This window comes from Streptomyces showdoensis, assembly GCF_039535475.1.
In the GTDB taxonomy this organism is placed as follows: Bacteria; Actinomycetota; Actinomycetes; order Streptomycetales; family Streptomycetaceae; genus Streptomyces; species Streptomyces showdoensis.
In genome coordinates this window covers 401,915-457,851 of sequence record NZ_BAAAXG010000026.1, presented here as the reverse complement: position 1 = coordinate 457,851, position 55,937 = coordinate 401,915, and the positions used below count along the sequence as shown (strand labels likewise).

Below are 55,937 nucleotides of genomic sequence, written 5' to 3'. Positions count from 1 at the left end.
CCCTCCGCCGCCCGGATCTGCACGGCGGCGGCACCGTTCTCGCCCGCGTCGATGTGCTGCCGGGCCCGGTTGACGGTCGAGGTGGCGAACACGAGCCGGTCCTTGGCCTGCTCCACGTCGCCGGAGACCGGGGCCGCCGCGGACTCGGTGTACCGCGCGCGCATCGCCGTGAGCGCCGCCTCCGCCGTGCCGACCCGGCCGGTCTGCTCCCGGAACGCCGCCTCGACGGCCGCCAGGGCCTGCGGGGCGTTGCCCTCCAGGGCGCGCAGCCGGTCGAAGTCCGCGGACTCGGCGTCGAGCCGGGCGTTCACGTCCGCGCAGCGCTTCAGGATCTCCTCCAGCATCGAGCGGCGGGTCGCGTCGTCCTCCGGGAACGCGTCGTCGAGCTGCTGCCGCAGCCGGAACGCCGCCGTGAGCTCGCCCTCGGCGTACCGGACGGCCGCGGTGAACGGCTCGGCCGCCTCGTCGCCGAACTGGGCCGTCGCGAAGCCGAGTTCCTCGGTGCTGGTGCGGACGGCGTCGTCGGTGGCGACCAGCGCCTGCCGGGCCCTGCCGTCCAGCTCCTCCAGGGTCGGCTGCGCGGGCGCCTTCGGCGGACCCCAGCCCTGTCCGCCGGGGGGAGCGCCGCCGGGCGCGGTGCGGGGGCCGCCCTTGCGCCGCCGCCGGGTGAAGGCGTACGCCGCCACCGCGCCGGCGCCGCCGACCAGGACGACGGGCAGGACCAGGTCGCTCGCCGAGGTGGAGCCGGCCGGACCGGTGCCGGGGTCGGCGGGGCCGGGGGTGATCACGGGGGTGGGGACGGGCTGTCCGGCGAGCACGGCGGAGTAGCCGTTCGCGGCGCCGATCGCCGCGCCCGCCCAGTCGTTCTGCCGCAGGGCCGGTTCGACCGCGGTCCGTGCCACGTCGTCGAGCTGGGCCTGGGTGAAGCGCGAGTCGGGGTCGGCGGAGTAGCCGTACTGCCGGTCGTGGGTGGCGACGGCGAGCAGGACGTCGTCCCGGCCCAGCCCGTTGCGCTCGGCGGTGGCGTCGGCCCAGCCCTGGGCCGGGCGGCCGGAGAAGTCCCGCACGTACACGACGAAGAGCTGCACCCGGCGGGCGTCGTAGAGCGCGTCGAGGGCCCGCACCACCTCGGGCCGGCGGTCGCCGAGCGCGCCCACCCGGTCGGTGATCTGCCCCTCCCGGGACAGCGTGACCGGGTCGTCGGCGCGGGCACCGGGGACGGCGGGCACGAGCAGCCACCACGCCGCCACCAGCACGGCGAGCAGGGCTCGGGCGGCTGTTCGCGTCACAGAAGCGAGGCTATGTCCGGGCCGGGGGGTCCGCGACCGGGCCGCCGCGGGACGGAAACCGACCCCGGGCCTTCCGGCGTCACCGTCCGTAGCCGCCGCTACGGTGGCCGGGTGAAGTGACGAACCACGGGGGGACCGGGTGAACGTACGGGGCAACAGGCTGTGGCGGCGCGGACGGTGGTGGGCCCTCGCGCTCGTCCTCCTGCTGGTGCTCCCGCCGCTCGCCGGCGGTGTCGCGCTGCGCCTGAACTACACGGGTGAGCTCCGGGACGGCACGAAGAGCCGGGGCAAGGACGCCATCTGGCTCGGCCACGCCTGGGTCGACGGCCGGAAGAAGGACGCCGACCTCGCCGCCTTCGCCGCCCGCGTCCGGGGGACCGGCATCCGCGACCTCTACGTCCACGCCGGCCCGCTGGAGCACGACGGCACTCTGCCCGCCGCCCGCCATCCACGGGCGGCCTGGCTGATCGCGGCCGTCCACCGCACGATGCCCGGCATACGGGTGCACGCCTGGCTGGGCGACGTCCTGGCCACCGAGGGCCCGGACGGGCTGCGCCTGGAGCGGCCCGCGTCCCGCGCCGCCGTGGTGGCCTCCGCCCGGCAGGTGCTCGACGCGGGCTTCGACGGCGTCCACTTCGACCTGGAGCCGTTGCACTCCGACGACCCGCACTACCTGTCCCTGCTCGACGACCTCGGCGCGCTGACCCGCCCCCGAAAGGCGGCGCTGTCGGTCGCCGCGCACCAGATCGACCCGCTGCCGGCCGCGCACTCCGTCCTGGGCGCGGTCAGCGGCAGCGAGAAGTGGTGGTCGCAGGAGTTCTTCGGCCAGGTCGCCCGCCGCGTCGACCAGATCGCCGTCATGTCGTACGACACCTGGATGCCGCTGGAGGGCCTCTACGGCGGGTACGTGGCCCAGCAGACCAGCCTCGCCCTGGAGGTCACCCCGGAGGGGACGGACCTGCTGATGGGCCTGCCCTTCTTCCACGAGGACGACCTCGGCCACCACGAGTCCGCCGAGACCGTCACCGCCGCCGTCCGCGGCGCCCGCCTCGGCCTCGGCCGCACGGACCCCGGCCGCGAGCGCTTCGGCCTCGCCCTGTACGTCGACTTCGCGGCCCGCGAGGGGGACTGGACGGCCTACCGCGAGGGCTGGCACTGACCGACGGCGGACGGCCCGGTCCCGGGGCCGGGGGCGGCGGCGCCCCGAGCGGCCCCGGTTCAGTGCCCCCGGCGCCGGATCCTGTTCCCCAGCCACACCACCGGGTCGTACTTCCGGTCCACGACCCGTTCCTTCATCGGGATCAGCGCGTTGTCGGTGATCCGGATGGACTCGGGGCACACCTCCGTGCAGCACTTGGTGATGTTGCAGTAGCCGAGGCCGTGTTCGTCCTGGGCGGTGCGGCGGCGGTCGAGGCCGGTCTCGGCCGCCGCGTCGAGGGGGTGCATGTCGAGTTCGGCGATCCGCATGAGGAAGCGGGGGCCGGCGAAGGCGGGCTTGTTCTCCTCGTGGTCGCGGACGACGTGGCAGGTGTCCTGGCACAGGAAGCACTCGATGCACTTGCGGAACTCCTGCGAGCGGTCGACGTCCTCCTGCCGCATCCGGTACTCGCCCGGGGCCACCCCGGCCGGGGGGACGAAGGCCGGGATCTCCCGTGCCTTCGCGTAGTTGAAGGAGACGTCCGTGACCAGGTCGCGGATCACCGGGAAGGCCCGCATCGGCGTCAGGGTGACGGTCTCGTCGCGCGCGAAGACCGACATCCGGGTCATGCACATCAGCCGCGGCCGCCCGTTGATCTCGGCCGAGCACGAACCGCACTTGCCGGCCTTGCAGTTCCAGCGCACGGCCAGGTCCGGGGCCTGGGTGGCCTGGAGGCGGTGCACGAGGTCGAGGACCACCTCGCCGTCGTGCACCTCCACGGTGTAGTCGGTCAGCTCACCGCCGTCGCTGTCGCCCCGCCAGATCCGGAAGCGGGCCTCGTACGTGCTCATGACTCCAGCTCCTCCGCGGACAGGTACTTGGCCAGCTCCTCCCGCTCGAAGAGCGCGAGGAGGTCGGCCCTGATCGGTTCGGTGCCCACCCGTTCCAGGGCGACGCGGTCGTCCACCGCCCGGCACAGCAGGTTCACCGGGCGCCAGGCGCGGTCCATCGACGGGTAGTCCTCGCGGGTGTGCCCGCCCCTGCTCTCGGTGCGTTCCAGCGCCGCCCGGGCCACGCACTCGCTGACCAGCAGCATGTTCCGCAGGTCCAGGGCCAGGTGCCAGCCGGGGTTGAACTGCCGGTGCCCCTCCACGGCGACCCGCCCCGCCCGCTCCCGGAGCTCCGCGATCCGCTCCAGCGCCTCGGCCATCTCGCCCTCCCGCCGGATGATCCCGACGAGGTCGTTCATCGTCTGCTGGAGCTCCTGGTGGAGGGTGTACGGGTTCTCCGGGGCGGCCGCCGCGCCGCCGTCGAACGGGGCCAGGGCCTCCGCCCGCGCCGCGGTCACGGCCGCTTCGGGGACGCGGTGCGGGGGAGCGGACCCCGGGGCCCGGACCGTGGATCCGGGCTCGGGCCCATGACCTCGGGTCCCGGCCCCGCCGTCCAGCGCGTGCTCCGCCGCGTGCAGCCCCGCCCGCCGCCCGAACACCAGCAGGTCCGACAGGGAGTTGCCGCCCAGCCGGTTGGACCCGTGCATCCCGCCGGCGACCTCGCCGGCCGCGAAGAGGCCCGGCACGCCGACCGTCGCCGCCGTCTCCGAGTCGACGGCCACCCCGCCCATCACGTAGTGGCAGGTCGGCCCGACCTCCATCGCCTCGGCCGTGATGTCGACGTCCGCCAGCTCCTTGAACTGGTGGTACATCGAGGGCAGCCGGCGCCGGATCACCTCCGCCGGCATCCGGGTCGACACGTCGAGGAAGACACCGCCGTGCGGGGAGCCGCGGCCCGCCTTGACCTCGGCGTTGATCGCACGGGCCACCTCGTCGCGCGGCAGCAGCTCGGGCGGGCGGCGGTTGTGGTCGGGGTCCTCGTACCAGCGGTCGCCCTCCTCCTCCGACTGCGCGTACTTCTCCTTGAAGACCTCGGGGACGTAGTCGAACATGAACCGCCGGCCCTCGGAGTTCCGCAGCACCCCGCCGTCGCCGCGCACCGACTCGGTGACGAGGATGCCCTTCACCGAAGGCGGCCAGACCATCCCGGTCGGATGGAACTGCACGAACTCCATGTTGACCAGCGGCGCCCCCGCGAGCAGGGCGAGCGCGTGCCCGTCGCCCGTGTACTCCCAGGAGTTGGACGTCACCTTGAACGACTTGCCGATCCCGCCGGTCGCGAGCACCACCGACGGCGCCTCCAGCACGAAGAAGCGGCCGGTCTCCCGCTCGTAACAGAAGACGCCGCCGACCCGCTCCCCGGAAGCGTCCTTCAGGACGCGGGTGACCGTGCACTCCTGGAAGACCCTGAGCCGTGACTCGTACTCCCCGGTCTCCCGGAAGTCCTCCTGCTGGAGGGAGACGATCTTCTGCTGGAGGGTGCGGATCAGCTCCAGGCCGGTCCGGTCGCCGACGTGCGCGAGCCGGGGGTACTCGTGGCCGCCGAAGTTGCGCTGGGAGATGCGCCCGTCCGGCGTGCGGTCGAAGAGCGCGCCCCAGGTCTCCAGCTCCCACACCCGCTCGGGCGCCTCCCGGGCGTGGAGTTCGGCCATCCGCCACTGGTTGAGGAACTTCCCGCCGCGCATGGTGTCGCGGAAGTGGACCTGCCAGGTGTCGTGCGGGTTGGCGTTGGCCATGGAGGCGGCGATGCCGCCCTCCGCCATCACCGTGTGGGCCTTGCCGAAGAGGGACTTGCAGATCACCGCGGTGCGGGCGCCCCGGCGCCGCGCCTCGATCGCCGCCCGCAGCCCGGCGCCGCCGGCGCCGACCACGATCACGTCCCACCGCTGTCGTTCCACAGGACTCATCTCAGAAGAACCTCGGGTCGTCGAAGGCACCGGTGGCGAGCAGGTACACGTACAGGTCGCAGACGGCCACGCTGATCAGCGAGGACCAGGCGAGCAGCATGTGCCGCCGGTTCAGCCGTCCCACCCAGGTCCACAGCCGGTAGCGGACCGGGTGCTTCGAGAAGTGCCGCAGCCGTCCGCCCACGACGTGCCGGCAGGAGTGGCAGGACAGCGTGTACGACCAGATGAGCACGATGTTGACGAGGAACAGCACCGTCCCGAGCCCCGCGTGGCCCCACGCGTAGGAGGGGTCCCGGAAGGTGAGCACGGTGTCGTAGGTGAGGATCCCGGCGACCGGCAGCGCCAGGTAGAAGAAGTACCGGTGGACGTTCTGCAGGATCAGCGGGAAGCGGGTCTCCCCGGTGTACGCGCGGTGGGGTTCGGCGACCGCGCAGGCCGGCGGAGAGGCCCAGAAGCCCCGGTAGTACGCCTTGCGGTAGTAGTAGCAGGTCAGCCGGAAGCCGAGCGGGAAGACCAGGATCAGCAGCGCGGGAGAGAGGCCCCACCAGCTGCCGAACAGCGCCCAGTTCGGCCCGCCGCGCATGGGGACGCAGTTCTCCGCGAGGCAGGGGGAGTAGAAGGGCGAGACGTAGGGGGCGGCGTAGTAGTGGGCGTTCGCGAACGCCCGCCACGTCGAGTACGCGACGAAGGCGAGCAGCCCGGCGGCGGTGACGGCGGGCGCCAGCCACCAGCGGTCGGTGCGCAGGTGGCGGGCGTCGAGGGAGGCGCGCCCCGGGGAGCGCACCCCCGTCGCGGCCCCGCTCCTCGGCGGGGGTGGGGTAGCTGTGGCCAACGGGGCCTCCTCGGCTCTACGGCGCGTGGCGGTCGCGTGCTCCCAGGCCCTCGTCGTCGGTGTCCGTCCACAGCCCGCTGTCGTACGGGGCGTCGGGGATGGTCACCAGGCTCTCGGCGCGGCCCTCGGGCGGCCGGGGTGAAGTCCGCTCCGTCACGACGCGGCGCTCCAGCTCCTCGACCGTGTGCTCCAGGTCCTGCAGGCGCCGCTTGACGGCCGCCAGATCGTCCTGAACGGACATGGTTGCCCTCACTTCCGCGGACACGCCGGACAGGTGGATGCGCGACGGGGGCTCCCCGGGTCGGGCGGAGCCGGGACCTCGGTGGAGAGTGTCGCGCGTCACATCCCGCTTGTGAAGCCGTGCGTACGGGATTCCACTCGTCCGGAGCGTCCCGATTCGCCGGCGGTTGGGCCGCACGAGTGGGGTTCGCCGTCCGTGCCGCCGTGTCGCCGTGGCCGGATCCGCTCCGTCCTTTTCAGTGTATGAGCAATAGGTGTGATCATCTCCAAATGGCATAAAACTGGACGAAGGGGTACAAGTCATGTCCCAGGTCGGCGCCCCTCGCGGGAGGACATGCTCCAGGAGCCCCCGCTCCCGCACGCTCCGCTCCGTAGCCACCCTCAGCAGTGCCGTGCTCGCCCTCGCCGTGCTCGCCGGCTGCAGCTCCGGCGACAGCGCCGACGAGACCCCCGCCGCCGCCCAGGACAACGCGCCGGCCGGCCGCGACCAGGTCGCCGACGGAGGGACCCTGCGCTGGGCCGTCGACGCGCTGCCCACCACCCTCAACGCCTTCCAGGCCGACGCCGACGGCGCCACGAACCGCATCGCCGGCGCCGTGCTCCCCTCCCTCTACACCCTGGACGACCGCGGCAGGCCGCGGCTCAACCCGGACTACCTCGAATCCGCCCAGGTCGTCGAGACCGAGCCCAAGCAGGTCGTCCTCTACAAGCTCAACCAGCAGGCGGTCTGGAGCGACGGCCGCGAGATCGGCGCCCCCGACTTCGTCGCCCAGTGGCGGGCGCTCAGCGGCCGGGACACCGCGTACTGGACCGCGCGCAACGCCGGCTACGAGCGGATCGAGAAGATCGAGCGCGGCAAGAACGACCTGGAGGTGCGGGTCACCTTCGGCAAGCCGTACGCCGACTGGCGTTCGCTCTTCACCCCCCTGTACCCGAAGCAGGTGATGGGCTCCCCGAGCGCCTTCAACGACGGGGCGCGCACCGCCCTGAAGGCCACCGCAGGACCGTTCCTGCTGAAGACGGTGGACCGCAAGGGCGGTGACGTCACGCTCACCCGCAACCCCCGCTGGTGGGGACAGACCGCCAAGCTGGACACCCTCGTCCTGAAGGCCGTGCCCCGCGCCGACCGGGCCGCCGCGCTCGCCGCCGGAAAGCTGGACCTGGCCGAGATCGACCGCTCCGCCGCCGAGCGGATCGCGCTCGCGGTACGGGACGCCCGGGCCGGCCGCAACGGCGGGCAGGCGCTCACCCACGGGCCCGGCGCCGGGATCACCCCCGCCGCCGCCCTGCGTTCCTGGGCCCTCGCACACGGCTCCGACGAGGAGAAGGCGGCCGAGGTCCAGGCCGCCCGGGAGAAGAACCAGCAGGCCGTCGCCCGGTACGCGAGCGAGCAGGACGCGCTGGCCCGTTTCGTCGTACGGAAGTCCCTGGAGCCCGCGTACACCCAGCTCTCCCTCAACGGGGAGTCCGGGGCGCTGGCCGACGAGCGGGTGCGCCGGGCGGTGGCCCGGGCGATCGACCGCCAGGAGCTCGCCGAGACCGTGCTGAAGCCGCTCGGCCTCCCGGCCAGGCCCCCGGGCAGCCACCTGGCGCTCGCCGGGCAGGCCGCCTACGCCGACAGCAGCGACGCGCTCGGCGACCAGGACACCAAGGAGGCGCGGGCGCTCCTCGCCGACGCGGGCTGGGTGCCGGGCGGCGCCCTGAAGAAGCCGGCCGGGGCGAAGGCGGGCAGCGCCGCCACGAAGAAGGAAGAAGGGGAGAAGGCGGCGGAGAAGGAGGCGGCCAAGGAAGGCAAGGACGGCGAGGAGCGGTCCGCCGACAAGCCCGCCGACAAGCCCGCCGACAAGCCCGCCAAGAAGAAGGAGGGCGACACCGCCTCCGACGACGGGCTCTACATCGTCGGCGACGACAAGCCCGGCGGCCGCCCGGCCGCCCCGCTGATCGGCGCGGCCGGCCCCGAGAACGGCACCAACGTCCTCGCCCCCGCCCCCGTCGCCGCCTTCCAGAGCGCGGCCCTGCTCCGGCAGGCCGCGGCCCTGGACACCGGCACCGCGGCCGCCCCGGCCGCCGCGAAGGAGCAGGACCGGTCCGAGGCGAAGGGCGTGGCCGGCGCCTACGCCCCGCGCGGCTCCGCCGCCCCGGCGGCCCCCGCCGCCGTCGACGCGGCCTCGCAGGCGCTGGGCAAGGACGGCAAGCCGCTCAGCCTCCGGTTCGTGCTGCCCTCGGGCCCCGGCTCCGAGTCGCTGCGGGCGGTCGGCGACCGGATCGTCCGGATGCTCGACGCCGTGGGCATCCGCACCGCGGTCACGAAGGTCTCCGACGAGAGCTTCTTCAAGGACCACATCGCCTCCGGCGACTACGACCTGGCCCTCTACTCCTGGCCCGCCACCGCCTACCCGGCGACCGACGCCCGGCCGATCTTCGCCAAGCCGGAGCCGGCCTCCGACGGCTCGCTGCTGGTCGAGCAGAACTACGCCCGGGTCGGCACGGACCGGATCGACCAGCTGTTCGACCAGGCGGTGGCCACCCTCGACGAGGAGGAGGCCCGCGACCTGGTCCGCCAGGCCGACGCCCGGATCTGGGCCGCGGCCGGCTCCATCCCGCTCTACCAGCGCCCCCAGCTGGTCGCGGCCAAGAGCGACGTGGTGAACGCCGGCGCCTGGGGCCTCGCCGCCCCGCGCTACCAGGACATCGGCTACAAGAAGCCCGCGTCCGCCCAGGGCGCGGAGCGCAACACCCGCAAGTGAGCGCAATACCCTAAAGCCGCCGAAAGTCCAAGTCGCAAGCTCAGAAGCAGCTCAATTTCCTTGCCCGCCGGTGACCCCGGCGGGCAGGATCGCGTCGGCCCCTTGACCCGGCCGCACACCTCCTCGCCGCACGTCCACGCGGCACCCGCACAGCCTCCTCGGGCGCCCCCAGCGCCGGTGGAACCCCCCAGTAGAACCCCTCGGATCCCGGGTGGGGAAGCCCCTTGCACGGCAGCCCCGTACCATAGGACATAGCCGTGGCGCGTCCGCCCGGCGGGCGTAAGAGGAACTGACGCCGCATCCCACGATCCGAGAGAAGCGCAAGCACCCATGCCCACGCGCCACGACATCCGTAACGTCGCCATCGTCGCCCACGTCGACCATGGCAAGACGACCATCGTCGACGCCATGCTCAAGCAGGCCGGTGCCTTCGCCGCCCACCAGCAGCTCGACGACCGCATGATGGACTCGAACGACCTGGAGCGTGAGAAGGGCATCACGATCCTCGCCAAGAACACGGCGGTGAAGTATCACCCCAAGGACGGCGGGGCCCCGATCACGATCAACATCATCGACACCCCCGGCCACGCCGACTTCGGTGGCGAGGTCGAGCGCGGTCTGTCGATGGTGGACGCGGTCGTCCTCCTGGTGGACGCCTCCGAGGGTCCGCTCCCGCAGACCCGCTTCGTGCTGCGCAAGGCGCTCCAGCAGCGCAAGCCCGTCATCCTCTGCATCAACAAGACGGACCGCCCGGACTCCCGGATCGACGAGGTCGTCAACGAGACCTACGACCTCTTCCTCGACCTGGACGCGGACGAGGACCAGATCGAGTTCCCGATCGTCTACGCCTGCGGCCGTGACGGCATCGCCTCGCTGACCAAGCCGGAGAACGGCACGGTCCCCGCGGACAGCGACAACCTGGAGCCGTTCTTCTCCGCGATCCTGGAGCACGTCCCGGCCCCGGTGTACGACGAGGAGGCCCCCCTCCAGGCCCACGTCACCAACCTGGACGCCGACAACTTCCTCGGCCGCATCGCGCTGCTCCGCGTCGAGCAGGGCGAGCTGCGCAAGGGCCAGACGGTCGCGTGGATCAAGCGGGACGGCACGATCTCCAACGTCCGCATCACCGAGCTGATGATGACCGAGGCGCTCACCCGCAAGCCGGCCGAGGTCGCCGGCCCCGGTGACATCTGCGCCGTCGCCGGTATCCCGGACATCATGATCGGCGAGACCCTGGCCGACCCGGAGAACCCGATCGCGCTTCCGCTGATCACGGTCGACCAGCCGGCCATCTCCATGACCATCGGCACCAACACCTCGCCGCTCGTCGGCCGCGGTGGCACCGGCAAGGGCGCGGACGCCAAGGCCGCCGTCAAGAACCGCAAGGTCACCGCCCGCCAGGTCAAGGACCGTCTGGACCGCGAGCTGATCGGTAACGTCTCGCTCCGCGTCCTCGACACCGAGCGTCCGGACGCTTGGGAGGTCCAGGGCCGTGGTGAGCTCGCGCTCGCCATCCTGGTCGAGCAGATGCGCCGTGAGGGCTTCGAGCTCACCATCGGCAAGCCCCAGGTCGTCACTAAGATGGTCGACGGCAAGGTCCACGAGCCCGTCGAGCGCCTCACGGTCGACGTGCCCGAGGAGCACATGGGCGCCGTCACGCAGCTCATGGGCGTCCGCAAGGGCCGCATGGACAACATGTCGAACCACGGCTCCGGCTGGGTCCGCATGGAGTTCGTCGTCCCGTCCCGCGGCCTCATCGGCTTCCGTACGGAGTTCCTCACCAACACCCGCGGCACGGGCATCGCCCACTCGATCCACGAGGGTCACGAGCCGTGGTTCGGCACGCTGACCACCCGTAACAACGGCTCGCTGGTTGCCGACCGCGCCGGTGCCGTCACCGCCTTCGCGATGACGAATCTGCAGGAGCGCGGCGTGCTGTTCACCGACCCCGGCACCGAGGTGTACGAGGGCATGATCGTCGGCGAGAACTCGCGCTCCGACGACATGGACGTGAACATCACCAAGGAGAAGAAGCTCACCAACATGCGCTCCGCCTCCGCCGACTCCTTCGAGGCGATCGTCCCGCCGCGCAAGCTCTCCCTGGAGCAGTCCCTGGAGTTCTGCCGCGACGACGAGTGCGTCGAGGTCACCCCGGAGGCCGTGCGCATCCGCAAGGTCATCCTGGACCAGAACGCGCGCGGTCGCGCCTCCTCGCGCGCCAAGAACGCCTGACGCGGCTCCGTAGCGTCGCGCTGAAGGGCCCGGTCCCCCGCCTGAAGAGGTGGGGGACCGGGCCCTTCTTCAACGTTTAGTCAAGTTCATTACGGAACCCCACTGTCCGGATATCGGTCGTCGCTCTCCGGAACGTGTGTTAACGGTCCGTTTCGTCGGTGTCTGTCTGTGCTCGCTTTGTCCGGATTTCGGTCTTCGGTGGCTTGGCGATGTTGTCAAAACGAGACCACTTAAGTGTGGTTTACGGCCCGGACGTACTTAATAGTTGGCTCCATTGAGCTCGGGTCAATGGGTCACGCACTGTGGGGAGTGCCGACTCACGAGCACACTCGGGGCACTTGAGTGCAACGCCGTCAGGGGTGTCGGCAGAACTCGAAGTGCCCCTCTTGTAGTGACAAGTGGACTCATGAGGAGGAACCCATGCGCGGTGCCAAGAGCGCCAAGTGGGTAGCGGGCGCGATCGTCGTCGCCCTGGCAGCGACCGCCTGTGGCGGGGGTAAGAGCGACGGCGGCAGCGACGCCAAGGGCGCTGTTGACCCGAACGGCATCTTCTCCATCGAGCTGGGTGAGCCGGAGAAGCCGCTGCTCACCGGCGACACGATGGAGTCGAACGGCTCCGCCGTCATGGCCGGCCTGTTCTCGACCCTGGTCGACTACAAGGCCGACGGCTCGCTCGAGATGATCAACGCCGAGTCGGTCACCACGACGGACTCGAAGACGTGGACCGTCAAGCTCAAGCCGGGCTGGACCTTCCACGACGGCACCCCGGTGACCTCGAAGTCCTTCGTGGACGCGTGGAACTGGAACGCCAACGTCAAGAACGCCCAGGGCCTCGCGTCCTGGTTCGCGGACATCAAGGGCTTCGACAAGGTCCACCCCGAGGCCGAGGGCGCCAAGCCGACCTCGGACAAGCTCGACGGCCTGAAGATCGTGGACGACAACACGTTCACCATCGAGCTCAACACCGCCGTGCCGTACTTCGCGCACAAGCTCGCCTACATCGTCTTCGCTCCGCTGCCGGAGTCCTTCTACAAGGACCCGAAGGCCGGCGGCGAGAAGCCGGTCGGCAACGGTCCCTACAAGTTCAAGTCCTGGGACCACAAGAAGCAGATCGAGATCACCCGCTTCGACGGCTACAAGGGCCCGAACAAGGCGAAGAACGGCGGTGTGCTCTTCAAGAACTACACCACCCTCGAGGCCGCGTACGAGGACCTGAAGTCGGGCAACGTCGACGTCCTGCGTCAGCTCGCCCCGAAGGACCTGCCGGTCTACCGCCAGGACCTCGGCGACCGCGCGGTCGACCAGGCGTACTCCGCGATCCAGACGATCGCCGTCGCCTTCTACGCCGACCAGTGGAAGAAGCCGAAGCAGGTCGACCCGAAGGTCATCCAGGGCCTGTCGATGGCGATCGACCGCGCCACCATCACCAAGACGGTGCTGAACGGTACGCGTGAGCCCGCGACCGGCTGGGTCGCCAAGGGCGTCCTCGGCTACCAGCCGAACGCGGTCGACGTCACCAAGTTCGACCCGGCCAAGGCCAAGGAGCTCATCAAGGCCGGCGGCGGTGTCCCGAACAACAAGATCTCCATCCAGTACAACGCGGATGGCGGTCACAAGGAGTGGGTGGAGGCTGTCTGCAACAGCATCACCCAGTCCACCGGCGTCCAGTGCGTCGGCGACGGCAAGCCGGACTTCCAGGCCGACCTGACCGCTCGTAAGACGAAGCAGGTCAAGTCGCTCTACCGTTCCGGCTGGGTGCTCGACTACCCGGTGAACGCCAACTTCATCTCGGACCTGTTCCGTACGGGTGCGGGCGGCAACCAGGGCGACTTCTCCAACAAGGAGCTGGACGCCAAGATCGCGAAGGCCGACTCGGCCAAGACGCTCGACGAGTCGGTCAAGGCATACCAGGCCATCGAGAAGGACCTGGTCAACTACATGCCGTCGATCCCGCTCTGGTACTACAAGGTCAACGCGGGCTACTCGGAGAAGGTTTCCGGCGTGGCGTACGGCCAGGACGGCGACCCGATCCTGACCGGCGTCGAGGTCAAGAAGTAATCACCCAAGCGTAGTCCGCTCGCCGCAGCGCGGGGCTGACGGATCGTCAGCCCCGCCTCGGTGCCTTACGCAGTGGCTGGGGGGCCCTTCCGCGACATCAGCATGCCCCGATACGGGCAGGCTGTCGGGGGAGGGCCCGTCGGCTGCGGCCGTCACATCTCAACGGAGGCATGATGGGGCGCTATGTCGCACGACGACTGCTCCAGATGATCCCGGTTTTCCTCGGGACAACCCTGCTGATCTTCCTCATGGTGCACAGCCTGCCCGGTGATCCCGTGCTGGCGATGTTCGGTGACAAGGGCGCAGATCCTGCGACCCTCGCCGCCAAGCGCCATGAGCTGGGTCTCGACAAGTCGCTGCCGGAGCAGTACTTCGCCTATATGCGGGACATGATCCTGCACTTCGACTTCGGTACCCAGATCCGCAACGGCCGTCCGGTCACCGAGGTGCTGGGTGAGGCGTTCCCCGTCACGCTCCAGCTGGCCTTCCTGGCCTTCACGTTCGAGCTGCTCTTCGGCATCGGCCTCGGCATCATCGCCGGTCTGCGGGCCGGCCGCCTGGCCGACAACGCCATCCTGATCTTCACGCTGCTGATCATCTCGATCCCGGTCTTCGTGCTCGGCTTCCTCATCAAGATGCAGTTCGCGTTCAACCTGGGCTGGATCGCGCCGAACGTCTCCACCGAGGTCAACTGGGACGAGCTCATCGCCCCGGCCATCGTCCTCGGCGGTCTCTCACTCGCCTACGTGGCGCGACTGACCCGGACCACCATGGCGGAGAACCTGCGCGCCGACTACATGCGCACGGCCATCGCCAAGGGCCTCCCGAAGCGCCGCATCATCGGTGTGCACCTGATGCGCAACTCGATGATCCCGGTCGTCACCTTCCTGGGCACCGACATCGGCGCCCTCATGGGCGGCGCGGTCGTCACCGAGAAGATCTTCAACATCAAGGGCGTCGGTGGTCTGATCGCGGAGTCGATCTCCCGCCGCGAGGGCACCACCCTGGTCGGCCTCGTCACCATCCTGGTGATCGTCTACCTCGTCACCAGCCTGCTCATCGACCTGCTGTACGCGGTCCTGGACCCGAGGATCCGTTATGCCTGACGTGACCAAGACCGCGACCGCCGTCGACGGCGCCGTCGCCACCCCCTCGGTGGACGCGCCCGCGCAGCCCGCGAAGCCGGAGAAGACCCGCAGCCTCTGGGGCGACGCCTGGTCGGACCTGCGCCGCAACCCGTACTTCATCATCTCCGCGGTGATGATCTTCTTCCTGCTGCTGATCGCCGCCTTCCCGAGCCTGTTCACCAGCGCCTCGCCGACCAGCGGCGACCTGGTGAAGCACTTCCTCGGCAAGCCCGAGCTGGGCAACATCGGCTCGCCCGAGTGGCTCGGTTACGACGGCCAGGGCCGTTCCGTGTACGCCCGGCTGATCCACGGCACCCGTGCCTCGATCATCGTCGGCGTCTGCGTCACGCTGGTCGTCACGATCTTCGGCGGTCTCGTCGGCATGCTGGCCGGTTACTTCGGCGGTGCGATCGACGCGGTCCTCTCCCGGATCACCGACATCTTCTTCGGCATCCCGTTCCTGCTCGGCGCCATGGTCGTGCTGCAGTCCTTCACGGAGCGCACCGTCTGGGTCGTCGTCGGAGCGCTGGCCTTCCTCGGCTGGACCCAGATGGCCCGCGTGATGCGCGGTGCCGTGATCACGGTCAAGCAGGCCGACTACGTCCACGCCGCCACGGCGCTGGGCGCCGGCACCGCGCGGATCCTGTTCCGGCACATCCTGCCGAACGCCATGGCCCCGCTGATCGTCGTCGCCACCATCTCGCTCGGCGGCTACATCTCGGCCGAGGCGACCCTGTCCTACCTGGGCCTCGGCCTCGCCTCCCCGACCGTCTCCTGGGGCGTCGACATCTCCACTGCCGTCGACCAGATCCGAGTGTCCCCGCACATCCTGCTGTGGCCCTCGATCATGCTGAGCATCACCGTGCTGGCATTCATCATGCTCGGCGAAGCGGTCCGCAACGCCCTCGACCCGAAGATGCGCTGAGGAGGGCGTAAGTGACCATCATCGACAACACCGCGACGGTCCCCGCGCCGCGCGACGGCGACCAGACCGGTCCGCTGCTCGAAGTCCGTGACCTGCACGTCGAGTTCCACACCCGTGACGGTGTGGCCAAGGCGGTCAACGGAGTCAACTACTCGGTCAACGCCGGTGAGACGCTCGCCGTGCTCGGCGAGTCCGGCTCCGGCAAGTCCGTGACGGCCCAGGCCATCATGGGCATCCTCGACATGCCGCCCGGCAAGATCCCGCAGGGCGAGATCCTGTTCCGCGGCCAGGACATGCTCAAGATGTCCAACGAGGAGCGCCGGCAGATCCGCGGCCGGAAGATCGCGATGATCTTCCAGGACGCGCTGTCCTCCCTCAACCCGGTCCTCTCCGTCGGCTACCAGCTCGGCGAGATGTTCCGCGTGCACCACGGCCTGTCCAAGAAGGACGCCAAGGCCAAGGCCATCGAGCTGATGGACAAGGTCAAGATCCCCGCCGCCAAGGCGCGGGTCTCCGACTACCCCCACCAGTTCTCCGGCGGCATGCGCCAGCGCATCATGATCGCCATGGCGCTCGCCCTGGAGCCGGACCTGATCATCGCGGACGAGCCCACCACGGCGCTCGACGTGACCGTCCAGGCCCAGGTCATGGACCTGCTCGCGGAGCTCCAGCGCGAGTACAACATGGGTCTGATCCTGATCACCCACGACCTCGGCGTCGTCGCCGACGTCGCGGACAAGATCGCGGTCATGTACGCGGGCCGCATCGTCGAGCAGGCCCCGGTGGGCGAGCTGTACAAGCGCCCGGCGCACCCGTACACGCGCGGTCTGCTGGACTCGATCCCGCGGCTGGACCAGAAGGGCCAGGAGCTCTACGCGATCAAGGGCCTGCCGCCCAACCTGCTCCACGTGCCCACCGGCTGCGCCTTCAACCCGCGCTGCCCGAAGGCCACGGACATCTGCCGTACGGAGATCCCGGCCCTGACGCCGGTCGCCGAGCAGGACGGCACCGATCTGCCGGGCCGCAAGAGCGCCTGCCACTTCTGGAAGGAGACGATCCATGGCTGAGCTCAGCAAGAACGAGGAGGCCGTGGCCGCTGCACTCGACGCCCCCGTCGGGCGCGGTGAGCCGATCCTCCAGGTGCGCAACCTGCAGAAGCACTTCCCGCTGACCCAGGGCATCCTGTTCAAGAAGCAGGTCGGCGCGGTCAAGGCCGTGGACGGGGTCTCCTTCGACCTCTACCAGGGCGAGACGCTGGGCATCGTGGGCGAGTCCGGCTGTGGCAAGTCCACGGTCGCCAAGCTCCTGATGAACCTGGAGCGGGCCACCGCCGGCGAGGTCTTCTACAAGGGCCAGGACATCACCAAGCTGTCCGGGCGCGCCCTGAAGACCGTGCGCCGGAACATCCAGATGGTGTTCCAGGACCCGTACACCTCGCTGAACCCGCGCATGACGGTCGGCGACATCATCGGCGAGCCCTTCGACATCCACCCCGAGGTGGCCCCGAAGGGCGACCGGCGCCGCAAGGTGCAGGAGCTGCTCGACGTCGTCGGCCTGAACCCGGAGTACATCAACCGGTACCCGCACCAGTTCTCCGGCGGTCAGCGCCAGCGCATCGGCATCGCCCGGGGCCTCGCGCTCAACCCCGAGATCATCATCTGCGACGAGCCGGTCTCGGCCCTGGACGTCTCCGTCCAGGCCCAGGTCATCAACCTGATGGAGAAGCTCCAGGACGAGTTCAACCTGTCCTACATCTTCATCGCGCACGACCTGTCGATCGTCCGGCACATCTCCGACCGCGTCGGCGTGATGTACCTCGGCAAGCTCGCCGAGATCGGCACGGACGCGCAGATCTACGAGCACCCGACCCACCCGTACACCCAGGCGCTGCTCTCCGCGGTGCCGGTGCCGGACCCGGAGGCCCGCGCGCACCGCGAGCGGATCATCCTCACCGGTGACGTGCCCTCGCCGGCCAACCCGCCGTCGGGCTGCCGCTTCCGCACCCGTTGCTGGAAGGCGCAGGACAAGTGCAGCACCGAGGTCCCGGTGCTCGCGATCCCGGAGCGCTTCCGCGGTCTGGACACCCCGGCCGCGCACGAGTCCGCGTGCCACTTCGCCGAGGAGAAGACGGTCCTCTCCGTCTGATCCGGCCGGTCCCGCAGGGCGTACGAAGGCCCCCGCCACCCCGCAAGGGTGCCGGGGGCCTTCGCGTTGTTCATCCGGACGCCGTAAAAGTGCACTCCCGTCAATATCGGGTGATATTGGGGCCTAAGTCAGATTGAGGACATTCGGGAGGCACTCCATGCGCGGAGCCACGCACGCCAAGTGGGCCGCTCTGGCCACCGCCGTCGCCCTCGCGGCGACCGCCTGCGGCGGGGGCGGCGACAGCGGCGGCGGAGGGGCCGGTGGCACCGTGAGCTCGTCGTGGGGCGACCCGCAGAACCCGCTGGAGCCGGCGAACACCAACGAGGTGCAGGGCGGCAAGGTCCTCTCCATGATCTTCCGGGGGCTCAAGCAGTACGACCCGAAGACCGGCGCGGCCAACAACATGCTGGCCGAGAAGATCGAGACCACCGACTCGACGAACTTCACCATCACCCTCAAGGACGGCTGGACCTTCTCCAACGGCGAGAAGGTCACCGCCAAGTCCTTCGTCGACGCCTGGAACTACGGCGCCCATCTGAAGAACAACCAGAAGAACGCCTACTTCTTCGGCTACATCGAGGGCTACAGCCAGGTCCACCCCGACAAGGGCGAGCCGACCGCCGCCACCATGTCCGGACTGAAGGTCGTCGACGACAAGACCTTCACGGTCAAGCTGTCGCAGAAGTTCTCGACCTTCCCCGACACCCTCGGCTACGCGGCCTTCGCCCCGCTGCCCCAGGCCTTCTACGACGACCACGCGGGCTGGCTCTCCAAGCCGGTCGGCAACGGCCCGTACACCGTGGACTCCTACGCCAAGGGCTCCCAGATGGTGCTCAAGAAGTGGGACGCCTACCCCGGTGCGGACAAGGCCCAGAACGGCGGCATCACCCTCAAGGTCTACACGGACAACAACACCGCCTACACCGACCTGACGGCCGGCAACCTCGACCTCGTCGACGACGTGCCCGCCTCGCAGCTCAAGAACGTCTCCGCCGACCTCGGCGACCGGTACATCAACACCCCGGCCGGCATCATCCAGACGCTCTCCTTCCCCTTCTACGACCCGGCCTGGAACAAGCCGGGCCAGGAGAAGCTGCGCACCGGCCTGTCGATGGCGATCGACCGCGAGCAGATCACCGAGACGATCTTCCAGAAGACCCGGACGCCGGCCCAGGACTGGACCTCGCCGGTGCTCGGCGCCGACGGCGGCTTCAAGGACATCTGCGGCTCGTCCTGCGTGTACAACCCCACCGAGGCGAAGAAGCTGGTCGCCGAGGGCGGCGGCATCCCCGGCGGCACGATGAAGATCTCGTACAACGCCGACACGGGCTCCCACAAGGAGTGGGTGGACGCCGTCTGCAACTCCATCAACCGGGCCCTCGGCAACAACAAGGCCTGCGTCGGCAACCCGATCGGCACCTTCGCCGACTACCGCAACCAGGTCACCCAGTCGAAGCTGGACGGTCCCTTCCGGGCCGGCTGGCAGATGGACTACCCGCTCATCCAGAACTTCCTGCAGCCGCTGTACTACACCGGCGCCTCGTCCAACGACGGCAAGTACACCAACCCCGAGTTCGACAAGCTGGTCAACCAGGCCAACGCGGAGACCGACACCACCAAGGCCGTCGGCCTCTTCCAGCAGGCCGAGACCGTGCTGAAGAACGACATGGGCGCGATCCCGCTCTGGTACCAGAACGGCAGCGCCGGCTACTCGGACCGGGTGGAGAACGTGATGCTCAACCCGTTCAGCGTCCCGGTCTACGACCAGATCAAGGTCAAGTGACGTCGTAGCAGGTCGGCGGCGTACGGCCCGGCCCGGCGGAGCTCCGCGCCGGGCCGTACGTGCTCCTGACGCCCGCCCTCCCGCCTTCCTCCCCCCTCCCCGGAGGCTTCCATGGGTCGATATGTGATCCGGCGGCTGCTGCAGATGATCCCGGTCTTCTTCGGCGCCACGCTGTTGATCTTCCTGATGGTGAACGTGATGGGCGACCCCATCGCCGGACTCTGCGGCGACCGGGCGTGCGACCCGGCCACCGCCGCCCAGCTGAAGAAGGAGTTCGGTCTCGACAAGCCGGTCTGGCAGCAATACCTGATCTACATGGGCAACGTCTTCACCGGCGACTTCGGCACCGCCTTCAACGGACAGCCCGTCACCGAGCTGATGGCCAGCGCCTTCCCGGTCACCATCCGGCTCACCATCGTCGCGATCTTCTTCGAGATCGTCATCGGCATCAGCCTGGGCGTCCTCACCGGCCTCAAGCGCGGCCGCCCCGTCGACACCGGCGTGCTGCTGCTGACCCTGGTCGTGCTCTCGATCCCCACCTTCGTCACCGGCCTGCTGGTCCAGCTGCTGCTCGGCGTGAAGTGGGGCTGGATCAAACCGGCCGTGTCGCCCGAGGCTCCCTTCAACGAGCTGATCGTCCCCGGCCTGGTCCTCGCCTCCGTCTCGCTCGCGTACGTCACCCGGCTCACCCGGACCTCGATCGCCGAGAACAAGCGCGCCGACTACGTCCGCACCGCGGTCGCCAAGGGCCTCCCGCGCCGCCGGGTGGTCACCCGCCACCTGCTCCGCAACAGCCTGATCCCCGTGGTGACCTTCATCGGCGCCGACGTCGGCGCGCTGATGGGCGGCGCCATCGTCACCGAACGGATCTTCAACATCCACGGCGTCGGCTACCAGCTCTACCAGGGCATCGTCCGCCAGAACACCCAGACCGTCGTCGGCTTCGTGACCGTCCTCGTCCTGGTGTTCCTCCTGGCCAACCTGCTGGTCGACCTCCTGTACGCCGTCCTTGACCCGAGGATCCGCTATGCCTGAGCCGCGCGAACCGTTTGAGCCCCTCGAGTCGTACGGCGAAGAGGGCCGGGCCATCGCCTCCACCGGCGCCGGGGGCGCGGCCGATCTCGCCACGGCCGAGGCCGAGACGCTCGAGAGGACACCGGGCGGCCCCGAAGGCACCGGCCCGGACAAGAAGCCCCGCTCCCTGTGGTCCGACGCCTGGCACGACCTGCGCCGCAACCCGGTCTTCATCGTCTCCGCGCTGGTCATCCTCTTCCTGGTGGTCATCTCCATCTGGCCCTCGCTGATCGCCTCCGGGGACCCCCTCGACTGCGACCTGGCCAAGGCCCAGGAGGGCTCCCAGCCCGGCCACCCCTTCGGCTTCAACGGCCAGGGCTGCGACGTCTACACCCGGGTCGTCTACGGCGCCCGGACCTCCGTCACGGTCGGCGTCCTCTCCACCCTCGGCGTGGCGCTCCTCGGCGGCGTCCTCGGCGGACTCGCCGGCTTCTTCGGCGGCGCCTGGGACGGCGTGCTCTCCCGCATCACCGACGTCTTCTTCGCGATCCCGGTCGTCCTCGGCGGCCTGGTGCTGCTGTCCGTGGTCACCAGCGCCACCGTCTGGCCCGTGATCGGCTTCATGGTGCTGCTCGGCTGGCCGCAGATCTCCCGGATCGCCCGCGGCTCCGTCATCACCGCCAAACAGAACGACTACGTCCAGGCCGCCCGGGCCCTCGGCGCCTCCAACTCCCGGATGATGCTGCGCCACATCGCGCCCAACGCGATCGCCCCCGTGATCGTCGTCGCGACCATCGCGCTCGGCACCTACATCGCCCTGGAGGCGACCCTGTCGTACCTCGGCGTCGGACTGAAGCCGCCGACGGTGTCCTGGGGCATCGACATCTCCTCGGCCTCGCAGTACATCCGCAACGCCCCGCACATGCTGCTCTGGCCGGCCGGCGCGCTCGCGATCACGGTGCTCGCCTTCATCATGCTCGGCGACGCGGTGCGCGACGCCCTCGACCCCAAGCTGAGGTAGGGGACCATGCTGCTCGAAGTCCGCGATCTGCACGTGGAGTTCCACACCCGCGACGGGGTGGCCAAGGCGGTCAACGGCGTCGGCTACTCGGTCGACGCGGGGGAGACGCTCGCCGTGCTCGGCGAGTCCGGCTCCGGCAAGTCCGTCACCGCCCAGGCCGTCATGGGCATCCTCGACACGCCCCCCGGGAAGATCACCGGCGGCGAGATCCTCTTCCAGGGCCAGGACCTGCTCACGCTCAAGGAGGAGGAGCGCAGGAAGATCCGCGGCGCCAAGATGGCGATGGTCTTCCAGGACGCGCTCTCCTCCCTCAACCCGGTGATCAGCGTGGGCGAGCAGTTGGGCGAGATGTTCCAGGTGCACCGGGGGATGTCCAAGAAGGACTCCCGGGCCAAGGCCGTCGAGCTGATGGACCGGGTCCGCATCCCGGCCGCCAAGGAACGGGTGGGGCAGTACCCGCACCAGTTCTCCGGCGGCATGCGGCAGCGCATCATGATCGCGATGGCGCTCGCCCTCGAACCCGAGCTGATCATCGCCGACGAGCCGACCACCGCCCTCGACGTCACCGTCCAGGCCCAGGTCATGGACCTGCTCGCGGAGCTCCAGCGCGAGCTCAACATGGGGCTCATCCTGATCACCCACGACCTCGGCGTGGTCGCCGACGTCGCCGACAAGATCGCCGTCATGTACGCGGGCCGGATCGTCGAGCATGCCCCGGTCCACGAGATCTACAAGGCCCCCGCCCACCCGTACACGCGCGGGCTGCTCGACTCGATCCCGCGGCTGGACCAGAAGGGCCAGGAGCTCTACGCGATCAAGGGCCTGCCGCCCAACCTGCTCGCCATCCCCTCGGGCTGCGCCTTCAACCCGCGCTGCCCGCTGGCCCAGGACGTGTGCCGCACGGACGTGCCGCCGCTGTACGACGTCACCGAATCGCCCGTACCGCGGTCGAGCGCCTGCCACTTCTGGAAGGAGTGCCTCCATGGCTGAGGCGATTCTCCAGGTCCGCGACCTGGTCAAGCACTATCCGCTGACCCAGGGCATCCTCTTCAAGAAGCAGGTCGGCGCGGTCAAGGCGGTGGACGGCGTCGACTTCGACCTCGCGGCGGGCGAGACCCTCGGCATCGTCGGCGAGTCCGGCTGCGGCAAGTCGACCGTGGCGAAGATGCTGGTCAACCTGGAGCGGCCGACCGCCGGCTCCATCTCGTACAAGGGCGAGGACCTCACCACGATGTCCCCGCGCGCCCTCAAGGCCGTGCGCCGGAACATCCAGATGGTGTTCCAGGACCCGTACACCTCGCTGAACCCGCGCATGACGGTCGGCGACATCATCGGCGAGCCGTACGAGATCCACCCCGAGGTCGCGCCCAAGGGCGACCGGCGCCGCAAGGTCCAGGACCTGCTCGACGTCGTCGGCCTCAACCCGGAGTACATCAACCGGTACCCGCACCAGTTCTCCGGCGGCCAGCGCCAGCGCATCGGCATCGCCCGCGGCCTCGCCCTCCAGCCCGAGATCATCGTGGCCGACGAGCCGGTCTCCGCGCTGGACGTCTCCGTCCAGGCCCAGGTGGTGAACCTGCTGGAGCGGCTGCAGAACGAGTTCAGCCTCTCGTACGTGTTCATCGCGCACGACCTGTCGATCGTCCGGCACATCTCCGACCGGGTCGGGGTGATGTACCTGGGCCGGATCGTGGAGATCGGCACCGACGCGCAGATCTACGACCACCCCACCCACCCCTACACCCAGGCGCTGCTCTCCGCGGTGCCGGTGCCCGACCCCGAGGCGCGCGAGCACCGGGAGCGGATCATCCTCACCGGCGACGTGCCCTCCCCGGCGAACGTCCCCTCCGGCTGCCGCTTCCGCACCCGCTGCTGGAAGGCCCAGGAGCGCTGCACCCTGGAGGTCCCGCTGCTCGCCGTCCCGGCGGTCTTCCGGCTGACCGACACCCCGGCCAAGCACGACTCGGCCTGCCACTTCGCGGAGGAGAAGCAGGTGGTGCCGCCGGAGAACGGCACGGAGACCCCCGGCACCCCCGACCCGCCTCCGGAGGCTTAACGTCCGGGCAACTTCACCGAATTGGATCCGATATACGGACGCGGGACGCTCGACAGCGTACGGCCGTGCGGGTGCCGTTGGACCGGTCGGGGCGCGCCATGTCGCCCCGACCGGTCACTCCGCGAACCGACTTGACGCACAATCCCTCCGCATATGCGGAACCGCTTGTCCCGGCCCATCGCGACCGTGAGTATCGGCCCCGTGACTGTGACACGAACGGCACGTCTCACCGGCGCCGCCCTGTGCGCCGCGCTCGCCCTCGTCATCGTCGTCTGGCTGCTGAGCGACCTGGCCACCTTCCGGTCGCCCGTCGAACTGCTCTGGTACTGGGCGGGGGACCGCGCCTTCCTGCTGAGGCGCCGGGCCGCCACCTCGCTCGTCGACCCGGTGCTGCTCGTCGCCTACCTGGCCACCGCGTTCGCCGCCCTGCGCTCCTCGCTCGCCGGACCCGCGCTGGCCGTCACCGGGCTCACCACCCTCGCGCTGCGGCTGCCCGGCCTGTGGGCCGCCGGCGTCGACGCCCTGGTCACCACCCTGCTCACGCTCGCCCTCGCCGCCGGCCTGGTCGTCACCGCCTCCGCCGGCCGCCGCGACGAGCACGAGCAGGAGCGCGAGGGGGAGCCCGGCGGCCCGACCCGCCCGCGCACCGGGCCCGCCGTCGCCGCCGGGGCGCTGTGCGGGCTCGCCGCGCTGGTCTGGGCGGCCTGGGAGGTGCACTGGGCGACCGCGCTGCCGGTCGAGTTCACCGTCGACCGGTTCACCGGCGGACGCTCCCTGCTGCTGCCCGCCCTCGCCGTCCCGCCCGGCTGGCTGGACGTCGTGCTGACCCTGCTGCTGCTCGCCGCCGCCCTCAGCGCCCTCACCCGCGCCCGGCACGCCCGGCCGGTCGGCCTGCTCGCCGGGCTGCTGCTCACCGGCTGGGGCACCGGCGGCGTGGCCACCGCGCTGCGCGCCGGCTGGTTCGGCGGCCTCGCGGACCTGGAGGCCGACACCCTCCTCGCGGTCCTCACCTCCGTCTTCGCGGTGCTCGCCGGGGCCGCCGTCATGGTGCTGCTCGCGCGGCCGGGGGCGCGGCGCCGGTCACCGTACCGGCCCGTCGCCGCCCTGCCCCCTGCCCCGCCCGCGCGGCGGCCGCCCGGCTGGTGATCAGGCCGGTCCCAGCGACCGCTTCAGGAACTCCACCTGGAGCAGCAGCAGGTTCTCCGCCACCTGTTCCTGCGGCGTCATGTGCGTGACGCCCGAGAGCGGCAGCACCTCGTGCGGCCGTCCGGCCGCGAGGAGCGCGGAGGAGAGCCGCAGGGTGTGCGCCGCCACCACGTTGTCGTCGGCGAGCCCGTGGACGATCATCATCGGCCGGGCCGGCTCGGCCGCCTCGCCCAGCCCCTCGTCCGTCACCAGGGAGTTCGCCGCGTAGACGGCGGGCTCCTCGTCCGGGCGGCCCAGATAGCGCTCGGTGTAGTGGGTGTCGTAGAGCCGCCAGTCCGTGACCGGGGCGCCCACCACGGCCGCGTGGAAGACGTCCGGCCGCCGCAGCGCCGCCAGGGCGGCGAGGTAACCGCCGTACGACCAGCCGCGGATCGCCACCCGCCCGAGGTCGAGCGGGAAGCGGCCGGCGAGCCCGTGCAGCGCCTCGATCTGGTCGTCGAGGGTGAGGGCGAGGTCACGGCTGACCGCCTTCTCCCAGGCGGGCGAGCGGCCCGGCATGCCGCGCCCGTCCGCGACGATCACGGCGAAGCCCTGCTCGGCGAACCAGCGGGAGGTCAGATACGGGTTGTGCGCGGCGAGCACCCGCTGCCCGTGCGGGCCCCCGTACGGGTCCAGGAGCACCGGCAGCGGACCGTCGCCCTCCGACCAGGACGAGGGAAGCAGCACGGCGCACGGGATCCGCCGTGCGCCCGCCTCGACCAGCCGCGCGTCGGCGGCGAGCGGGGGAGTCTGCGCGTACGAGGCGACCTCGGCGACCGCCTTCCCGTCCCGCAGCACCCGCACCGTGCTCCCCGGGACCTCCGGCCGCGCCGAGGACAGCACCGTCACCGCACCGGAACGCACCGCTCCGTGCACCCCGGCACCCTCCGAGACCCGCTCCGCACCCCGGGGGCCTACCCGGTACACATGGATCTCACCGATCTCGGGAGCCTCCGCCGCCTCACCCGCCGACGCCGAGATCAGGACATCTTCCGCTCCCACGTCGAGCACCGCCCGCACGTGCAGCGAGCCGTCCGTCAGCACCCGGTCCCCGACCGCGAGCACCCGGGCGCCGCCGAGGTCGGCGATCCGCACCAGCCGCCCGTCCGGTGTCCGGGCCGGGACGCCCGTGAACAGCTCCAGCCACACCGGGTCCTCCTCCCGGAGCACCGGCCGCGTCGCCCCCGACCCCGGATCGACCTCCAGATGCGCCTGGGAGCGCTGGTCCCGGGCCTGCACCAGGAGCAGCGGCGCCCCGTCGCCCGACCAGTGGACCCGGGCCAGGTACGGGTACGCCTCCCGGTCCCACACCACCTCCGTGCGGGCCCCGTCGAGGCCCACCAGGACCAGCCCCACCTCCGCGTTGGGCGTGCCCGCCGCCGGGTAGGCCACCGGGTGCGGTGCGCGGTCCGGGTGCGCCGGATCCGCGATCCACCAGCGCCGCACCGGCCGCTCGTCCACCCGCGCCACGAGCAGCCGGTCCGAGGACGGCGCCCACCAGAAGCCCCGGCTGCGGCCCATCTCCTCCGAGGCCGCGAACTCCGCCAGGCCGTACGTCACGCCCTCCGCCTCCGGCTCGGCCAGCGCCCGGTCCCCGCCCGTCCCGGAGCCCGGGTCGGTGCCCGTCACCCGCAGCGCCCCGCCCGCCGCGTAGGCGACGTACCGCCCGTCCGGCGAGGGGCGCGGGTCGACCACCGGCCCCGGCACCGGCAGTTCGCGGGCCGTGCCGGCCCGCAGCTCCGCCGTGAACAGGCGCCCGGACAGGGCGAAGGCCGCCAACTCCACGGCCCCGTCCGCGGCGTAGCCCACGATCCCGCCCGAGCCCTCCCGGCTCCGCTCCCGGCGCGCCCGCTCCTCCGCGGGCAACTCCTCCTCCGCGCCGGCGAGCAGCGCCCGCGGATCGGCCGCCAGGCGCTCGACCGGGCCGTCGGGCCCGTCGAGGTCCAGCACCCACAGCCCGTGGGACCGGTCCGTCCCCGAGCCGGACCGGACGAACACCACCCGCCCGCCGTCCGGCGACACGCTGAACGCGCGCGGCGCGCCGAGCGTGAACCGCTGCGTCCGCGCGGAGCGACGGGGGAACGAAAGGGAGTCTCGTGACGAAGTCATGTGACCGAAACTAGCGGCCGTGCGCCCCCTCATGCCCCCGTACACCGATCGATGCGATCGCACGGATAGTTATGATCCGTAGCGCTAGGTGGGTATGCATCCCCTGGCACATGCCGATCGAACGTCCGACCCGAAGAAGTATGGAGGTGAACCGCCGTGGCACTCTCGATTTCGGTGGTTGTGCTGCTGGCGATCGTCGTCTTCCTGCTCATCCGGAAATCCGGGCTCAAGGCCGGGCACGCGGCGATCTGCGCGCTCCTCGGGTTCTACCTCGCGAGCTCGTCCATCGCCCCGTCCATCAGCACGCTCACCACGAACGTGGCGAGCATGATCGGCGGACTGAAGTTCTGACCTGCCGCTCCGCCGGTGGTCCCGCCTCGTAGGGTGGGGCCATGACGGTTCTTCCCGCCCGTCGTCTGCTCCTGGTGCACGCCCACCCGGACGACGAGTCGATCAACAACGGCGCCACCATGGCCAGGTACGCGGCCGAGGGCGCCCAGGTCACCCTGGTGACCTGCACCCTGGGCGAGGAGGGCGAGGTCATCCCGCCCGAGCTCGCCCACCTGGCGCCCGACCGGGAGGACCGGCTCGGCGAGCACCGGGTCGGCGAACTCGACGCCGCGATGAAGGAGCTGGGGGTCACCGACCACCGCTTCCTCGGCGGCCCGGGGCGCTTCCGCGACTCCGGGATGATGGGCGCCGAGCAGAACGGGCGTCCGAACGCCTTCTGGAACACGGACGTCGACACCGCCGCGCCGTACCTCGTGGAGGTGATCCGCGAGACCCGGCCGCAGGTCCTGGTCACCTACGACCCCGACGGCGGCTACGGCCACCCGGACCACATCCAGGCCCACCGGGTCGCCACCCGCGCCGCCGAACTGGCCGCCGACCCCGCCTACCGGCCCGAGCTCGGTCCCGCCCACGCGATCGCCAAGATCTACTGGAACCGGCTCCCGCGCCCGGTCGTCGAGGCCGGCTTCGACCGGCTGCGCGCCGAGGGCTCCGTCTTCCCCGCCGCCGCCGAGGTCGGCGACCTGCCCGGAGTCGTCGACGACGCCCGGATCACCGCCGAGATCGACGGCGCCGGCGCCCACGCGGCCCGCAAGACCGCCGCCATGCGCGCCCACGTCACCCAGATCGCCGTCGACGGCCCCTTCTTCGCCCTCTCCAACAACCTGGGCCAGCCGATCTTCACCACCGAGTACTACGAGTTGGTCCACGGCGCGTCCGGCGCGCCCGCGGGCGAACGCGAGACCGATCTCTTCGCCGGAGTCGCCTCGTGAAGGGGCGTTACGTCTGGTACGCGGTGCTCGTCGTCCTCGGCGCCCTCGTCGGGGCGGCCGGCTCCCTGGTCCAAGCGGCCTGGTTCCCGGCCGGGTTGCTGCTGGCCCTGCTCGCCTCAGCGGCCGTCTTCTACGGCGGCCGGATCGCCACCGGCACCCAGCTGGGCGTCGCGGCCTCCGGCGGCGGGTGGCTGGTCGCCATCGTGGTGCTCAGCTTCGGGCGCCCCGAGGGCGACGGCCTGTTCGGCGGCGGACTCGGGGAGATGGTCTTCCTGCTCGGCGGCATGGCCGTCGCTGTGATGTGCGCCACGATGAACCGGCTGTCGCGACCGGCCCCGTGAACAGGCCCACTTGACCCGGCCCCGCCCCGAAGGCCGGGCCGGACCTCCGCCGGTCCGGCCTGACTTCGGCCGGATTGCCCATGGCCGATCCACGCCGGGTCGGGTACAGGGCGGCGGCGGCCAGTATGGTGGTGCGCGCCGTCGACCGCCCCGATCACCATGTGCGTCAGCAAGAGCGCGGGCGGCGGAGCCAACCGGGAGATCCTGCTTTGAGTCGTGAAACTGGTCGAGAGACTGACAGTTCGTCCTCCGGCGCCCAGGCGCGCGGCGGGGCCGCGTACCCCTCGGGCACCCCTCCGTACGGGCTCCGCCCGGGCCAGGAGGCGATGGAGGAGGCCCCCGCGGCCTCCGCGCCGCCGGAGGAGCCCAAGACCGAGACCACGCTGACGACCCGCATCCGGATCAACATCCCGGGTTCGCGTCCGATCCCGCCCGTGGTCGTCCGCAAGCCGGTCGCCGAGGCGGCCCCCGACGTCCAGGCCCAGGTCGTGGCCCAGGCCCCGGTGGCCGAGCCCGAGCCGCCGCGCCCGGAGCCGGTGCCCGAGCCCGAGCCGGTCGCCCCGGCCGAGCCGCACCGGGCGGAGGAGAAGCCCACCAGCGACTGGTTCGCCCCGCGCAAGCCGTCCGCCCCCGCGCCGAAGCCCGCCGCCGCCCCGGCCCCCGCGCCGGGCCCGGTCACGGCCCCGACGCCCGCGCCGGCCGCCGCCGCGCCCGGCTTCGCCGGCGGCTCCGCCTCCGACGGCGTCCCGTCGGCCGCCAGCACCACCCAGAGCATGCCGATCGTCACGCCGCTGACGGGCGGCCCCGGCCACACGCCCGCGGGCGGCACGCCGGTGTTCGACCCCGGTGCCGGCAATCCGCTCTACGACAGCGGCCCGGGCCACACGCCCGCCGCGGGCACCCCCGTCGTGACCCCGCCGACCGGCCCGACCACCGGCCCGGTCACCGGCGGCAGCCCGGTCGTCGGCCCCGGCCACCCGCAGGGCGGCGCCGCCCCGGCGGGCCTGCCCGGGACGCCGCGGACCACGGGGACCCCCGGGACGCCCGGGATGCCCGGGATGACGGACGCGCTCCGCATGTCGGACGACACCGCGATCCTGACGCCGCAGAGCGCCGGGCCCGGCGGACCGCTGGACGGCGGGCACGTCTCGGGTTCCACGCTGACCAGCGGCATCCCGGCCGTCCCGCCGGGCCCGGACCTGACCCCCCGTATCCCCGAGCGGCCCGAGGCGGCCTTCGACGGCGGGTACGCCACCCCCGACTGGTCCGACGCCCCCGACGCCCCCGACGGGTCCGGCGGCTACGAGCGGCCCGGCGACTACGACGAGCCCGCGCCCGCCCCGGCCCGCAAGCCCGCCCCGGCGCCCGCCAAGAAGGGCCGCTCCAAGCTGGTCCTCGTCGGTGCCGGCGTCGTCGGCCTCGTCGGCGTCGCGTACGGCGCCGGACTGCTCCTGAACCACTCCGACGTCCCCAAGGGCACCACCGTGCTCGGCGTGGACATCGGCGGCGGGACGAAGGAGGAGGCGGTCGGCAAGCTGGAGGCGGCCCTGGGCAAGCGCGCCCACGCCCCGCTCCGGCTCGACGTCGGCGGCACCAGGACCGAACTGGCCCCCGACAAGGCGGGCCTCGCCCTGGACGCGCAGGCGACCGTGCGCGGCGCGGCCGGCAGCGACTACAACCCGGTGTCGGTCATCGGCTCGCTCTTCGGCGGCGAGCGGGTCGCCCAGCCGGTCTTCCCGGTCGACGAGGAGAAGCTGGGCGTCGCCCTCACCGACCTGGCCGGCAGCTCCGGCTCGGCCACCGAGGGCACGATCGTCTTCTCGCCCGGCAAGGTCACCGCGGTCGAGGGGAAGCCGGGCAAGGGCCTGGACGTCCAGCGGTCGATGATCGCCGTGAAGGACGCCTACCGCGCCCAGGTCGAGACGGGCGCGGCGAAGACCGTGGCCCTCCCGGTCGTCACCCGCCAGCCCTCCGTCACCAAGGCCGAGCTCGACCGGGCGATGAAGGAGTTCGCGGAGCCCGCGATGTCCGGCCTGATCACGATCAAGGCGGGCTCGAAGAAGATCGACTTCGGTCCGGCCCGCTCGCTGCCGAAGATCCTGTCCATGAAGGCCGTCGACGGGAAGCTGGTCGAGGTCTACGACAAGCAGGCGATCGACGACCTCCTCGACGGCGTCTTCGCCGGGATCATGATCACCAAGGGCGACGGCAGCAAGCACGAGGTCTCCGCCGACGACGTGGCCTTCGTGATGCGCGACGCCCTGCGCGGCAAGACCCCGTCCGAGCGCGTCCGGACCATCGACCTCAGCGGCGAGGGCTGACCCTCCCGGAGGGCCGCGGTACGGGGGGCTACCACTCGCCCCCGTACCGCGCCTTCCTGGCCCGCAGCCAGGCCTGGACCTCCCGGGCCTCGCCCGCGGACGCCGCCCGCAGGTCCTCGGCCCGCACCGTCGCCACGTAGTGGACGAACCGCACCCGCCGGTGCCGTCCGTCCACGCCGATGACCTTGCCGGGGCCGTACACGTCGGTGCCCGTGTGGGCGACGTAGCTGCCGGGACCGTGGGGGGTTTCCATCGCGCTCCTTCCGCTCGGGACGTTCCTGTGCGACGTCCGCCCCCACAGTGGCGCGGATCGCCCCGCCCCGAGGCCGTACACGCCCTAAGGCACCGCGTGCAGGCGGTCCGCTCGTCGCCCGGCGCGCTCGGGAAGGCCCCGTCGGCGAGGGGGCTCCGCGGGACGGGTCAGTTGAGCAGCGCCCGCGCCGCCTTCGCCCGCTGCCGGATGGTCTCGGCGGCGCTCGGCTCCACCGCGTCCATGACCGTCGCGTACGCCTCCATCTCCAGCGCCCCGGTGAGGAAGTCGCCGCGCTGGACGAGCAGCTCCGCGCGCTCGTAGCGCAGCCGGGCCGGGTGCGAGGGCAGCATCAGGGAGAGGTCGACCGCCCACAGGGCGACGTCCGAGCGCTCGGGCCGGGCGGTGGCCCAGGCGCGGATGTTGTTCAGGACCCGCAGCACGATCGCGGTGGGCGAGGCGGGCCGCAGCATCGAGGGGTCGAGCGCCTCGCCCGTGGCGCCCGCGACCAGCAGCTCGGCGTCGGCGCCGGTCATGGCGCGGCCGCCGGCGAAGGGGTCGGCCAGGTGGAGGTCGCCCGGGTCGCCGAAGCCGACCACGAAGTGGCCGGGCAGGCCGAGGCCGTAGACGTGGGCCCCGGCCCGGCGGGCGACCTCCATCCACACCACCGACAGCAGGATCGGCAGCCCGCGGCGGCGCAGCAGCACCTCGTGCAGGAGGGAGGACTCCAGCCGCTGGTAGTCGGCGGGCACGCCCTGGAAGCCCTCGCGGCGGCCGAGCAGCTCGGAGAGCGCCGCCACCCACGCGTCGGCGCCGCGCGTCCCGTACGGCACGAGCCCGGCGAGCCGGTCAAGCTCGATCTCGGCCGCGTCCAGGTCGGCCTGGGTCACCGAGGGGTCGGCCACCGCGCCGACCAGCAGGCAGAGGCGGGCGAGGTCGGGCTGCTCGGCCCTGGCCTCCTCCGCGAACTCCCGCCGCCAGTCGGTCATGCGCCCGTCCATCGGTAGTGGTGGTAGTGGTGGTGGACCGCGAAGCCCATCCCGTCGTACAGCGCCCGGGCGCCGTCGTTGTCCGCCTCCACCTGGAGCCAGGCGGCCGACGCGCCCTCGTCGAGCGCGCGGCGGGCGAGCGCCGTCATGACGGCCGTGGCCAGGCCGCGGCGCCGGTGGGCGGGGTCGACCTCCACCGCCATGAACCCGGCCCAGCGCCCGTCCACCACACAGCGTCCGATCGCCGCCGGTATCCCTCCCGTTCCCGGTACGGAGGCGAACCACACACTCGGGCCGCTGCCGAGCACCTTCAGGACCTGCGGGCCGGGCTCGCCGAAGCGCTGGTAGCGGCCCAGCCAGCCCTCGTCGAAGGAGCGGCCGAGCCGGACGGCGTCGACGTCCGCGCCGGTGTCGCCGATCGGGGCGAGCGCCGCGATCCGCACCTCGGCGGAGACCTCCCGCCGCCAGTCCCGCCGCTCCAGCTCGGCGCAGAGCAGCTCCTGGGTGCCCGCGCCGCCGGTGGCGGCCTGCACGTAGGCGGGCAGCTCCCGGGCCGCGTACCACTCCCGCACCCGGTCGAGGGCGGCCGCGACGGGCATGCCGGGATCGCCCAGCGGCAGCGCCGAGTTGGCCCGCCGGGTGAATCCGCCGGCGGCCCGCAGGGTCCACTCGCCGAGCGGCTCGCTCTCCAGCGGCTGCCAGGCCCGGGCGGTGGCGCGGGCGAGCTCGGGGAAGGTCGCGGCGGGGCCGCGGCGGCGGGCCGGGGCGGCGGGGACGGTCTTGCCGGCGACCAGGGAGGATCCCGCGATCCGGACGGTTTCCCCCGTCCTGCGTGTGATCAGCAGCACACCGTCCTCCCACGATGTGAGAACGCCGACCGCGTCGGTGAACTTCTCACCCGGCGCACCCGAGTCCGTCACGTACCGAACAGAGACGCGTTTTCCCACGTCAGAGGCGGTAATACGGACTTCGAGTCGTCCTCCACCGGCGAATTCCACAGCTTCTTAGCCCCTCCTGTTCGGATCGCCCCCGAGAACGGAGATACTAGGGGCGGGCATCGACGACGCCGCGCTCCCGCGCAGACCAGCCCTATCGAGGAGGAACGACAGCGTGACCTACGTCATCGCGCAGCCTTGTGTCGACGTCAAGGACAAGGCGTGCATCGAGGAGTGCCCCGTCGACTGCATCTACGAGGGCCAGCGGTCCTTGTACATCCACCCGGACGAATGCGTCGACTGCGGGGCCTGTGAGCCGGTCTGCCCGGTCGAGGCGATCTTCTACGAGGACGACACCCCGGACGAGTGGAAGGACTACTACAAGGCGAACGTCGAGTTCTTCGACGAGCTCGGTTCGCCCGGTGGCGCCTCCAAGCTCGGCCTGATCGAGCGCGACCACCCCTTCATCGCCGCCCTGCCGCCGCAGAACGGCTGATCAACCGCCCTCGGTCCCGTACGGCATCGTCCGCTGTACGGGGCCGACGCGTTTGCCGAGGCGGCGGCCGACGCATCTCCCGCGTACGAACGAGGAAGTGAGCCAACCCGTGAGCGCAGTCTCTTCGCGCCTGCCCGTCTTCCCCTGGGACAAGCTGGAGCCGTACAAGAAGACGGCGACGGCCCACCCGGACGGGATCGTGGACCTCTCCGTGGGCACCCCGGTCGACCCGGTGCCCGCGCTGATCCAGGACGCCCTGGTCGCGGCGGCGGACTCGCCGGGCTATCCCACGGTGTGGGGCACGAAGGAGCTGCGGGACGCGCTCACCGGCTGGTGCGAGCGGCGCCTGGGCGCCACCGGCTTCGCCCACGAGAACGTGCTCCCGGTGGTCGGCTCCAAGGAGCTGGTGGCCTGGCTGCCGACCCAGCTCGGCCTGGGCGCCGGCGACCGGGTCGCCTACCCGCGGCTCGCCTACCCGACGTACGAGGTGGGCGCGCGGCTGTGCGGCGCCGAGGCCGTCGTCTACGACGACCCCACCGAGCTGGACCCGGCCGGTCTGAAGCTGCTGTGGCTCAACTCCCCGTCCAACCCGACCGGCAAGGTCCTCGGCAAGGACGAGCTGACCCGGATCGTCGCCTGGGCGCGCGAGCACGGCGTCCTCGTCTTCTCCGACGAGTGCTACCTGGAGCTGGGCTGGGAGGCCGACCCGGTCTCCGTGCTGCACCCGGACGTCTCCGGCGGTTCGTACGAGGGGATCGTCGCCGTCCACTCGCTGTCCAAGCGCTCCAACCTGGCCGGCTACCGGGCCGCGTTCATCGCGGGCGACGCGGCCGTCCTGGGCGAGCTGCTCCAGATCCGCAAGCACGGCGGCATGATGACCGCCGCCCCGGTCCAGGCGGCCACGGTCGCGGCGCTCGGCGACGACGCGCACGTGGCCGAGCAGCGCGAGCGGTACGCGGCCCGGCGCGCCGCCCTGCGCGCGGCCCTGGAGGCGCACGGCTTCCGCATCGAGCACAGCGAGGCCAGCCTCTACCTGTGGGCGACCCGCGACGAGCCGTGCTGGGACACGGTGGCCTACCTCGCCGACAAGGGCATCCTGGTGGCGCCCGGCGACTTCTACGGCGAGGCGGGCGAGCGCTTCGTGCGGGTGGCCTTCACGGCGACCGACGAGCGGGTCGAGGCCGCGGTCAAGCGCCTGGGCTGACGGACACGGGTGAGGGCCCGGGGGACGGTGCTCCCCGGGCCCTCACGTGTGCGTGGCGGAGGTCAGCCGCCGATCGGCAGCCCGCCGCCGAGCGGCAGGGTGGGCGCCGGCACGCCCTGGGTGGGCAGACCGCCCAGGGAGCCGCCGGTCGGGCCCTCGGCGCTCTCGGCGGCCGCGCCCGCGGTCCGGCCGACGACCTCGCCCGCGCTGCCCGCGGCGTCGCCGGCGACGTGCTGGGCGGCCGGGGTGGCGGTCTTGCCCGCCGTGCCCAGGGTCTTGCCGGCCGCCGGGACGGCCGTGCCGACGGCCGTGCTGCCGGTCTCGCCGACGACGCCGGTCGCGGTCTGCGAGGCGGTGTCCAGCGTGGCGCCCGTGGCGGCGCCGTCGAGCTGGGTCAGACCCGACAGGGCGCCGGTGGGGGCGAGGGACTGGTCCGCGGCGCTCGCGGAGCCGGCCGCGACGACCACCGGGGCCGCTCCGGCCGCGACGAGCAGGGCGGCGCGGGCGATCCGACGGGTCAGGGGGAGGGACATGGTGCTCCTTCGACGAGCGGGGGTGTGTGCGGTTGGACGCAGTGACAACCGGCCCCGGGGCGGGGGAGGTTGCGGACGCCGAAGGTAAAGAATGGGCAATGCGTCGTATTGTCGGGTGGGGAGGAAAGCGGACGAACGCGTCAATGCGCCGCCCGTCGCCGAACCGTCACTTCCCTTGTGCCACAAGGGGATTGCCGTGACATGACACGCATCGGGAAAGCTGTCCGGAGAGCTCTGCGACGCGCGCGCCGTATGACACGTCCGGGGGACGGTCCGTACGGCTGCCCGTGCGCTCTTCCGGGGCTCAGCGCGGCACGAGCCGGAGCCGCACCCAGGTGCCGTCGGTGCCGTCGGTGCCGTCGGCGCCCGTGCCCTTCGCCTTCTCCCAGCCGCCCGACGAGTCGTCCGCCCGCCAGACCCGGTCCCCGTACCCCACCTCGGCGACCCGCAGCTCGTCCGCCCGGGCCACCGCCCACTGCGCCAGTTCCCAGCCGCGCTGCTCCCGCGTCCCCGCGGACGCCCGCACCGGTACGGAGAGCTCGACGACGGCCGCCGCCCCCGACCCGGCCGCGGGCGCGCCCTTGGCGTCCTGGGGCGCCCGCTTCGGCGCGGTCCGCTCGCCGAAGGCCCGCACCACCTCGTCCCGCACCCGCGCCGGATCGCCCGGCCGGCCCTCCGAGACGTCCGCCGTGCACTCCAGCGAGGCCGGCGCCCGGCCGGTCAGCGCCGCCGACAGCAGCGCGGCGTCCGGCTCGTGCTTCGCGTACGCCTGGGGGAAGCCGCTGCGCTGCACCTTCTGCGCCGCCACCGTCAGCGGCAGCCGCGAATAGCCCGGGACCTTCTCCAGGCCCTCGTAGAACTTCCCCGACGAGTAGACCGGGTCGAGGATCTGCTCCGGCGTCCCCCAGCCCTGTGAGGGACGCTGCTGGAACAGGCCGAGCGAGTCCCGGTCGCCGTGCTCGATGTTGTACAGAGCCGACTCCTGCAGCGCCGTCGCCAGCGCGATCGTCACCGCCCGCTCCGGCATCCTCCGGCTGGTGCCCACGGCCGCGATCGTCGCCGCGTTGGACGCCTGCTCCGGGGTGAACTCGTACTGGTTCGCCCCGCTTCCGATGCTGCACCGCGGCGCGCCCTTGCTCCCCGTGACGTAGTGCACGGCCACATAGGCGACCAGGCCGAGGAGGACGGCGAACGCCGCCGTGAACCGGGCGCGGCGCCCGCGACGGACGGGGCTGGGGGGACGGGTGGGCTCGGACACGGGCCCCACCGTACTGGAGGCCGCGTTAGGGTCGGCACATGGCTGACACCGCTCCTGGAGAGACCTCGCTGGACCTCACGCTCGACGGCGCCGCGCTGACCGCCGCCCTGGTCGACTTCCCGTCCGTCAGCGGAACCGAGAAGCCGCTCGCCGACGCGATCGAGGCCGCCCTGCGCGGGCTCCCGCACCTCACCGTCGACCGGCACGGCAACAACGTCGTCGCCCGCACGGACCTCGGCCGCGACGAGCGGGTCGTCCTCGCCGGACACATCGACACCGTCCCCATCGCCGACAACGTGCCCTCCCGGCTCGACGAGGACGGCATCCTGTGGGGCTGCGGCACCTCCGACATGAAGTCGGGCGTCGCCGTCCAGCTGCGGATCGCCGCCACCGTCCCCGCGCCCAACCGCGACCTCACCTTCGTGTTCTACGACAACGAGGAGGTCGCCGCGCACCTCAACGGCCTCGGCAAGATCGCCGACGCCCACCCGGACTGGCTCGCGGGCGACTTCGCCGTCCTGCTGGAGCCCTCCTTCGGCGAGGTCGAGGGCGGCTGCCAGGGAACCCTGCGGGTCAAGCTGCACACGGCGGGCGAGCGGGCCCACTCCGCGCGCTCCTGGATGGGCTCCAACGCCATCCACGCCGCCGCCCCCATCCTCGCCCGCCTCGCCGCCTACGAGCCGCGCAAGCCGGTCATCGACGGCCTGGAGTTCCACGAGGGCCTCAACGCCGTCGGCATCGAGGGCGGCGTCGCCACCAACGTCATCCCCGACGCGTGCGTGGTCACCGTCAACTACCGCTACGCCCCCGACCTCTCCCCGGAGCAGGCCGTGGCCCACGTCCGCGAGGTCTTCGCGGACTGCGGCGTCGCCGAGTTCGAGATCGACGACGAGAGCGGCGGCGCCCTGCCCGGCCTCTCCCACCCCGCCGCCGCGGCCTTCATGAAGGCGGTCGGCGGCAGCGCCCACCCCAAGTTCGGCTGGACCGACGTCGCCCGCTTCAGCGCGCTGGGCGTCCCCGCCGTCAACTACGGGCCCGGCGACCCCATCTACGCGCACAAGCGCGACGAGCACGTGCACGTCGAGAAGATCCACCACTGCGAGGCAAGGCTTCGCGACTGGCTGACCGACTGATTCCCGGAATTTCGCTTTTCGTCACCTCCGTGGACCTACCCTGACCGGACCGGAAGATCAGTGGAACGGTGAAAGGAGCAGGCCATGGGTGTCCCCGAGGAGCCGAAGAAGCCGGAGGAGCAGAGGCTGGGACCGGTGCTCAGGCGCCGCGACCAGGTCCAGCCCGGCACCACGGACCAGCGCCTGCTCGACACCGAGGGCGACTCGGAGTGGGTGCACACCGACCCCTGGCGGGTCATGCGCATCCAGTCCGAGTTCGTGGAGGGCTTCGGCGCCCTGGCCGAACTCCCGAGCGCGATCAGCGTCTTCGGCTCGGCCCGCACCAAGCCCGACTCGCCCGAGTACGAGGCCGGCGTCCGCATCGGCCGCGCCCTCGTCGAGGCGGGCTTCGCCGTCATCACCGGCGGCGGACCGGGCGCCATGGAGGCGGCCAACAAGGGCGCCCGGGAGGCCGAGGGCGTCTCCGTGGGCCTCGGCATCGAGCTCCCCTTCGAGCAGGGCCTCAACCCGCACGTCGACATCGGCGTGAACTTCCGCTACTTCTTCGTCCGCAAGACGATGTTCGTGAAGTACGCGCAGGGCTTCGTCGTGCTGCCGGGCGGTCTCGGCACCCTCGACGAGCTCTTCGAGGCCCTGACCCTCGTCCAGACCCGCAAGGTCACCCGCTTCCCGATCGTGCTCTTCGGCTCGGAGTACTGGAAGGGCCTGGTCGACTGGCTCCGCGACTCGGTCGTCGCCGGCGGCAAGGCCTCCGAGCACGACCTCCTCCTCTTCCACGTCACGGACGACGTGGACGAGGCGGTCGCGCTGGTGACCAAGGAGGTCGGGCGCTAGGTCGCGAGCCAGGCGGGACTCTCCGGACACGACCCAGGTCGTCCGGCGTTCGAGGACCGCGGTGCGGGGCGGAGCCCCGGTCTCGGGAGGGCGGGGTGGGGGAGAAGCCCGCCGCAGGCGCCCGCTCCTCCCCGCGCCCGTTCCTCCCGCACCCGCTCCGGCTACGCCAGCCCGCGCCGGGCGACGGCGGGCGCCCGATGCCCCGCGATGGACGCCACCATGTCCAGCACCTGCCGCGTCTCGGCGACCTCGTGCACCCGGTACACCTGGGCGCCCAGCCACGCGGACACCGCCGTCGTGGCCAGCGTCCCCAGGACCCGCTCCTTCACCGGCCGGTCCAGCGTCTCCCCGACGAAGTCCTTGTTGGACAGGGACACCAGCACCGGCCACCCGGTCGACGCCATCTCCCCGAGCCGTCGCGTCGCCTCCAGGCTGTGCCGGGTGTTCTTCCCGAAGTCGTGCCCCGGGTCGATCATGATCCCGTCGCGCCGCACGCCCAGCGCGACCGCCCGCTCGGCCAGCCCGACCGTCACGCGCAGGATGTCGGCCATGACGTCCTCGTACTCCGTCCGGTGCGGCCGGGTCCGCGGCTCCACCCCGCCCGCGTGGGTGCAGACGAGCCCCGCGCCGTACTTCGCGGCGACCTCCGCGAGCCGCGGGTCGAAGCCGCCCCACGCGTCGTTGAGGACGTCCGCGCCGGCCTCGCACACCGCCTCGCCGACGTCCGCCCGCCAGGTGTCCACGCTGATCACGACGTCCGGGTGGCGCCGTCGGACCTCGGCCACGAAGCCGACCGTGCGCCGCGCCTCCTCCTCGGCCGTGACCTCCTCGCCGGGACCCGCCTTCACCCCGCCGATGTCGATGATCGCGGCACCCTCGGCCACGGCCTGCTCCACCCGGGCGAGGGCCGGCTCGTCGCGGAAGGTCGCCCCCTGGTCGTAGAAGGAGTCCGGGGTCCGGTTCACGATCGCCATGATCACCGGCTCGTGCGGCCCGAATTCACGCGGTCCCAAGCGCAGCATCCGTTTTGTCCTCCCTTGCGACCGGTCGCCGCATCGTCTGCGACCCTAACTGTCGGTGCCGCATGGCACGATCGGCACCGGACGTTTTCCACGGACGGGGAGAGGCGCGCGCTGGTGTTCTGGTTTCTGCTGATCACGATGGTCGTGGTCGTCGCGGCGGTCACCCTGGCGGTGGTCGGCGGCGGCGACAGCGAGGTGCTGCCCGAAGCGGCGCCCGAGCAACTGATCGACCCGCTCCCCGAGGCCCGCCCGGTCGGCCAGGCCGACGTCGAGGCGCTGCGCCTGCCCGTCGCCGTCCGGGGGTACCGGATGGCGGACGTGGACGACGTCCTCGGCCGCCTCGGCGCCGAGCTCGCCGAGCGCGACGCCCGGATCGCGGAGCTGGAGACCGCCCTGGCGGGCGCCGGACCGCGGGCCGCCGCGCCCCGGGACGAGGAGGAGGGCGCGTGAGCGACGGCGGGGCCGTCGCGGGGCCCGACGGACTGCTGCGCTGCCCGTGGGGCCTGTCGGCCGAGGACTACGTGGCGTACCACGACGAGGAGTGGGGCCGCCCGGTCCACGGCGACGACGCCCTGTTCGAGCGCCTGTGCCTGGAGGCCTTCCAGTCCGGCCTGTCGTGGATCACGATCCTGCGCCGCCGCGAGGGCTTCCGTACGGCCTTCTCCGGCTTCCGGATCGCCGAGGTGGCCCGGTTCACCGACGCCGACCGGGAGCGGCTGCTGGGCGACGAGGGGATCATCCGCAACCGCGCCAAGATCGACGCGACGATCGCCAACGCCCAGGTGCTCGTGGACTGGGCCCCCGGCGAGCTGGACGAGCTGATCTGGTCGTACGCGCCGGACCCGGAGGGCCGCCCGGTCCCGGCCGGCACCGGCGACGTCCCGGCCGTCACGGACGAGTCGACGGCCCTGTCCAAGGCCCTGAAGAAGCGCGGACTGCGGTTCATCGGCCCGACCACGGCGTACGCGCTGATGCAGGCCTGCGGTCTGGTCGACGACCACGTCGCCGGGTGCGTGGCGCGCGGCGCCGCCCGCTGAGGCGGCGCCGGCACTCCGGCGGGCCGCTCAGCGGCCCAGGTACCTCGGCCTCTCCTTGGCGATGAAGGCCTGCACGGCGATCGTGTGGTCCTCGGACGCACCCGCCTTCGTCTGGAGCTCGTCCTCCTTCTCCAGCGCCTCGGCGAGCGAGTGGTCCGCGCCGTACGCGAGGGACTCCTTCAGCGCCGCGTAGGCGACGGTCGGGCCCTCGGCCAGCGCGCGGGCCACCTTCGCGGCCTCCTCGGCGAGCGCCTCGGCCGGTACGAGACGGTTCACGATGCCCAGCTCGTACGCCTCCCGCGCGCCGATCGAGCGGGGGAAGAGCAGCAGGTCGGCCGCGCGGCTGTGGCCGATCAGCCGGGGGAGCGTCCAGGACATGCCCGAGTCGGCGGTGAGGGCGACCCCGGCGAAGGAGGTGTTGAAGGCGGCCGTCTCCGCCACCACCCGGTAGTCCGCCGCGAGCGCGAAGCCGAAGCCGGCTCCGGCCGCGACCCCGTTCACCGCCGCCACCACGGGCTTCGCCATGCCGGTGAGCGCCCGGACGATCGGGTTGTAGTGGTCGCGGACCGTGTTCATGGTGGCCTGCGTGCCGGACTCCTTGTCCTGGAGCAGCAGCCCGACGTGCTCCTTCAGGTCCTGGCCCACGCAGAACGCCCGGTCGCCGGCGGCGGTCAGCAGCACCGCGCGGACCGCCGGGTCGGCCGCGGCCGTCTCCACCGCCTCGCGCAGGGCGACCTTCGCGGCCACGTTCATCGCGTTCATGGCCTCGGGGCGGTTGAGGGTGATGGTGGCGAGCCCGTCGCTCACCTCGTACAGCACCGTGTCGGCCATCGCGGGGGTCCCTTCGCCTCATTGCGTCGATTGACCTGCCCAGCATGGCGGAGATCTCCGGCCCGCCGCATGTGACCTGCGTCAAAGAATCGGCGCCCGACAGCGGTGCGATGGCGGCGAAGTATCGCAGGTGGATCGGCGAAATATGCGGTTTTGTGAAAGCGCGTTGCGGAAGCGATGCCACCTGATGTTGGTCATCGGGTCCTGTGATGCGGGATAATGACCAGGAAGCAATCGTGTTCGATGCTGACGTTGAGCTGGTTTCAGGAAGGGGAACGAGCATGGCGGCCATGAAGCCGCGGACGGGTGACGGCCCGCTCGAGGTGACAAAGGAGGGGCGGGGCATTGTCATGCGCGTTCCGCTCGAAGGCGGCGGCCGGCTCGTCGTCGAGCTGACCCCGGACGAGGCGAAGGCCCTCGGCGACGCCCTGAAGGACGTCGTCGGCTGACGCCCCCCTGTCACGATTTTCCGCTTCTGCCCCGGTACGGTACCCACCGCGCCGGGGCAGAGGTGTACCGGGCCCGGTCCGGGCCCCGATCCGTCCCGCAGGCGCGTCAGCCGCCCCTGCGGACCGCGCACAGCAGGCCGTCGCCGACCGGCAGCAGGGTCGGCAGCAGCGCCGGGCTCTCCCGCACCGTGCGCAGCAGCTCGCGTATCCGCAGCACCTCGGCCGGCTGGGCCGCCGAGTCCACCGTACGGCCGTCCGCGAAGACGCCCTCGAAGCAGACCAGACCGCCGGGGCGCAGCAGGCGCAACGATTCAGCGAGGTAGTCCAGGGACTCCGTGCGGTCGCCGTCGCAGAACACGAGGTCGTAGCCGCCGTCCGCGAGCCGGGGCAGCACGTCCAGGGCGCGGCCCGGGATGAACCGCGCGCGGTTGCCCGCGAAGCCCGCCGCGCGGAACGCCGCCTTCGCGTGCGCCTGCCGCTCCGGCTCCATGTCCACCGTGGTCAGCACCCCGTCCGGGCGCATCCCGAGCAGCAGGTAGATCCCCGACACGCCCGTGCCCGTACCGATCTCCGCCACCGCCTTGGCGTCCGCCGTGGCGGCCAGCAGGCGGAGGGCCGCACCGGTGCCCGGCGACACCGAGGGCAGCCCTGCCTCCCGGGCCCGGTCACGGGCCCAGCGCAGCGCTTCGTCCTCGGCGACAAAGGCGTCGGCGAACGCCCAGCTCGTCTGCCGGTTGGCGGTAATGGCCCTCTCCTGTCCCCGTAGTTGACGCAGGCGTCGACTGTATCCGCTGCGCGCGGGAACCCGCAGATGGGACCGCGCGTTCCTACAGACAGGAAGCGAGTCGGGACGGCGGAACGAGCCGGCCCCAAATTCGCGTAAAGATTCTTATCCGGAGCTAACGGGCGAGGTGGCTATGGTAGGGGCTCCACTGGACACCACCAGAGCCGACAGGGGAGGTGCGGCTGCGCCTGCAGGTCGGAGACGCGTGCTTAGGCGCCTTCTCGGATCGACGGGTGAGCCGAAATCCGTGACCGACACCGCTGACCGTTCCCGCACCGCCGACTCCGCACCCACCACCGCGACCTTCGCATCGGATGCGGAATCGCAGGCGTGGACTCCGCCCAGCTGGGAGGAGATCGTCAGCACGCACAGCGGCCGGGTCTACCGGCTCGCCTACCGCCTGACGGGCAACCAGCACGACGCCGAGGACCTGACCCAGGAGGTCTTCGTCCGGGTCTTCCGTTCGCTGTCGTCCTACACGCCCGGCACCTTCGAGGGCTGGCTGCACCGCATCACGACCAACCTGTTCCTCGACATGGTCCGCCGCAAGCAGCGCATCCGCTTCGACGCGCTCGCCGACGACGCCGCCGAGCGGCTGCCCAGCCGCGAGCCGTCCCCGCAGCAGGCGTTCAACGACACCCACTTCGACGCCGACGTGCAGCAGGCCCTGGACACCCTCGCGCCCGAGTTCCGCGCCGCGGTCGTCCTCTGCGACATCGAGGGCCTCTCCTACGAGGAGATCGCCGCGACCCTCGGCGTGAAGCTGGGCACCGTCCGCAGCCGCATCCACCGCGGCCGCTCCCACCTGCGCAAGGCGCTCAAGCACCGCTCGCCCGAGGCGCGCGCGGAGCGGGCGCTCGCCGCAGTCGGCTGGGAGGGCGGAACGGCGTGAGCGGCACCCGTCCGTCAGCGACCCCAGCGGAGCGGCACCTCGCGGGCCAGAACCTCGCGGACCAGCACCTCGGGGACCGGCTCGCCGCGCTCGTCGACGGCGAGCTCGGCCATGACGCCCGCGAACGGGTCCTCGCCCACCTCGCCACCTGCCCCAAGTGCAAGGCCGAGGCGGACGCCCAGCGCAGCCTGAAGAGCGTCTTCGCCACCAGCGCGCCCCCGCCGCCCTCGGAGGGGCTGCTGGCCCGCCTCCAGGGGCTGCCGGGGGGACCGAATGACCAGGGGGGTCCTTTCGACGACCTCCTGCGCGGCGGCGGACTGCGGTCCGACGGCTTCGCCACGGCCGCTCCGGTCACCCCGCACTCCGGCTTCCGGATCCACGAGGTCGGCGACCGCGGCTCCGGGCGCGGCCGCCGGTTCGCCTTCGCGGCGGCGAGCGCGGTCTCCTTCGCCGCGATCGCGCTGGGCGGCACGCTGCCCCTCGACGCGGCGCGCGGCCAGGGCTCCGGCAGCAACGTGACCCCGCTGCGGGCCCCGGCGACCTTCGCCTCGGGCTCCCGCCGCGAGCAGCCGCAGGAGGAGGCGGCGCCCACCGTGGTGCCGGCCCGCCTGGAACTGTCCCCGTTCATACGCCCGGCGGCCCCCGCGCTCCGGCTCTCCTACGCGCCCGGGACCGCCCCGACCGCCACCCCCGCCCCCAGCCCCTCCCACCGCTGACCGGCGACCTGGTTGAATCCAGGGGCAGGGGCGCGCCCGACGACCGGTGGGCGCGGACAGGTCATCTGTTGCGGGGAGAGCATGAAGAACGGGAAGCCGACCTGGTGGAGCCGTCCGTCGACGACACCCATCCCGCCGCCTGAGCAGCCCCCGGCCCCGTCCCCGGACGCGGCGGGGGCCCGGGACGGGGACGCGGACTTCACCCTGGCCGCACCCGCACCGACCCCGGCACCCGCACCGCAGCCGTCCCCGGACGCGGCCGAGGCCCGGGACGCGGGGTCGCCCCCGGCCGGGCCCGAGGACGCGCGGCCGGCCCCTGCCGAGGCCGGGACCGGGCGACCCGAGGCCGCGCCCGACGCGCCCGTACTGTCGAAGGCCCCCGCTCCGGCGGCCGAGCCCTCGCCCGTGCCCGCTCCGGCGGCCGAGCAGGCCGACGCGCCCGCCTCCTGGCTCGACCCGGAGCCCGGACCCGAGTCCGTCGACCCGCGCCGGGCCGTGCCCGGCCGGCCGGACCAGGTCCCCGCCGGACCCGACCCCACCGGGCCTCTCCCGGCGACCCCGGCCGCCGAGACCACCCCGGCCGCCCCGACGGGCTCCGACGCCGCCGCGGCCCCGGCGACTTCGGCGGAACCCGCCGCCCCCGCGGCGCCCGCGCCCGCCCCCGTACCGGCACAGCCGGAACCGCAGCCCCAGGCCCAGCCGCTGCACGCCCCCGATCCCTACCGCACGCCGCCCTACGGCGAGCCGGGGCCGTGGGCGCCCGCGCCGCCCGTGCAGCGGCCGATGGCCGTGGCGCCGGCGTACGACCCGTGGGCGGCCGCCGCGCCGCTCGCGGCCGGGCCGATCGTCCCGCCGGTCACCGTGAAGCAGAAGAAGCCGCGGCGCGGCCTCGCGCTCGTCGGCGCCCTGGCCTTCGCGCTGGTCACCGGAGTCGTCGGCGGCGGCGTCGGCGCGTACATCGAGCGCAACGGCGGCCTCACCACCGTCGAGCTGCCGCAGGCCGGACCGGAGTCCTCGGGCCGCGCCCCCGACAGCGTCGCCGGCATCGCCGCCGGGGCCCTGCCGGGCGTCGTCACCATCCACGTCAGCGGCAGCGGCTCCTCGGGCACCGGCACCGGCTTCGTGCTCGACACCCGCGGCAACATCCTCACCAACAACCACGTCGTGGACGCCGCCGCCGCATCCGGCGAGATCTCCGTCACCTTCAGCAACGGCGAGTCCGCCCGCGCCAAGCTCATCGGCCGCGACACCGGCTACGACCTCGCCGTCATCCGGGTCTCCGGCGTCTCGGGCCTCAAGCCGCTGCCGCTGGGCAACTCCGACACCGTCCGCGTCGGCGACCCCGTGGTCGCCATCGGCGCCCCCTTCGACCTCTCCAACACGGTCACCTCCGGCATCATCAGCGCCAAGGAGCGCCCGATCACCGCCGGCGGCGAGAAGGGCGACGGCACCGACATCAGCTACGTCGACGCCCTCCAGACCGACGCCCCGATAAACCCCGGCAACTCCGGCGGCCCGCTGCTCGACTCCCAGGGCCGGGTCATCGGCATCAACAGCGCCATCCGCGCCGCGAGCAACGGTTCCGAGAGCGGCGGCCAGTCCGGCTCCATCGGCCTCGGCTTCGCCATCCCGGTCAACCAGGGCAAGCGGGTCGCCGAGGAGCTCATCAACAGCGGCAAGGCCACCCACCCGGTCATCGGCGTGAGCCTCGACATGCAGTACACCGGCGACGGCGCCCGGGTCGGCGCGAAGGGCAAGGACGGCGCCTCCTCCGTCACCCCCGACGGCCCCGCCGCCCGCGCCGGCATCAAGCCCGGCGACGTCATCACCAAGGTCGACGGACAGCGCGTCCACAGCGGTGAGGAGCTGATCGTGAAGATCCGCGCCCACCGCCCCGGAGACCGGTTGAAGCTCACGCTGACCCGCGACGGCAAAGAGCAGACAAAGACGTTGACGCTCGGCTCCTCCACGGGCGCCTAGGCGCCATGTGGAGGACACCACGAGGTACCCGCCAGGCAGTTTCGGCGGGTACGGTGGACCGGGCCCGGGACCGGCGTGAAGGAGCTACAGGGTGTTCAGCGACATAGGCGCACTCGAGCTGGTGACGCTCGTGGTGCTCGCCGTGCTCATCTTCGGTCCGGACAAGCTGCCGAAGATGATCCAGGACGTCTCCCGCTTCGTCCGCAAGATCCGGGAGTTCTCCGACAGCGCCAAGGCGGACATCCGCAGCGAGCTCGGCCCGGAGTTCAAGGACTTCGAGTTCGAGGACCTCAACCCCAAGAACTTCATCCGCAAGCAGCTCGCGGAGAACGAGGACCTCAAGGAGCTCAACGAGCTCCGCTCCAGCTTCGACCTGAAGAAGGAGATGAACGAGGTCGCCGACGCCGTCCACGGCCGCGAGACCGCGCCCGCCGCGCCCGCCGCGGTGAACGGCTCCGCCACCCCGGACCTCCTCAAGAAGCAGGACAAGCCGGACGCCGGCGAGCGTCCGCCGTACGACTCCGACGCCACCTGACGACGGCCTGTCACCGACCCACTGCGGCACGGTGGCTATCCTCCCTCTGTCGACATGAAGAGGAGCGGCCGAGATGAAGACGACGAGTCGGGTGGAAGCCGAGGGGTTCCTGCGCGCGCCCTTCGCCTGGTACGGGCTCGACGAGGCGTTCACCGGCCCGCGCCGGCTGATGCAGATCGGCACGGCCGCGGACGGCACCGTCCAGTACGGCTCGATGGGCCACGGTGACGAGCCGTCGATAAAGTCCGAGGCCGTGGCCGTGGAGAAGGAGCGGTTCGCCGTCGTCGTGACCGTCGCCGCGAACCCGGTGCGCCGCACCGGCGACGGCACGGGCGTCCTGGAGGCCACCACGGTCTCCTCCGCGGCCTGGCTGGCCGGCTCGGGCCTGCTGGCCCACACCTGGCCCGCCAACCTCGACCACACGCGGCGGGACGACTGGCTGGACCAGCAGACGGAGACCGCGTTCGAGCTCGCCGACGACCTCGAAGGCCCGGCCTGGTCGACGCTCTCGCTGCCGGTGGACGGCGTGCCGGTGCCGTTCCACTACCGCGAGTCCGAGTTCGGCTGGGTGCTGGCCGGTTCGGCGACCGGCGTGCACATCGGCGCGTACGGGCGGGGGATGAGCGCGTACGGGCTCGGCTTCTCCGCGGTGAAGGACCTGGGCCAGTACGCCTGACGGCGGCAGGACCCGCTGGAACGCGAAAGGGCGCCCCGGAGGGCGCCCTTTCCCTGTCCTGGACGTCTCAGAACTTGTTGCGCGGCGTGATGCCCAGGCTCATGCCCGACAGGCCGCGGGCCCGTCCGCCCAGCTTGCCGGCGATCGCGCGCAGGGCCGCGCCGGCCGGGGAGTCCGGGTCGGACAGGACGACCGGCCTGCCCTCGTCGCCGCCCTCGCGCAGCCGCACGTCGATCGGGATCGAGCCCAGCACCGGGACCGTCGCGCCGGTGGTCTTGGTCAGCCCGTCGGCGACCTTCTGGCCACCGCCCGTGCCGAACACGTCGACCATCTCGTCGCAGTGCGGACACGGCAGGCCCGACATGTTCTCGACGACGCCGACGATCTTCTGGTGGGTCTGCACGGCGATCGAGCCGGCCCGCTCCGCGACCTCGGCCGCGGCCTGCTGCGGGGTGGTGACGACCAGGATCTCCGCGTTCGGCACCAGCTGCGCGACGGAGATGGCGATGTCGCCGGTGCCCGGCGGCAGGTCGAGCAGCAGGACGTCCAGGTCGCCCCAGTACACGTCGGCGAGGAACTGCTGGAGCGCGCGGTGGAGCATCGGGCCGCGCCACACGACCGGGGCGTTGCCCGGGGTGAACATGCCGATGGAGATGACCTTCACGCCGTTCGCCGACGGCGGCATGATCATGTTCTCGACCTGGGTCGGACGCCCGTCCGCACCCAGCATGCGCGGCACGCTGTGACCGTAGATGTCGGCGTCCACGACACCGACCTTCAGCCCGTCGGCCGCCATCGCCGCCGCCAGGTTGACCGTCACCGAGGACTTGCCGACACCGCCCTTGCCGGAGGCCACCGCGTACACGCGGGTCAGCGAGCCGGGCTTGGCGAAGGGGACCTCGCGCTCGGCGGTGGTGCCGCGCAGCGCGGAGGCGAGCTCCTTGCGCTGCTCGTCGCTCATCACGTCCAGCGTGACGTCGACGCCCGTGACGCCCTCGACGCGGGAGACGGCGTCCGTCACGCGCTGGGTGATGGTGTCGCGCATCGGGCAGCCGGAGACCGTGAGATAGACCGTGACGGCGACCCTGCCGTCGGATCCGATCTCCACCGACTTCACCATGCCGAGCTCGGTGATCGGTTTGTTGATCTCGGGGTCGTTCACCGTCGCCAGTGCTTCGCGCACCGCGTCTTCCGTAGCCATAGGGAGATGGTACGGCGACGACCACCGGCTCATGAAAGCCCTGTCAACGGTCGGGTACGTCACTCCCGCGCGCGCCCTCCGACGGGAATAGACCGTCGCGCTCCTCCCGCCGCTCCTCCAGCTCCTTCAGCAGGTCCTGGAGCTCCGAACGCATCCAGTCGCGGGTCGCCACCTCGCCCAGGCCCATCCGCAGCGCGGCGATCTCCCGGGTCAGGTACTCGGTGTCCGCGATCGAGCGCTCGTTCTGCTTCCGGTCCTGTTCGAGGTTGACCCGGTCCCGGTCGTCCTGCCGGTTCTGCGCGAGCAGGATCAGCGGGGCCGCGTAGGAGGCCTGGAGCGACAGCATCAGGGTCAGGAAGATGAACGGGTAGTTGTCGAAGCGCAGCGAGTCCGGCGCGGAGACGTTCCACACCACCCAGGCGATGATGATCACCGTCATCCAGACGATGAACCGCCCCGTCCCCAGGAAGCGCGCGATCCGCTCCGACATGCGCCCGAAGGCCTCCGGGTCGTACTCGGGCAGGAACCGGGGCCGCCGCACCCGCGGCTGGTCCAGCCGGATCCGGGGCAGCGGCCGCTCCCGCTCGCGATCCCGCTCCCGCTCCTGTGTGCGCTCAGCCACCGTGCACCCCCTCCTCGTGGAACTCCGTCTCCCGCCAGTCGTCCGGCAGCAGGTGGTCGAGCACGTCGTCCACGGTCACCGCCCCCAGCAGCGAACCGCTCTCGTCCACCACCGGCGCCGCGACCAGGTTGTACGCGGCGAAGTAGCTGGTCACGGCCGGCAGCGGGGTGTCCGGGCCGAGCGGCGGCAGATCGCTGTCGACGAGCGAGGAGACCAGCGTGAACGGCGGGTCCCGCAGCAGCCGCTGGAAGTGCACCGTGCCCAGGTACTTGCCCGTCGGCGTCTCGTCCGGCGGCCGGCACACGTACACCTGCGCCGCCAGCGCGGGGGACAGGTCCTGCTGGCGCACCCGGGCCAGGGCGTCCGCGACCGTGGCGTCCGGACGCAGCACGATCGGCTCGGTGGTCATCAGACCGCCCGCGGTCCGCTCCTCGTACGACATGAGCCGGCGCACGTCCGCCGCGTCGTCCGGCTGCATCAGCGTCAGCAGCCGCTCCTTGTCCTCCTCCGGGAGCTCGGAGAGCAGGTCGGCCGCGTCGTCCGGGTCCATCGCCTCCAGGACGTCGGCGGCCCGCTCCTCCTTCAGCTTGCCCAGGATCTCGATCTGGTCGTCCTCCGGCAGCTCCTCCAGGACGTCGGCGAGCCGGTCGTCGTCGAGGGCCGCGGCGACCTCCGCGCGGCGCTTGGGGGAGAGGTGGTGGAGCACGTTGGCGAGGTCGGCGGGGCGCAGCTTCTCGAAGGTGGCCACCAGGTTCTCGGCGCCCTGGCCGTGCTCCTCCAGGGAGAAGCCGGTGACGGCGGACCACTCCACGGTCAGCGTCTCGCCCTTGCGGCGCAGCGCCCCGCCCTTGCCGCGCCGGACGAAGACCTTGTCGATCTCCCAGTCGCGGCGGGCCGGCAGCTGCTGGATGGCCACGTCGAGGACGGTGACCTCCTCGCCCTCCTCGCCCTGCGGCCCGACCAGCCGCACCCGCCGGTCCAGGAGCTCGCCGAGGACCAGGCGCTCGGTCGGGCGCTGCTCGAAGCGGCGCATGTTGACCACGCCGGTGGTGATGACCTGGCCGGACTCGACCCCGGTGATCCGGGTCATCGGCACGAACACCCGGCGCCGGGAGAGCACCTCCACGACCATGCCGAGCAGCCGCGGCGGGCGGCGGCCCACCCGCAGCATGGCCACCAAGTCGCTGACCCGGCCGACCTGGTCGCCCACGGGGTCGAACACCGGGACCCCGGCGAGGTGCGAGACGAAGATCCGGGGGGCGCCTGCCGCCATGCCACGCGCCTCCTGGGTGCCGCACGATTCGGGTCGATTTCCAGCTTTGCCTGGTTCAGGCTAGCCCGTGCCGTTGCGAGGCGCTCCGGCAGAGCGCCCGTCCGGCTGCCTGCGGCGTCTTCACCCGGCCCGGGTACGCTGCGGTCTGCCGTCCCCACCGGCAACCGGCGCCCCCGGGCGCGTCCCCCCACCGACACGAGAGGCAGCCTCGGTGACCGTTCGCCCCCCGTCCTCGCGCATCCGCACGGCCGCCCTGCCCCTGGCGCTCTGCGCCGGCCTGGCGGCCTCGCTGGGCGCCTGCGCCGCCGACCCGGACGAGGGGACCAACGGCGTGGGCAAGCTGTCCGCGACCGCCATCGAGGAGAAGGCCCAGTCGGCCGCCGACGGCGCCAGGGCGGTGCGCCTCGCGGGCACGCTGGTCAGCAAGGGCGGCACGTACAAGCTGAACATGCGGCTCAAGCAGGACGGCGCGAGCGGCTCCGTGACCACGAAGAACAGCACCTTCGAGCTGCTGCGGGTCGGCGACGCGCTCTACATGAAGGCCGACGCGGGCTTCTGGACGCACGACGACGCCTCCACCGAACCGCCCTCGGACGCCGGTTCCGAGGCGGCCGACAAGCTCGACGACATGTACGTGAAGGTCCCGCAGGACGACCCCGCCTACAAGCAGCTGCGCGGCTTCACCGACATGGACCTGCTGCTCGACGGGCTGATCGGGCTGCACGGCGACGTCCTCAAGGGCGACCGCGACAAGATCGGCGGCATCCGCACCGTCAACGTCAGGGGCGGCGAGGACGCCGAGGGCGGCTCGCTCGACGTGTCCCTGGAGGGCACCCCGTTCCCGCTGCGCTTCGCGCGCGGCGGCGGCGCGGGCGTGGTGATGCTCTCCGAGTGGGACAAGGACTTCCCGCTCGCCGCCCCGTCGAAGAACCAGACCCTGGACTACGGCAAGCAGCTGCCGCGCACCTGAGGCGCGACCTAGCCCTTGCGCTTGCGGCGCTTCAGGAGCAGCTTCGGCAGGCCCGCCGGGATCGGGCGGCGGGTGAGCACCGGGGACGGCAGCGGGGCGGTGGCCAGGGAGCCGTCCGGCAGGTCCGTGGTCGAGGAGCGGGGCTCCAGGCGCACCACCCGGCACTCGCGCGCCCAGCGCTCGGGCATCGCCTCGCCGTCGTGCGCGTTCAGCCGCTTGCCCTTCAGTTCGGCGACCGCCGCCTCCCAGGCCTCGCCGCGCGGGGCGAGCTCGCTCACCGCGGCGGTCCAGGCGACGATCCGGCCGCCCTTGTCCTTGCTGCGGACGGTGACCTCGGCCGTGCCGCCGTCCACCAGGCCGGGCAGCGGCTGCTCGCCGGGCCCGTCGCCGACGACCAGCGCGGCGCCGTCGAGCCAGATGTGCCAGAGCGCACGGGCGGCCGCGGCCTCGCCCCGTACCCAGATGAGGCCGGACTTCTTGGTGGCCTCCTCGACGAGGGCGGACCCGAGCAGCGCGTCTGTCATGCCCCGCAGCCTACCGAGCGCGGCCGGCGCTACAGCCAGCCGTTGCGCTTGAGGGTGCGGTGGATGGTGAAACAGATGGCGGCGATGCCCACCAGCACCATCGGGTAGCCGTACTTCCAGTGCAGCTCCGGCATGTGGTCGAAGTTCATGCCGTACACGCCGCAGACCGCCGTCGGGACGGCGACGATCGCCGCCCACGAGGTGATCTTGCGCATGTCCTCGTTCTGCGCGACGGTCGCCTGCGCCAGGTTGGCCTGGAGGATCGAGTTCAGCAGCTCGTCGAAGCCGACGACCTGCTCCTGGACGCGCGCGAGGTGGTCGGCGACGTCCCGGAAGTACTTCTGGATGTCGGGGTCGACCAGCCGCATCGGGCGCTCGCTGAGCAGCTGCATCGGGCGCAGCAGCGGCGTGACGGCCCGCTTGAACTCCAGTACCTCGCGCTTGAGCTGGTAGATCCGGCCGGTGTCGGTGCCGCGGGTGGAGCCCTTGGCGGGCGGTGAGAAGACGTCGATCTCGATCTGGTCGATGTCGAGTTCGACGGCGTCGGCGACCGCGATGTAGCCGTCGACGACGTGGTCCGCGATGGCGTGCAGCACGGCCGAGGGGCCCTTGGCGAGCAGCTCGGGCTCGCCCTGGAGGCGGTGCCGGAGGTTGCGCAGCGAGCCCTGGCCGCCGTGCCGGACGGTGATGACGAAGTCGGGGCCGGTGAAGCACATGACCTCGCCGGTCTCGACGACCTCGCTGGTGGCCGTGAGTTCGGCGTGCTCGACGTAGTGGATCGTCTTGAAGACGGTGAAGAGGGTGTCGTCGTACCGCTCCAGCTTCGGCCGCTGGTGGGCGTGGACGGCGTCCTCGACGGCGAGCGGGTGGAGCCCGAACTCGGCGGCGATACCGGCGAATTCGGACTCGGTCGGCTCGTGCAGGCCGATCCAGGCGAAGCCGCCGCTGTCCCGTACCTGGCGCATCGCGCCGCGCGGCGTGAGGCACGCGTGGTCGTCCACCCGGCGCCCGTCGCGGTAGACGGCGCAGTCGACGACGGCGGTGGCGGCCGTGGGGTCGCGGGTGGCGTCGTAGTTGGCGTACGGGGAGGCGGTGTCGGTCTTGCGGAGGGGGTGCCGCAGGGAGGGGCGGACGGCGGCGCGCAGGTCACGGATCATCGACATGGGCATGCTCCTTCACGGAGAGGCCGTCGGCGAGCATGGCGCAGCCCGGAATGGGGACGTGGTGCTACGTCGTCCACAAAGCGGGCGGCACCGAACGGTCGCGATGACGGCGTTCGCTACAGACAGGCAAAGAGAGGTGCTCTTCCGTCGTGCGAGATGCCGGAGAGGAGGGGCCCGAACGGGGCCCGCGTCACCGGAGGGAGGAACGCACCGGGCTGGGGTGCGGGGCGGAAGAGCGCTTGGTACTGCCCGATCGACTTCGATCCACCGCAGTCCCACCTCCTCCGGCCGGTCCCTCGTGAGGGATGACGTGTGACGAGCAGTCGGGAATCCCGACCAGTGGCCAAGACTATCAGCCGACTGAGGGTCAATCCCTTACTTTGCCCGTTCCATACGCGCTTTATGCTCGCCGCATGGGAGAAATTCTTGCTCTGGTCGAGGCCCGGCTCCGCACGGCCCTCGGTGAGCCGGACGCGCGGGCGGCGGTCACCTTCCTCGGCACCGATCGCATCGAGGTCCTGCGCTTCGTCGACGCCGGCGCCGGTCTGGTGCGCTACGCGACCCTGGGCATGTCCGCCCAGCCGATGGCCGATCCGACCGCCGTGCTCGCCGACCCGGTGAAGGGCCCGCGCGCCGAACTGGTCCTCTCGGTACGGCTCGGGCTCGCCGACACCGACAAGGTGCTCCGCCCGCTCGCGGTGCTGGCCGCCACCCCGCAGGTCGAGGGCGTGGTCGTGGCCCCCGGCGCCTCGCTCGACGTGGGCGAGCCGCTGTGGCCGGGCGCCCCCTTCGGCTCGGTCCTGGTCGCCGAGTCGGGCGGCCTCGTGGAGGACCTGGACCTCGACGAGCCGATGGACCCGGTCCGCTTCCTGCCACTGTTGCCGATGACCGCGAACGAGGCGGCCTGGAAGCGGGTGCACGGGGCGCAGGCCCTGGAGGAGCGGTGGCTGGCCAACGGAACGGATCTGCGCGATCCGCTGCGCAGGTCGGTCACGCTGGACTGAGTCCCGGGCGCCGGGTCCGGTGCCCGGCGAACCGCTTCCGCGCGCCGTGGCCGCTCCCGTCGCCGACCGCGGGGGCGGGCTCGACGGCCGTGATGCGGTGGCCGAACGTGCTCGGGCGACGCACGAGCACGACCGAGGGTGAACGACTCGGGCCGGACGGGTGATCGTCGGTGATCGTCCTTGACGCGGGGCCCCGGTGGTAGGACCGTTGAGCCCTATGAGGGGCGAACCCAGTTGCCCGAAGTGCGGTGGCCGGGTCAGGGCGCCCGGTCTCTTTGCCGACTCCTGGCAGTGCGACGTGCATGGCTCGGTGCACCCGCTGCAGCCCGTGATCCCGCCCAGCGTCGAGGCCCTCGGTGTCGTGGTGCACCGGGCCCACGTGCCGGTCTGGATGCCGTGGCCCCTGCCCGTCGGATGGCTGTTCACCGGGGTCGCGTACGCCGGTGACGACCGCAGCGGCGGACGCGCCACCGCCGTCGCCTGTTCCGGCCCCGGCCCGCTCGGCGGCATCGGGGAGCTGCTCCTCGTGGCCGAGGAGCTCGGCGTCGGGCTCGGCGCGCGGTACGCGGGCATCGACGGACCCGACCCCGGCGCCGGGATGGCGATCGACAAGCCACCCCAGGTGAAGGTGCTCGCCGCCGGCCGGCCGACCCCGCTCTGGCACGTCACCGGCGCCCCGCAGGACCGCGCGGTCTTCGCGGGCGAGGCGCGCGGGCTGTGGCTGTGGGCCATCGTCTGGCCCGAGCAGTCCGGGCTGCTGATGTACGACGAGCTGGTCCTGACCGATCTGCGGGACGCGGGCTCGGAGGTGGAGCTGCTGCCCTGCGGGGCGCTGACGCCGAGGCTGCTCACGTAAGGGGTGACCACTTTTCGGACTCCGTACGGAATTGTTCGAATCGCCCGCTATCCTTGAGCGTTCCCTCAGTCCGCCCCGAGTCCCTGGAGTCACGCGTCGTGCGCATCGATCTGCACACCCACTCCACGGCTTCGGACGGTACGGACACCCCGGCCGAGCTGGTGCGCAACGCCGCCGCCGCGGGGCTCGACGTGGTCGCGCTGACCGACCACGACACCACGCGCGGGTACGCGGAGGCCGTCGCCGCGCTGCCCGAGGGGCTCACCCTGGTCACCGGGGCCGAGCTCTCCTGCCGGCTGGACGGCGTGAGCCTGCACATGCTGGCCTACCTCTTCGACCCCGAGGAGCCCGCCTTCGCCGCCGAGCGCGAGCTGGTGCGCGACGACCGCGTGCCGCGCGCGCGGGCGATGGTCGGCAAGCTCCGGGAGCTCGGCGTCCCCGTCACCTGGGAGCAGGTCGCCCGGATCGCCGGCGACGGCTCCGTGGGCCGCCCGCACGTCGCGGAGGCGCTGGTCGAGCTCGGTGTCGTGCCCGACGTCTCCGGTGCCTTCACGTCCGAGTGGCTGGCCGACGGCGGCCGGGCCCACGTCGAGAAGCACGAGCTGGACCCGGTCGAGGCGATACGCCTGGTCAAGGCGGCCGGCGGGGTCACCGTCTTCGCCCACCCGCTCGCCGTCAAGCGCGGCGAGTGCGTGCCCGAGTCCGCGATCGCCAAGCTCGCCGAGGCCGGTCTCGACGGCATCGAGGTCGACCACATGGACCACGACCTGCCCACCCGGGCCCGGCTGCGCGGTCTGGCGGGCGAGCTCGGTCTGCTGACCACCGGCTCCAGCGACTACCACGGCAGCCGCAAGACCTGCGGCCTCGGGGACTGTACGACCGACCCCGAGATCTACGGCGAGATCACCCGCCGGGCCACGGGAGCGTTCCCGGTCCCGGGCGCGGGCGGACGCGCCTAGGTTCTTCTCCGGCCCGGCCCTCCCGGGCCCGGTCGTCTCCGGCCCGGCCCCCTCCGGTCCCGCGGCGGTCCTGCCCTTCGGGGCGGGTCCGGACCCGTGCGGCCGGTCTTCCCGGGCCCGGTCCTTCCTCCCCGGGGCCCCGGCCCCCGTGGGGCATCCTCCTGCCCT

General features: G+C 72.1%; 54 protein-coding genes (1 of these 54 cut by a window edge). 35 read left to right on the top strand and 19 right to left on the bottom strand.

Translation table 11 applies throughout. The annotated features are described in order from the left end of the window. On the bottom strand, window positions 1-1,289 hold the 5' portion of the coding sequence (locus ABD981_RS14585; protein ID WP_345529426.1) for a TPM domain-containing protein. It extends 826 nt beyond the left edge of the window; the window shows 1,289 of its 2,115 coding nt (coding positions 1-1,289); its start codon is at window positions 1,287-1,289; its stop codon lies off the left edge, out of view. A gap of 139 nt (window positions 1,290-1,428) precedes the next feature. Between ABD981_RS14585 and ABD981_RS14580 the strand changes: the two genes are divergently transcribed. After that, a complete protein-coding gene (locus ABD981_RS14580; RefSeq protein ID WP_240495472.1) occupies window positions 1,429-2,448 on the top strand; it encodes a glycoside hydrolase family 18 protein in 1,020 nt (339 codons plus the stop codon). Between the two features lie 59 nt (window positions 2,449-2,507). On the opposite strand, the gene ABD981_RS14575 is transcribed toward ABD981_RS14580, so the two are convergent. Genes ABD981_RS14575 through ABD981_RS14560 form a run of 4 tightly spaced genes read right to left on the bottom strand, consistent with a single transcriptional unit; the run spans window position 2,508 to window position 6,297 of the window. Next, window positions 2,508-3,278, bottom strand: a complete 771-nt coding sequence (locus ABD981_RS14575; RefSeq protein WP_046911686.1) for a succinate dehydrogenase/fumarate reductase iron-sulfur subunit — start codon at window positions 3,276-3,278, stop codon at window positions 2,508-2,510. After that, entirely contained in the window at window positions 3,275-5,224 is a 1,950-nt protein-coding gene (locus ABD981_RS14570; RefSeq protein WP_046911687.1) for a fumarate reductase/succinate dehydrogenase flavoprotein subunit, read from the bottom strand. The genes ABD981_RS14575 and ABD981_RS14570 overlap by 4 nt, the downstream gene beginning before the upstream one ends. 1 nt (window position 5,225) lies before the next feature. After that, a complete protein-coding gene (locus ABD981_RS14565; protein WP_046911688.1) occupies window positions 5,226-6,056 on the bottom strand; it encodes a hypothetical protein in 831 nt (276 codons plus the stop codon). A gap of 16 nt (window positions 6,057-6,072) precedes the next feature. Further along, on the bottom strand, window positions 6,073-6,297 hold the full coding sequence (locus ABD981_RS14560; protein ID WP_046911689.1) for a hypothetical protein: 225 nt from the start codon (window positions 6,295-6,297) through the stop codon (window positions 6,073-6,075). Between the two features lie 301 nt (window positions 6,298-6,598). On the opposite strand from ABD981_RS14560, the gene ABD981_RS14555 reads away from it, so the two are divergent. The 13 genes from ABD981_RS14555 to ABD981_RS14495 all read left to right on the top strand — a co-directional run bounded on the left by ABD981_RS14555 (window position 6,599) and on the right by ABD981_RS14495 (window position 24,550). Then, window positions 6,599-9,043 (top strand): ABC transporter family substrate-binding protein, encoded by a 2,445-nt coding sequence (locus ABD981_RS14555; protein WP_046911690.1) that lies wholly within the window; start codon window positions 6,599-6,601, stop codon window positions 9,041-9,043. Window positions 9,044-9,373: 330 nt separating this feature from the next. After that, the gene (gene typA, locus ABD981_RS14550; protein ID WP_046911691.1) at window positions 9,374-11,275 is read left to right on the top strand and encodes a translational GTPase TypA; all 1,902 of its coding nucleotides are present in this window, start codon (window positions 9,374-9,376) and stop codon (window positions 11,273-11,275) included. A gap of 420 nt (window positions 11,276-11,695) precedes the next feature. Beyond that, entirely contained in the window at window positions 11,696-13,333 is a 1,638-nt protein-coding gene (locus ABD981_RS14545; RefSeq protein ID WP_046911692.1) for a peptide ABC transporter substrate-binding protein, read from the top strand. Window positions 13,334-13,506: 173 nt separating this feature from the next. Continuing rightward, complete coding sequence (locus tag ABD981_RS14540; protein ID WP_046911693.1) at window positions 13,507-14,439, top strand: ABC transporter permease; 933 nt, start codon at window positions 13,507-13,509, stop codon at window positions 14,437-14,439. Further along, window positions 14,432-15,385: an ABC transporter permease gene (locus tag ABD981_RS14535; RefSeq protein WP_046911694.1), complete on the top strand. Its 954-nt coding sequence runs from the start codon at window positions 14,432-14,434 to the stop codon at window positions 15,383-15,385. Before ABD981_RS14540 ends, ABD981_RS14535 begins: the two co-directional genes overlap by 8 nt. 11 nt (window positions 15,386-15,396) lie before the next feature. Next, window positions 15,397-16,452: an ABC transporter ATP-binding protein gene (locus ABD981_RS14530; protein WP_046911695.1), complete on the top strand. Its 1,056-nt coding sequence runs from the start codon at window positions 15,397-15,399 to the stop codon at window positions 16,450-16,452. After that, window positions 16,445-17,530 (top strand): ABC transporter ATP-binding protein, encoded by a 1,086-nt coding sequence (locus ABD981_RS14525; RefSeq protein WP_046911696.1) that lies wholly within the window; start codon window positions 16,445-16,447, stop codon window positions 17,528-17,530. The genes ABD981_RS14530 and ABD981_RS14525 overlap by 8 nt, the downstream gene beginning before the upstream one ends. Before the next feature lie 157 nt (window positions 17,531-17,687). Then, entirely contained in the window at window positions 17,688-19,313 is a 1,626-nt protein-coding gene (locus ABD981_RS14520) for a peptide ABC transporter substrate-binding protein (protein ID WP_046911697.1), read from the top strand. Between the two features lie 111 nt (window positions 19,314-19,424). Next, window positions 19,425-20,348, top strand: coding sequence for an ABC transporter permease (locus ABD981_RS14515; RefSeq protein ID WP_046911698.1), 924 nt, complete (start codon window positions 19,425-19,427; stop codon window positions 20,346-20,348). Next, window positions 20,341-21,348 carry an ABC transporter permease gene (locus tag ABD981_RS14510; protein WP_046911699.1) on the top strand — a complete coding sequence of 336 codons (1,008 nt, stop codon included), beginning with the start codon at window positions 20,341-20,343 and terminating at the stop codon, window positions 21,346-21,348. The genes ABD981_RS14515 and ABD981_RS14510 overlap by 8 nt, the downstream gene beginning before the upstream one ends. 6 nt (window positions 21,349-21,354) lie before the next feature. After that, window positions 21,355-22,338, top strand: a complete 984-nt coding sequence (locus ABD981_RS14505; RefSeq protein ID WP_046911700.1) for an ABC transporter ATP-binding protein — start codon at window positions 21,355-21,357, stop codon at window positions 22,336-22,338. After that, window positions 22,331-23,404 carry an ABC transporter ATP-binding protein gene (locus ABD981_RS14500; protein WP_046911701.1) on the top strand — a complete coding sequence of 358 codons (1,074 nt, stop codon included), beginning with the start codon at window positions 22,331-22,333 and terminating at the stop codon, window positions 23,402-23,404. The genes ABD981_RS14505 and ABD981_RS14500 overlap by 8 nt, the downstream gene beginning before the upstream one ends. Window positions 23,405-23,605: 201 nt before the next feature. Beyond that, entirely contained in the window at window positions 23,606-24,550 is a 945-nt protein-coding gene (locus ABD981_RS14495; protein WP_046911702.1) for a hypothetical protein, read from the top strand. Here the strand turns inward: ABD981_RS14495 and ABD981_RS14490 are convergent, their stop codons facing one another. Beyond that, window positions 24,551-26,698, bottom strand: coding sequence for an alpha/beta fold hydrolase (locus ABD981_RS14490; protein ID WP_123955174.1), 2,148 nt, complete (start codon window positions 26,696-26,698; stop codon window positions 24,551-24,553). 156 nt (window positions 26,699-26,854) lie between these two features. Here ABD981_RS14490 and ABD981_RS14485 point away from each other — a divergent pair, with 156 nt between their 5' ends. The 4 genes from ABD981_RS14485 (at window position 26,855) to ABD981_RS14470 (ending at window position 30,643) form a co-directional block, all read left to right on the top strand. Next, a complete protein-coding gene (locus ABD981_RS14485) occupies window positions 26,855-27,049 on the top strand; it encodes a hypothetical protein (RefSeq protein WP_046911704.1) in 195 nt (64 codons plus the stop codon). A gap of 41 nt (window positions 27,050-27,090) precedes the next feature. Further along, window positions 27,091-27,981 carry an N-acetyl-1-D-myo-inositol-2-amino-2-deoxy-alpha-D-glucopyranoside deacetylase gene (mshB, locus tag ABD981_RS14480; protein ID WP_046911705.1) on the top strand — a complete coding sequence of 297 codons (891 nt, stop codon included), beginning with the start codon at window positions 27,091-27,093 and terminating at the stop codon, window positions 27,979-27,981. Beyond that, window positions 27,978-28,322, top strand: coding sequence for a DUF6113 family protein (locus ABD981_RS14475; RefSeq protein WP_046911706.1), 345 nt, complete (start codon window positions 27,978-27,980; stop codon window positions 28,320-28,322). Before mshB ends, ABD981_RS14475 begins: the two co-directional genes overlap by 4 nt. A 209-nt stretch (window positions 28,323-28,531) precedes the next feature. Continuing rightward, entirely contained in the window at window positions 28,532-30,643 is a 2,112-nt protein-coding gene (locus tag ABD981_RS14470; RefSeq protein ID WP_425586406.1) for a hypothetical protein, read from the top strand. Between the two features lie 28 nt (window positions 30,644-30,671). Here the strand turns inward: ABD981_RS14470 and ABD981_RS14465 are convergent, their stop codons facing one another. The 3 genes from ABD981_RS14465 to ABD981_RS14455 form a co-directional block, all read right to left on the bottom strand. After that, on the bottom strand, window positions 30,672-30,896 hold the full coding sequence (locus tag ABD981_RS14465) for a hypothetical protein (RefSeq protein ID WP_046911650.1): 225 nt from the start codon (window positions 30,894-30,896) through the stop codon (window positions 30,672-30,674). A gap of 167 nt (window positions 30,897-31,063) precedes the next feature. Next, window positions 31,064-31,882 (bottom strand): transglutaminase family protein, encoded by an 819-nt coding sequence (locus ABD981_RS14460; RefSeq protein WP_240495469.1) that lies wholly within the window; start codon window positions 31,880-31,882, stop codon window positions 31,064-31,066. Continuing rightward, window positions 31,879-32,880: a GNAT family N-acetyltransferase gene (locus ABD981_RS14455; RefSeq protein WP_046911648.1), complete on the bottom strand. Its 1,002-nt coding sequence runs from the start codon at window positions 32,878-32,880 to the stop codon at window positions 31,879-31,881. Before ABD981_RS14455 ends, ABD981_RS14460 begins: the two co-directional genes overlap by 4 nt. Window positions 32,881-32,992: 112 nt before the next feature. Between ABD981_RS14455 and fdxA the strand changes: the two genes are divergently transcribed. Together fdxA and ABD981_RS14445 are read left to right on the top strand one after the other, a co-directional pair. After that, the gene (fdxA, locus tag ABD981_RS14450; protein ID WP_046911647.1) at window positions 32,993-33,313 is read left to right on the top strand and encodes a ferredoxin; all 321 of its coding nucleotides are present in this window, start codon (window positions 32,993-32,995) and stop codon (window positions 33,311-33,313) included. A gap of 109 nt (window positions 33,314-33,422) precedes the next feature. Further along, on the top strand, window positions 33,423-34,517 hold the full coding sequence (locus ABD981_RS14445; protein WP_046911646.1) for a bifunctional succinyldiaminopimelate transaminase/glutamate-prephenate aminotransferase: 1,095 nt from the start codon (window positions 33,423-33,425) through the stop codon (window positions 34,515-34,517). 62 nt (window positions 34,518-34,579) lie between these two features. Here ABD981_RS14445 and ABD981_RS14440 read toward each other — a convergent pair whose 3' ends face one another. Then, window positions 34,580-35,050 carry a hypothetical protein gene (locus ABD981_RS14440; protein WP_046911645.1) on the bottom strand — a complete coding sequence of 157 codons (471 nt, stop codon included), beginning with the start codon at window positions 35,048-35,050 and terminating at the stop codon, window positions 34,580-34,582. 304 nt (window positions 35,051-35,354) lie between these two features. Beyond that, window positions 35,355-36,317: a VldE C-terminal domain-containing protein gene (locus ABD981_RS14435; protein WP_382748417.1), complete on the bottom strand. Its 963-nt coding sequence runs from the start codon at window positions 36,315-36,317 to the stop codon at window positions 35,355-35,357. A gap of 29 nt (window positions 36,318-36,346) precedes the next feature. Here ABD981_RS14435 and dapE point away from each other — a divergent pair, with 29 nt between their 5' ends. Beyond that, a complete protein-coding gene (gene dapE / locus ABD981_RS14430; RefSeq protein WP_046911643.1) occupies window positions 36,347-37,441 on the top strand; it encodes a succinyl-diaminopimelate desuccinylase in 1,095 nt (364 codons plus the stop codon). An 84-nt stretch (window positions 37,442-37,525) separates the two neighbouring features. Further along, the gene (locus tag ABD981_RS14425) at window positions 37,526-38,275 is read left to right on the top strand and encodes an LOG family protein (protein ID WP_046911642.1); all 750 of its coding nucleotides are present in this window, start codon (window positions 37,526-37,528) and stop codon (window positions 38,273-38,275) included. Between the two features lie 161 nt (window positions 38,276-38,436). Here ABD981_RS14425 and folP read toward each other — a convergent pair whose 3' ends face one another. Beyond that, window positions 38,437-39,297: a dihydropteroate synthase gene (gene folP / locus ABD981_RS14420; RefSeq protein ID WP_046911641.1), complete on the bottom strand. Its 861-nt coding sequence runs from the start codon at window positions 39,295-39,297 to the stop codon at window positions 38,437-38,439. A 114-nt stretch (window positions 39,298-39,411) separates the two neighbouring features. Between folP and ABD981_RS14415 the strand changes: the two genes are divergently transcribed. Next, complete coding sequence (locus tag ABD981_RS14415; RefSeq protein ID WP_046911640.1) at window positions 39,412-39,747, top strand: DivIVA domain-containing protein; 336 nt, start codon at window positions 39,412-39,414, stop codon at window positions 39,745-39,747. After that, the gene (locus ABD981_RS14410; RefSeq protein WP_046911639.1) at window positions 39,744-40,334 is read left to right on the top strand and encodes a DNA-3-methyladenine glycosylase I; all 591 of its coding nucleotides are present in this window, start codon (window positions 39,744-39,746) and stop codon (window positions 40,332-40,334) included. Before ABD981_RS14415 ends, ABD981_RS14410 begins: the two co-directional genes overlap by 4 nt. A gap of 27 nt (window positions 40,335-40,361) precedes the next feature. Here the strand turns inward: ABD981_RS14410 and chcB are convergent, their stop codons facing one another. After that, window positions 40,362-41,165 (bottom strand): 2-cyclohexenylcarbonyl CoA isomerase, encoded by an 804-nt coding sequence (gene chcB, locus ABD981_RS14405; RefSeq protein WP_046911638.1) that lies wholly within the window; start codon window positions 41,163-41,165, stop codon window positions 40,362-40,364. A gap of 44 nt (window positions 41,166-41,209) precedes the next feature. On the opposite strand from chcB, the gene ABD981_RS14400 reads away from it, so the two are divergent. Together ABD981_RS14400 and ABD981_RS14395 are read left to right on the top strand one after the other, a co-directional pair. Then, window positions 41,210-41,353 (top strand): hypothetical protein, encoded by a 144-nt coding sequence (locus ABD981_RS14400; RefSeq protein ID WP_165591033.1) that lies wholly within the window; start codon window positions 41,210-41,212, stop codon window positions 41,351-41,353. Between the two features lie 93 nt (window positions 41,354-41,446). Continuing rightward, complete coding sequence (locus tag ABD981_RS14395; protein ID WP_205628308.1) at window positions 41,447-41,614, top strand: DUF3117 domain-containing protein; 168 nt, start codon at window positions 41,447-41,449, stop codon at window positions 41,612-41,614. 106 nt (window positions 41,615-41,720) lie between these two features. Here the strand turns inward: ABD981_RS14395 and ABD981_RS14390 are convergent, their stop codons facing one another. Further along, entirely contained in the window at window positions 41,721-42,389 is a 669-nt protein-coding gene (locus tag ABD981_RS14390; protein WP_046911637.1) for an O-methyltransferase, read from the bottom strand. Window positions 42,390-42,531: 142 nt separating this feature from the next. Here ABD981_RS14390 and sigE point away from each other — a divergent pair, with 142 nt between their 5' ends. The 5 genes from sigE to ABD981_RS14365 all read left to right on the top strand — a co-directional run bounded on the left by sigE (window position 42,532) and on the right by ABD981_RS14365 (window position 47,197). Next, window positions 42,532-43,290 (top strand): RNA polymerase sigma factor SigE, encoded by a 759-nt coding sequence (sigE, locus tag ABD981_RS14385; protein WP_123955165.1) that lies wholly within the window; start codon window positions 42,532-42,534, stop codon window positions 43,288-43,290. Further along, window positions 43,287-44,006 carry an anti-sigma factor family protein gene (locus tag ABD981_RS14380; RefSeq protein ID WP_046911635.1) on the top strand — a complete coding sequence of 240 codons (720 nt, stop codon included), beginning with the start codon at window positions 43,287-43,289 and terminating at the stop codon, window positions 44,004-44,006. The genes sigE and ABD981_RS14380 overlap by 4 nt, the downstream gene beginning before the upstream one ends. Before the next feature lie 81 nt (window positions 44,007-44,087). Then, window positions 44,088-45,986, top strand: coding sequence for a trypsin-like peptidase domain-containing protein (locus ABD981_RS14375; RefSeq protein WP_046911634.1), 1,899 nt, complete (start codon window positions 44,088-44,090; stop codon window positions 45,984-45,986). 91 nt (window positions 45,987-46,077) lie between these two features. Continuing rightward, on the top strand, window positions 46,078-46,521 hold the full coding sequence (locus tag ABD981_RS14370) for a sec-independent translocase (protein WP_046911633.1): 444 nt from the start codon (window positions 46,078-46,080) through the stop codon (window positions 46,519-46,521). Window positions 46,522-46,594: 73 nt separating this feature from the next. After that, a complete protein-coding gene (locus tag ABD981_RS14365) occupies window positions 46,595-47,197 on the top strand; it encodes a hypothetical protein (protein ID WP_046911632.1) in 603 nt (200 codons plus the stop codon). 67 nt (window positions 47,198-47,264) lie between these two features. Here ABD981_RS14365 and ABD981_RS14360 read toward each other — a convergent pair whose 3' ends face one another. From ABD981_RS14360 to ABD981_RS14350, 3 genes are read right to left on the bottom strand one after another with little or no spacing between them, the layout of a single operon-like run. Beyond that, window positions 47,265-48,398 carry an Mrp/NBP35 family ATP-binding protein gene (locus tag ABD981_RS14360; RefSeq protein ID WP_046911631.1) on the bottom strand — a complete coding sequence of 378 codons (1,134 nt, stop codon included), beginning with the start codon at window positions 48,396-48,398 and terminating at the stop codon, window positions 47,265-47,267. A 43-nt stretch (window positions 48,399-48,441) separates the two neighbouring features. After that, window positions 48,442-49,020, bottom strand: a complete 579-nt coding sequence (locus ABD981_RS14355) for a DUF1003 domain-containing protein (protein WP_046911630.1) — start codon at window positions 49,018-49,020, stop codon at window positions 48,442-48,444. Further along, window positions 49,013-50,293, bottom strand: coding sequence for a magnesium transporter MgtE N-terminal domain-containing protein (locus tag ABD981_RS14350; protein ID WP_046911629.1), 1,281 nt, complete (start codon window positions 50,291-50,293; stop codon window positions 49,013-49,015). Before ABD981_RS14350 ends, ABD981_RS14355 begins: the two co-directional genes overlap by 8 nt. 211 nt (window positions 50,294-50,504) lie before the next feature. Between ABD981_RS14350 and ABD981_RS14345 the strand changes: the two genes are divergently transcribed. Further along, window positions 50,505-51,263 carry a hypothetical protein gene (locus ABD981_RS14345; protein ID WP_046911628.1) on the top strand — a complete coding sequence of 253 codons (759 nt, stop codon included), beginning with the start codon at window positions 50,505-50,507 and terminating at the stop codon, window positions 51,261-51,263. A gap of 8 nt (window positions 51,264-51,271) precedes the next feature. Here ABD981_RS14345 and ABD981_RS14340 read toward each other — a convergent pair whose 3' ends face one another. After that, complete coding sequence (locus ABD981_RS14340) at window positions 51,272-51,787, bottom strand: hypothetical protein (protein ID WP_046911627.1); 516 nt, start codon at window positions 51,785-51,787, stop codon at window positions 51,272-51,274. Window positions 51,788-51,816: 29 nt separating this feature from the next. Continuing rightward, on the bottom strand, window positions 51,817-52,950 hold the full coding sequence (locus tag ABD981_RS14335) for a magnesium and cobalt transport protein CorA (RefSeq protein WP_046911626.1): 1,134 nt from the start codon (window positions 52,948-52,950) through the stop codon (window positions 51,817-51,819). A 413-nt stretch (window positions 52,951-53,363) separates the two neighbouring features. Here ABD981_RS14335 and ABD981_RS14330 point away from each other — a divergent pair, with 413 nt between their 5' ends. The 3 genes from ABD981_RS14330 to ABD981_RS14320 all read left to right on the top strand — a co-directional run bounded on the left by ABD981_RS14330 (window position 53,364) and on the right by ABD981_RS14320 (window position 55,769). Continuing rightward, window positions 53,364-53,954: a suppressor of fused domain protein gene (locus ABD981_RS14330; protein WP_046911625.1), complete on the top strand. Its 591-nt coding sequence runs from the start codon at window positions 53,364-53,366 to the stop codon at window positions 53,952-53,954. 217 nt (window positions 53,955-54,171) lie between these two features. Then, window positions 54,172-54,810, top strand: a complete 639-nt coding sequence (locus ABD981_RS14325) for a DUF6758 family protein (protein WP_046911624.1) — start codon at window positions 54,172-54,174, stop codon at window positions 54,808-54,810. Between the two features lie 98 nt (window positions 54,811-54,908). Next, a complete protein-coding gene (locus ABD981_RS14320) occupies window positions 54,909-55,769 on the top strand; it encodes a PHP domain-containing protein (protein WP_046911623.1) in 861 nt (286 codons plus the stop codon). The last annotated feature ends 168 nt before the right edge of the window (window positions 55,770-55,937 follow it).

Excerpts from the sequence above, each read along its gene's own strand:
- ABD981_RS14515 (WP_046911698.1), top strand. The coding sequence starts at position 19,425 with ATGGGTCGATATGTGATCCGGCGGCTGCTGCAGATGATCCCGGTCTTC.
- ABD981_RS14525 (WP_046911696.1), top strand. The coding sequence starts at position 16,445 with ATGGCTGAGCTCAGCAAGAACGAGGAGGCCGTGGCCGCTGCACTCGAC.
- sigE (WP_123955165.1), top strand. The coding sequence starts at position 42,532 with ATGGTAGGGGCTCCACTGGACACCACCAGAGCCGACAGGGGAGGTGCG.
- ABD981_RS14535 (WP_046911694.1), top strand. The coding sequence starts at position 14,432 with ATGCCTGACGTGACCAAGACCGCGACCGCCGTCGACGGCGCCGTCGCC.
- folP (WP_046911641.1), bottom strand. The coding sequence starts at position 39,297 with ATGCTGCGCTTGGGACCGCGTGAATTCGGGCCGCACGAGCCGGTGATC.
- ABD981_RS14465 (WP_046911650.1), bottom strand. The coding sequence starts at position 30,896 with ATGGAAACCCCCCACGGTCCCGGCAGCTACGTCGCCCACACGGGCACC.
- ABD981_RS14490 (WP_123955174.1), bottom strand. The coding sequence starts at position 26,698 with ATGACTTCGTCACGAGACTCCCTTTCGTTCCCCCGTCGCTCCGCGCGG.
- ABD981_RS14425 (WP_046911642.1), top strand. The coding sequence starts at position 37,526 with ATGGGTGTCCCCGAGGAGCCGAAGAAGCCGGAGGAGCAGAGGCTGGGA.
- ABD981_RS14570 (WP_046911687.1), bottom strand. The coding sequence starts at position 5,224 with ATGAGTCCTGTGGAACGACAGCGGTGGGACGTGATCGTGGTCGGCGCC.
- ABD981_RS14500 (WP_046911701.1), top strand. The coding sequence starts at position 22,331 with ATGGCTGAGGCGATTCTCCAGGTCCGCGACCTGGTCAAGCACTATCCG.
- ABD981_RS14505 (WP_046911700.1), top strand. The coding sequence starts at position 21,355 with ATGCTGCTCGAAGTCCGCGATCTGCACGTGGAGTTCCACACCCGCGAC.
- ABD981_RS14400 (WP_165591033.1), top strand. The coding sequence starts at position 41,210 with ATGGCGGAGATCTCCGGCCCGCCGCATGTGACCTGCGTCAAAGAATCG.
- chcB (WP_046911638.1), bottom strand. The coding sequence starts at position 41,165 with ATGGCCGACACGGTGCTGTACGAGGTGAGCGACGGGCTCGCCACCATC.
- mshB (WP_046911705.1), top strand. The coding sequence starts at position 27,091 with ATGACGGTTCTTCCCGCCCGTCGTCTGCTCCTGGTGCACGCCCACCCG.
- ABD981_RS14375 (WP_046911634.1), top strand. The coding sequence starts at position 44,088 with ATGAAGAACGGGAAGCCGACCTGGTGGAGCCGTCCGTCGACGACACCC.
- typA (WP_046911691.1), top strand. The coding sequence starts at position 9,374 with ATGCCCACGCGCCACGACATCCGTAACGTCGCCATCGTCGCCCACGTC.
- ABD981_RS14545 (WP_046911692.1), top strand. The coding sequence starts at position 11,696 with ATGCGCGGTGCCAAGAGCGCCAAGTGGGTAGCGGGCGCGATCGTCGTC.
- ABD981_RS14575 (WP_046911686.1), bottom strand. The coding sequence starts at position 3,278 with ATGAGCACGTACGAGGCCCGCTTCCGGATCTGGCGGGGCGACAGCGAC.
- ABD981_RS14540 (WP_046911693.1), top strand. The coding sequence starts at position 13,507 with ATGGGGCGCTATGTCGCACGACGACTGCTCCAGATGATCCCGGTTTTC.
- ABD981_RS14460 (WP_240495469.1), bottom strand. The coding sequence starts at position 31,882 with ATGACCGACTGGCGGCGGGAGTTCGCGGAGGAGGCCAGGGCCGAGCAG.
- ABD981_RS14330 (WP_046911625.1), top strand. The coding sequence starts at position 53,364 with ATGGGAGAAATTCTTGCTCTGGTCGAGGCCCGGCTCCGCACGGCCCTC.
- ABD981_RS14520 (WP_046911697.1), top strand. The coding sequence starts at position 17,688 with ATGCGCGGAGCCACGCACGCCAAGTGGGCCGCTCTGGCCACCGCCGTC.
- ABD981_RS14555 (WP_046911690.1), top strand. The coding sequence starts at position 6,599 with ATGTCCCAGGTCGGCGCCCCTCGCGGGAGGACATGCTCCAGGAGCCCC.
- ABD981_RS14440 (WP_046911645.1), bottom strand. The coding sequence starts at position 35,050 with ATGTCCCTCCCCCTGACCCGTCGGATCGCCCGCGCCGCCCTGCTCGTC.
- dapE (WP_046911643.1), top strand. The coding sequence starts at position 36,347 with ATGGCTGACACCGCTCCTGGAGAGACCTCGCTGGACCTCACGCTCGAC.
- ABD981_RS14395 (WP_205628308.1), top strand. The coding sequence starts at position 41,447 with ATGGCGGCCATGAAGCCGCGGACGGGTGACGGCCCGCTCGAGGTGACA.
- ABD981_RS14335 (WP_046911626.1), bottom strand. The coding sequence starts at position 52,950 with ATGTCGATGATCCGTGACCTGCGCGCCGCCGTCCGCCCCTCCCTGCGG.
- ABD981_RS14350 (WP_046911629.1), bottom strand. The coding sequence starts at position 50,293 with ATGGCGGCAGGCGCCCCCCGGATCTTCGTCTCGCACCTCGCCGGGGTC.
- ABD981_RS14560 (WP_046911689.1), bottom strand. The coding sequence starts at position 6,297 with ATGTCCGTTCAGGACGATCTGGCGGCCGTCAAGCGGCGCCTGCAGGAC.
- ABD981_RS14510 (WP_046911699.1), top strand. The coding sequence starts at position 20,341 with ATGCCTGAGCCGCGCGAACCGTTTGAGCCCCTCGAGTCGTACGGCGAA.
- ABD981_RS14360 (WP_046911631.1), bottom strand. The coding sequence starts at position 48,398 with ATGGCTACGGAAGACGCGGTGCGCGAAGCACTGGCGACGGTGAACGAC.
- ABD981_RS14365 (WP_046911632.1), top strand. The coding sequence starts at position 46,595 with ATGAAGACGACGAGTCGGGTGGAAGCCGAGGGGTTCCTGCGCGCGCCC.
- ABD981_RS14325 (WP_046911624.1), top strand. The coding sequence starts at position 54,172 with ATGAGGGGCGAACCCAGTTGCCCGAAGTGCGGTGGCCGGGTCAGGGCG.
- ABD981_RS14340 (WP_046911627.1), bottom strand. The coding sequence starts at position 51,787 with ATGACAGACGCGCTGCTCGGGTCCGCCCTCGTCGAGGAGGCCACCAAG.